Origin of the sequence: Rhizobium sp. PEPV16 (assembly GCF_008919455.1) — a bacterium.
GTDB lineage: Bacteria > Pseudomonadota > Alphaproteobacteria > Rhizobiales > Rhizobiaceae > Rhizobium > Rhizobium leguminosarum_Q.
Genome location: NZ_VSZV01000313.1, coordinates 1 through 41,056, shown reverse-complemented (window position 1 = coordinate 41,056; position 41,056 = coordinate 1). Strand labels below are relative to the sequence as shown.

Sequence of the window (41,056 nt, the reverse complement as noted above, 5' to 3'; positions counted from 1 at the left end):
ATACGATCGAGGCGCTCGCCGAAGGCGACAGCCCGGAAGAGTTCCTCGAACACACCAAGCTCGAGCTGTTCCAGGATCAGGTCTTCTGCTTCACGCCGAAGGGCAAGTTGATTGCCCTGCCGCGCGGCGCCACCCCGATCGATTTCGCCTATGCGGTACACACCAATATCGGCGACACCACGGTGGGCGCCAAGATCAACGGCCGCATCATGCCGCTGGTGACGCGGCTTGCAAATGGCGACGAGGTCGAGATCATCCGCTCCGGCGTGCAGGTTCCGCCCGCCGCCTGGGAGGAGATCGTCGTGACCGGCAAGGCGCGCGCCGCCATCCGCCGAGCCACCCGCATGGCGATCCGCAAGCAATATGCCGGCCTCGGCCACCGCATTCTCGAGCGCACCTTCAACAGGGCCGGCAAGATCTTCTCGCGCGAGGCGATGAAGCCGGCGCTGCACCGTCTCGGCCAGAAGGATGTCGAGGATGCGATCGCCGCCGTCGGCCGCGGCGAGATGTCCTCGCTTGACGTGTTGCGCGCCGTCTATCCCGATCATCAAGATGAGCGCGTCACAGTGAAGCCCTCCGGTGATGACGGCTGGTTCAACGTTCGCAGCGCCGCCGGCATGATCTTCAAGATCCCCGGCAAGACCAAGACAGGGCACGACGGCGGCCATTCGGAAATCGACGCCGATGCCGATATCGGGCCGATCCGCGGCCTGTCCGGCAATGTCGACGTCAAGTTCGCGCCGACCGGCGCCGTGCCCGGCGATCGCATCGTCGGTATCATGGATCAGGGCAAGGGCATCACCATCTATCCGATCCAGTCGCCGAGCCTGCAGCGCTTCGACGATCAGCCCGACCGCTGGATCGACGTGCGCTGGGACCTCGACGAAGCCAACAAGTCGCGTTTCATGGCGCGCATCATGGTGAATGGGTTGAATGAGCCCGGCACGCTTGCCAAGGTCGCCCAGACGGTCGCAGGCCTCGACGTCAATATCCGCTTGCTGAACACGGTGCGGGTCGCGGCCGATTTCACCGAAATGATGCTCGAGGTCGAGGTTTGGGACCTGCGTCAGCTCAACCAGCTGCTCGCCCAGATGAAGGAGCTGGATTGCATCGCCACGGTCCGGCGCCTCTACGAGTAAGCTTTTGTTAAGCCGCCCCAGAGGGTTGGCCGAAAAATTGCACATTTTATAATCGGAGAAGCGCATCAAAGGGACAAGCGATGCGATAAGCGCATGGCTGTCTCCATATTGCGGCGGTGGTAATTAACCTTTGTCGGGCCTATCTTCTGGTCATCGAAACGTAAACAGAAGATGAGACAAGATAATGTTTGACCCTATCAAGAAATTCGCTCGCGCCTTTCGCGCTCCGACCACGCAGGAACGTGAAATGGCATATTTGAATGGCTCGCTCGATCGTATCGATCTCGAGTTTCGTCAGCGCCAGGTCGACCGCGGTCTGTTCCGCAACCGTTGATACTGGGCTTATACTTGAGGCGAGTGAGGGACGTTATGCATAACGGACGCCCCTCGGCATGAAGGAGCTCCTCTTCGCAGCGAGAACTGAGGGGCGGTTTTTCGAGCGGTATCATTTGCCGCTCTTGTCATGGTGGTGTGCGCTGCACTAAATACCGGCCATGTTGTTTCGCCGTCGCAAGCCTGCGGGATTCAAGGAAAAGATGCGGGAGCTTTTATGGCCTCGCAAAGGTTTCCTTCGCCCGATCCGTTACCTGACAATGCGCGTCCTGCGCCTGAGCGCTTCGCCGCATGCGGTTGCCGCCGGCGTCGCTGCGGGTGTCTTCGTCTCGTGGACGCCGTTCATCGGCGTGCATTTCGTCATGGCTTTCGTCATCACCTATTTCCTCTCCGGCAGCATGGTGGCCGCCGCCCTCGGCTGCGCCGCCTTCGGCAATCCGCTGACCTATCCCTTCATCTGGGGCATCACCTGGGAAATCGGGCATCTGCTGTTGAGCCGCGAGGATCAGTTGGCCGGTCAGACGGTGGATCTCGCCGCCCTTTTCCACAAGCTGAACTTCACCGAATTATGGAAGCCGGTGCTGGAGCCGATGCTGATCGGCGCTATCCCGCCGGCGATCGTCACCTCCGTTGCGCTCTATGCGCTGACATTCTACACCGTGAAGGGTTTTCAGATGCGCCGCCATATACGGCTGATGGAGCGGGCGCGCCTGCGTCTTGCCGTTTCAGCCGGCGACATGCCGAACGTATGAACCCGATCAAGAATTCTTAAGCGACGGAAGGGGCCGGCATGATCATCGGCATTGGCAGTGATTTGATCGACATTCGCCGTGTCGAGAAATCCATCGAGCGCTTCGGCGAGCGCTTCACCCATCGCTGCTTCACCGAGATCGAGCGCGCGCGTTCCGATAAGCGGGCAAACCGTGCCGCATCCTATGCCAAGCGTTTTGCCGCCAAGGAGGCCTGTTCCAAGGCGCTCGGCACAGGCATGGCGCAGGGCGTCTTCTGGAAGGACATGGGCGTCGTCAACCTGCCGAGCGGCAAGCCCACCATGCTTTTATCGGGCGGCGCCGCCCTGATCCTCGAATCGCTGCTGCCCGCGGGCCACAGGCCCGCCATTCATTTGACAATAACGGATGATTATCCCTTGGCGCAGGCTTTCGTCATTATCGAGGCGTTGCCCTTGAGCCTCTGATCGCGCGACCTCGGGAGCTGTTGATCGCGACCTCGGAAGCGTTGATCGCGACCTCTCGTCGCTTTTGATGTTGTCGCCATTGCCGCAACCGGCCGAAGCCGGTAGAACAGGATGATTTCAGGCCGACCGGCCTAAAATCTGAATCCTGTTCTAGATTAAAGAATTAGAGCATGATGTCGTCCGAAAACCGCTCACACTTTTCGGCATCATGCTCTAGAGAGAACGACAGAAAGAATTGCGCCGCCGCGGCGTCTTGAAGGAATAAGACTGCGTGTCCGAAAAAGTCGAAGCCAAGCCGAACGCCCTCTGGGAAAATATCAAAGTTATCATCCAGGCGCTGATTTTGGCGATGGTGATCCGAACGGTGCTGTTCCAGCCCTTTACCATTCCGTCTGGTTCGATGATGCCGACCCTGCTTGTCGGCGACTACATCTTCGTCAACAAGTTCGCTTACGGCTATTCGAAATATTCGCTGCCTTTCTCGCCTGATGTTTTCAGCGGCCGCCTGTTCGGCGCCGATCCGAAGCGTGGCGACATTGTCGTCTTCCGTTTCCCGCCGAACCCCGACATCGATTACATCAAGCGCTGCATCGGCCTGCCGGGCGACCGTATCCAGGTTACCGACGGCGTGCTCTACGTCAACGGCGAGCCGGTTCCGAAGGTGGCGGACGGTGCGTTCACTTCGGATTACAAGCTCGACCCGGGCGAGGACGTGCCGGTGTTCCGCGAAACGCTCGACGACGGCAAGTCCTACGACACGCTCGATCAGTCTCCGGTGTCGCGTGGTGATAACACCCGCGAATTCATCGTGCCGGAAGGCCATTATTTCATGATGGGCGATAATCGCGACAACTCGCTCGACAGCCGCTTCGACGTCGGCTTCGTGCCTGCCGAAAATCTTGTCGGCCGTGCCAGCGTCATCTTCTTCTCTCTCGGCAACGACACCTCCTTCCGCGAGATCTGGAAGTGGCCGACGAACATGCGTTGGGACCGCCTCTTCAAGGTTGTTGAATGAGTAAGGCGCAGACGCTTTCTGCGGCGGACCGCGCAAAGCTTGAAGGCCTGATCGGTCATGACTTCGCTGAAAAGGAACGCCTGGATCGCGCGCTGACCCATGCCAGCGCCCGCACCGAAAAGGGCGGCAATTACGAACGGCTGGAATTCCTCGGCGACAGGGTCCTCGGGCTCTGCATCGCCGAGCTTCTGTTCCGCACCTTCGGCACGGCAGGAGAAGGCGAGCTCTCGGTTCGCCTCAACCAGCTCGTCAGCGCCGAAACCTGTGCTGCGGTCGCCGACGAACTCAATCTTCACCTTTATATCCGCACCGGCGCCGATGTGAAAAAACTGACCGGCAAGCGCATGATGAATGTGCGCGCCGATGTCGTCGAAAGCCTGATCGCCGCGATCTATCTCGACGGCGGCCTTGAAGTCGCCCGCCGGTTCATTCTGCGTTACTGGCAGGGCAGGGCGGTGCGGGCCGATGGCGCCAAGCGCGACGCCAAGACCGAGCTGCAGGAATGGTCGCACGCGAAATTTGGTGTCACGCCGATCTACCGGGTTGATGAACGCAGCGGACCGGATCATGATCCCCGCTTCAAGGTGACGGTGGAAGTTGCTGGCATTAAGCCCGAAACCGGCGTAGAGCGGTCGAAGCGTGCCGCCGAACAGGTGGCGGCAACGAAGATGCTCGAGCGCGAAGGCATTTGGCAGCAATCGCCTGCCGGAAACTGACGGGACAATGACACAAGAAGAAGATATCGCGGCCGAAGCTGCCGCAGAAACCAATGGTCCGACGCATTCGGGCTTCGTCGCGCTGATCGGGCCGACCAATGCCGGCAAGTCGACGCTGGTCAACCGCCTCGTCGGCGCCAAGGTCTCGATCGTCAGCCATAAGGTGCAGACGACACGGGCTATCGTCCGCGGCATCGCGATCCACGACAATGCCCAGATCGTCTTCATGGATACGCCTGGTATCTTCAAGCCGCGCCGCCGGCTTGACCGCGCCATGGTGACCTCGGCCTGGGGCGGTGCGAGGGATGCCGATCTGATCGTGCTGCTGATCGACAGCGAGCGCGGCCTGCGCGGCGATGCCGAAGCCATCCTCGAAGGCCTCAAGGAAGTCCGGCAGCCGAAGATCCTGCTGCTCAACAAGATCGACCGCGTCAACCGCGAGGATCTGCTGGCGCTGGCCGCTGCCGCCAACGAGAAGATCGCTTTCGATCGCACCTTCATGATCTCCGCCGAAAACGGCTCCGGCTGCGACGACCTCATGGACTATCTGGCGAAAACGCTCCCGGAGGGGCCGTGGTACTATCCGGAAGACCAGATCTCCGATCTGCCGATGCGCCAACTCGCTGCCGAGATCACCCGCGAGAAGCTGTTTCTGCGCCTGCACCAGGAGCTTCCCTATGCCTCGCATGTCGAGACGGAGACGTGGGAAGAGCGCAAGGACGGCTCGGTGCGGATCGAGCAGGTGATCTATCTCGAGCGCGACAGCCAGAAGAAGATCGCGCTCGGCAAGGGTGGTGAAACCATCAAGGCGATCTCGACTGCGTCCCGCAAGGAATTGTCGCAGATCCTCGAACAGCCGGTCCATCTCTTCCTGTTCGTCAAGGTTCGCGAGAATTGGGGTGATGATCCCGAGCGGTTCCGCGAAATGGGTCTCGATTTCCCGAAATAAGCATGGCCAGGATTTCGTCGGGTTGGCGCCAGCCCTTTGTTTCCGCATAAAAAATTCGCCTCGCTCATGGAACAAATCCGTGCCTTGCGCATTCCTTGACGAACGGCGCGCCAATGTTGGCGCGCCGATTTTTGCGACGGCAAGGGCAAGTATGGCGACGTCGAGACCCATCAATTCTTTCAAGACCCCTTGCGACCAATGTCCCTTGCGGCCTCTGCCGCATTTCAGGGAGTTCAGCCGTGATGAGTTGGAGTTCGTCTCGAGCTTCAAGAGGGGTGAACTTGCCGTCGATGCCGGCTCCACCATCCTCGTCGAGGGCGCACATAGCGCTCACCTCTTCACCGTGCTCGCCGGCTGGGGCTTCCGCTACAAGATGCTGGAGGACGGACGCCGCCAGATTCTGAACTATATTATGCCGGGCGACCTGGTCGGCCTGCAGGGAACGATCGCCGGCGAGATGCAGCATTCCGTCGAAGCGCTTTCGCCCGTGTCCCTTTGTGTCTTCGAGCGTGACAGGCTGATGACGCTGTACAACAAGCACGCCTCGCTGGCCTTCGACATCACCTGGATCGCCGCGCGCGAGGAGCGCATCCTGGATGAGCATCTCTTGAGCATCGGCCGCCGCACGGCGCTGGAAAGAGCAGCCTACCTGATCGCCTTCCTGTTTGAGCGTGGCCGGAAGCTCAATATCTTCAACGGCCGCAAATTCATTCCCATCACCCAGCAGCACATCGCCGACACGCTCGGTCTTTCCATCGTTCACACCAATAAAACTTTGAAAAAGCTCAGCGAACGAGGGTTGATCCGCTGGCAGGAGCGCGGCTGCGAGGTGCTGAACGGCGAGGAATTAATGGCGATCGCCGGCTGGGAAGGGCTGGGAGAGGGCAAACGCCCGTTCATCTAAAGCGCGTCGCGTCTTAGGTCTTTGTTTTGCGCGACATGCTTTGGTCAAGCAGCCTGGTTATGTCTTTTTTAAATGCAGATTAGCAGCAAGGAAAATAAAGTCGGCTGTCATCTTCCTCCGATTTTGATTCTTATCGACCGGGCAGAAAAATGGTTTATTCAGAAAAGGTGGCGGAATTCACCGATAGCGTGCCATGCGGGGCACCGGAGGGCAATGATGTTGGCGAAACGGCCGGGGCGCTGCGACAGGCGCCCGACGAGGGGCATCGAATCATGAGCGCAATCCGTGTTCTGGTTCTTGAAGACAGTTTGATCATCGCGATGGAGGCGGAGGATATTCTTCGCCTGGCCGGCGTCGAGAGCATCGATATCGTCGGCAGCGTCGAGCAGGCAAGGGCCGCCATTGCTGCGGAGAAATATGATTTCGCTCTTCTCGACGTCAATCTCGGCGAGGGCATGAGCTTCGGTTTTGCCCGCCATCTTCTCGATATCGGCATCCCGTTCGGCTTCGTCAGCGGCTATTCCGATACCGGCGATTTCCCGCCCGACCTGCAGCACATACCACTTCTGGTGAAGCCTTTCGACGAAATGGCGATGCGGGAATTCCTGCAGAGGCTTTTCCCGGCTGTCGCCTGATGCGGTCCCCGACGGAAGCCGGGCCTTGCATTGCAGCGTGTCTTTCAGACGCGCAAAGGACGCTGTAACGCGTTGAATTATGCAGTAGGATGATTCGTCAGCCGTAAGGACTTCTTTCAATGCAGTGGCAGGACCATGCGATCATCCTGGGCGTCAAGCGCCACGGCGAGACGAGCGTCATCGCCGAGGTGATGACGCGTGATCGCGGCCGCCATCTCGGCCTGGTGCGCTCCGGCCGCTCGCGCGCCATGCAGCCGGTGCTGCAGGCGGGCAATGCAGTGGAGGTTATCTGGCGAGCCCGGCTTGACGAGCATCTGGGCGAATTCCGCGTCGAGCCGGTGACGCTGCGCGCTGCCCGGTTGATGGAAACGGCAACCGCCGTCTACGGTGTCCAGGCGATGGGTGCGCTGCTGCGGCTGCTGCCGGAGCGTGACCCGCATCCGCATCTCTTCGATGCGCTGGAGGTCATCCTCGATCACCTGCACAACCCGGCCGATGCCGGCGAACTCTTTGTGCGTTTCGAGCTTGCGGTGCTGAATGACCTCGGCTTCGGCCTCGATCTTGCCGAATGCGCCGCGACCGGCGCCCGTTCCGATCTCGCCTATGTCTCGCCGAAATCCGGCCGCGCCGTCAGCCGCGCCGCTGGTGCCCCCTGGGCGGACAAGATGCTGCTCCTGCCGCCGTTCCTCAGTATCGAGGGCAATCATGCGGCCGACTTCGATAGTCTTTCAGCCGCATTCCGTCTGACAGGGTTCTTTCTGCATCGCCATGTCTACGAGCCGCGCGGCATCGAAGCCGTAGCAGCCCGCGACGGCTTCGTTCAGGCGGCACTCAAGGCGCTCAATCCAGCCGTGCGGACGCTTTCAGGTCCGAATGGTATTTCCGCCTGACCTCCGTTTTTTACGGGTGCAAAACATCCTCCGGATTTGGCGGTTTACCTGCCTATGAGCGCTTCCTATGTCTTCACAGGATTGCCAATCAAGGAGGACCTCATGCTGACTAAGACCGCATCACCGACGACGATCACGCTCTGGAATGGCCGCGAAATTCCGCGCCTCGGTATGGGATGCTGGGCGATCGGCGGTCCCTTCTTCGCCGGCGACACGCCGCTCGGCTGGGGCGATGTCGACGACGATGAATCCGTGGAAGCGATCCACCGTGCCATCGAACTCGGCATCCGCTTCTTCGACACGGCCTCGAACTACGGCGCCGGCCGCTCGGAGGAGGTGCTCGGCCGGGCGATCGGCAATCGCGACGATATTGTCATCGCCACCAAGTTCGGCTTCGCCACCGACCCGGAAACCAAGCAGGCAACCGGCGCCTTCGCCGATGAGGCCTTCATCCGCCGTTCGGTCGAGACCTCGCTGCGCCGCCTCAAGCGCGATAGCCTCGATCTCCTGCAGTTCCACCTCAATGATTTTCCGCTTGAACAGTCGGATGCCGTCTTCGATACGCTGGAGGCGCTGCGCGCCGAAGGCAAGATCGATGCGTTCGGCTGGAGCACCGATTTTCCCGATCGTGCCGCCCGTCATGTCGGCCGCCAGGGCTACGTCTCGATCCAGCATACGATGAACGTTTTCGAACCGGTGCCGGAGATGATCTCGGTGATCGAGGGGAAGGGTCTGATCTCCATCAATCGCGGTCCGCTGGCGATGGGACTGCTGACCGGCAAGTTCACCGCCGACAAGGCGGTGGGCGCCAAGGATGTCCGTGGGGCGGCCCTTGACTGGATGGTCTATTTCAAGGATGGGCGCATGGCCCCGGAATTCGCCGCAAGGCTCGATGCCGTCCGCGATCTCCTGACGTCAGGCGGCCGCACACTGACGCAGGGCGCGCTTGCCTGGCTCTGGGCACGCTCGCCGCGCACCCTTCCCATTCCGGGGTTCCGCACCGTCGCCCAGGTAGAGGAAAATGCCGGCGCTCTGGAGAAGGGACCACTGCCGGCCGATGTCATGGCAGGCATCGATACCGCACTCGCACGCGTGTGACGCTCTAACTCTTTGTTTTCACGCAATTCCGGACGGAGAACCGCTTCGCGCTTTTCCTGGAATTGCTTTATGCTGCGGCGCGACGCTTGAGCGCCCAGCCTTCTGGCCTCTCTTCAACGATGCGGACGGTGTCACCGATCGTGACCCTGCCGCTGCCGCGCGGCGTGACGTTCCAACCGAAGAGCGGGCCTGGCACGCGCCGATCGGCCGACATACGGATGCGGCCCATGGCCGGCATCGGGTTTGGTCCCTCGCGGGACCCGGTCAACTGGTCCTGCGTCGTCATGATGCAGCGGGAGCAGGGTTTGACGAGATCGAAGCGGATGCCGACGATCTCGATCGCCGCCCAGCGGTCCTCCGCCCAGGCTTCGTCGGTATCGATGACGATGTTCGGACGGAAGCGTTCCATGCCGACACTGCCTTCGCCATGGGCGGCGAGATCGGCATTCAACGCTTTCAGCGAGCCGGTCGTCGTCACCAGGATCTGGTAGCCGTCGGTAAAGGTGACGGGCGTGGCTTCGCCGGCCCATTCGGCATTCGCCGTCCGCCGTGCCTGCCCGTCGAAGAAGACCAGGCGCACCTCGCGGCCAAGCCATTCCGAGAGCTGCCGGTTGCTCTCCGGATCGGCGACGGCCGCGTTGACGGCAGATTTCCACACGATCACATCCATGCGGGCTTCAGGCTGAGGCGGTGGTACCGATATGTCCGTTTTCCCCTGCATCAGCAGCCGAAAGGCACTCGCTTCCGGTCGTACCTCGATGCGTGCGAGGTCGGGCAACTCGCGCTGGGTGATGAAGTGCCCCTGCGCATCGGTGATCATCGCCCGCCGGTCGCCTGGAAGCCCATAGGCGTCGATGTCGGCGGCGGGCAGCGCAATGCCACGGGCGCTCTTGAGCGGATAGATGAAGAGGTCGCTGACAAGCATGCAGTTCTCCTAGATTTCGTCCATGAATTCCGAGAGAAAATCGCGCAAGCTCTTGTCACGCGCGGCCGCCAGCCTGCGGCCGGTCTCGGTCTGGAATCCTTCCGCCAGTTTGAACAGCTTCGTCTGGAAATGGTCAATGGCATAACGCTTGTCATCGAGCGGGCGGTCTGCCGCTGCCGGGTCGAACGGATCGTAGAGCCCGGATCCCAGTCGCCCGGCGATATAGAAGCAGCGGGCGACGCCGATCATGCCGATCGCGTCCAGCCGGTCGGCATCCTGCAGGATCTTCGCCTCCAGCGTCTGCGGCGCCACCCCGGCCGAGAAACTATGCGCGGTGATTGCGTGGGCCGCGGCCTCGATATCCGCGCCGCTCCAGCCAAGTTCCGCCAGGATCGCCGATGCCTTCTCGGCCGCCAAAGCCGATGCTTTTGCCCGCTGCGGCGAATTCTTCTCGACGGCGACGCAGTCGTGCAGCAGCACGGAAGCAACAAGAACCCGCCCGTCGCCGCCTTCTCCCGCATGGATGCGCATGGCATTCCTGAAAACGCGCCGGATATGGGCAAGGTCGTGCGAGCCGTCGTCGCCGTCGGCCGCATGCGCAATCAGCGCCGCGGCAAGCGTTTCGTGTGGGGAGAAGGCTTCAGCCGCGAACATAGCGCCACCTGTCATGAGGAAGATCGTTTTCCGCCGATGAGCATCGGCGCGGAAGTGGATGCGGACGGGTAAGAGAATGCGACAACGACGATCTCAGGAACCGCAGCCGATTTTGTAGCGGCTTGCCGTGCGAGTCGCAATCGACGGGGATCTCAGTGCTTGGCTTTGGGGAGACGCGTCACGCCACCGCTCTTCGGCGGCGGGGAGAGAAGATGGGGCACGTCACGCGCCGGTCTCGGCGGGCTGATGTGATAACCCTGGATCTCGTCGCATTCCTCGCACTCGAGCAGCGCCAGCTGCGCGGCCGTCTCGACACCCTCGACGGTGACGCGCATGCCGAGCGCATCGCCGAGCAGGATGATCGCGTGCATGATCGCATGCGCTTCCTTGTTGTCGACGATGTCGTTGACGAAGGATTTGTCGATCTTGATCTTGTCGAAGGGAAAGCTCGAGAGGTAGCTCAGTGAGGAATAGCCGGTTCCGAAATCGTCCATCGAGATGCGGATGCCGCGCTCCTTCAGCGCATGCAGGATCGGCAGAACTTCGCTCAGATTTTCCATCAGCACGCTCTCGGTGATTTCGAGTTCGAGCCGCGACGGCGACAGCGCCGCGGCGGCAAGCGCCTCGCTGACATCGCGCGTCAGGTCGCTGCTGCTGAACTGGATTGCCGAAACGTTGACGGCGATCTTGATGCCTTCGGGCCATTGCGCTGCATCGTTGCAGGCCCGGCGCAAAACCCAACGGCCGATATCGACGACGAGGCCGACCTCTTCGGCAAGCGGAATGAAATCCATCGGCGGAACGCGGCCTCGAACCGGGTGGTTCCAGCGGATCAGAGCTTCGAAGCCGCAGATGCGCCGCTGCGAGAGGTCATAAAGCGGCTGGTAATGCAGCTCGAACTCCTCGTTCTCAACGGCTGTTTTGAGGTCCGCCTCCAGCGCGTGGCGCAACTGCATCTGCGCTTCCATCTCACTGGCGAAGAAGCGCTCGCGTTTGCGGCCGTCCGCCTTGGCATGCGACAGCGCCACGCCGGCATTTTTCAGCAGGATATCGGTTTCCTCGCCATCCTCAGGGGCGATTGCGATGCCCATGGAGACGCTGAGCTCCACCTGTTTCTCGCCGTGGAAGAATGGCTCGGAAAGCTCCCGGCGGATCTGCTCGGCAAGCGCTGTTACGTTCCACGGCTGCTGCTTGCCCGTCTGGAGGATGGCGAATTCGTCCGAGCCGAGGCGCGCCAGGGTGTTTTCCGAACCGGCCGAGGCTCGGACGCGCTCCGCGACCTGCTGCAGGATCTTGTCGCCGGCCGAAACGCCCATCGTGTTGTTGATCGATTTGAACCGGTCGAGATTGAGGTGAACGAGGGCGATCTGCTCATCCGACTTGCGTTCCGTAAGCGTCGCATCGACCTGTTCGCGAAAGTGGATGCGGTTCGGAAGGCCGGTCAGCGGGTCGTGGTGGGCGAGATAGGTGATGCGCTCGGCCGCCCTTCGATCCTCGGTGATATCGGCATGTATGGAAATGTTGCTGCCGTCGGAAAGGATAGTCACCATGCTCTGGATGATGCGACCATCATCCATCAACCATTCGCGCCGACGGAGACTACTGCTTCTTGCTGTTGCAGCGGAATGTCGCTCGGTCCGCCGGCCGGGTTTGGTGCTCTCCGTACCACGCATTTTGGCCGTGAGATCGGCGATTGTCGCGCCGGCAGTGAGATCTTCTTGCGTCAGGCCGAAGAGCTGACGGAAACGGGTGTTGGAAAGCGTCAGCCGCTGGTCGGCGTCGAAGACGCTGAGACCGAGCGGCAGGTTGTTGAGAATGATTTCGAAGAGTTTTTTCTGTCCGTCGAATGCCTGGCTGAGCGCTGACATATTGCCTCTCAGCACATGGTTTTCCCTCAGCAGCGTTTCCAGGCTTCTCTCGATTTCGTCATAGTTGCTTTCATGGACGCGATAGGTCGCGATCACGAGATCCATCAGACGCTGCGCATCGATCGATCCATCGTCCGTAATGGCCTGAGTGCATTGCTGCCAGAAAAGCGCTTCAGCTTTCATGTGGATGCGTCTTGCGCAGCCGCTGCCCCGGCCTCGGGGGAAGGTGCCTTCGATTGACGTACGTGCATCATTACGCCGGACATGAAAACCTTTCTCAAATGAACACAGAATTGCTTTTTATAGCCGGACTGTCTGGTGGCAATGCGTGACGCCCATTTTCTATGGGTCGAATTAATATTCGGTTGCAGTGCAACAGCGACGGGCACTTGGTCAGACAATTGTCTCTATGTAAAAAATCGCTGAAATTTGGGGGAAATCGGCCGGCTGGCGCAGGCGGCAGGCGCCTTCGCGGCGTTCCGTTAACTTTTGTCAATCATCGTTAATGAGAAGTTAACAACTTATTGACGCACTGCGCAAATCAGTTTAACCACCGAGTCAGCACTGATTTTCCACGTTCGTATTGCGTACAAACACCACCGGCAAAAGGCGGTGAATGGAGGTTTGTATGACCAGCACCACATCCGTTTCAGACAGCTCATATGCATATCTGGCGACGCTTTCGCGTCTCGATGCCAATGGCGATGGCGTCCTCAGCCGCGGCGAACGTGCCGCCGATGAGAAGCCCGGCATCATCAAGGAACTCTCGGAAGATGACACGACCAGCGACACGCAGCCGAAATTTTCCGGCAGCCTGATTGCCCTGATGATGGACACGCGCAACAGCGGTACGCTAAGCAGCATCGCCGTTTCTTATCCGTTGCAGCAGACCGCGCCGGCGACCGGCGATCAGCCCGACGATCTCTACCGCAACACTTACGGCCAGTTCGACTTCAACGCTGTCGCCTGACGACCGGCGTCTCAATTCGGGCGATCTCCAAGCCGGCCGTTTGGCCGGCTTTTCTCGTTCGATGGTCTCTAATCAGGAACACCTTCCGGCCTGACACGTTCAGAAGGACAACCGGACGGAAGGAGATCTCCATGAAAGCCATGCGCAATATCGCCGCCCTGAGCCTGCTTGCGGTTGCATTGCCGGCGGGCGCTCAGGACAAGCAGACGGCGGTCGCCAATTTCGTCGGCAAGGACGGCAAGGAAGACGGTCGCGCGCAGCTGACGGCTGCCGCCAATGGCGGCGTCCTGATCGAAGTCGAGATATCGGGACTGCCGGCGAACAAATGGGTGGCCTTCCATGTGCATGAGACCGGCCGCTGCGACGCCGCGACCCATCACGAATCGGCGGGCGGTCATTTCAATCCCGGGAAGGCGGAGCATGGCATTCTTGCCGCTAAGGGTCCGCACGCCGGCGATATGCCCAATCAATATGTCGGGCAGGACGGCGTGCTGCGGGCGCAGATCTTCAATACCATGGTGACACTCGACGGCAAGACCGACGGCATTCGCGGCCGCGCATTGATGGTGCATGCCAATTCGGATGATTATCGGAGCCAGCCTTCGGGGGATGCCGGGGAAAGACTCTCCTGCGGCGTCGTTCAATAGCTACGGCACAAGTCCTAAAATCGGGATCGATTGAGGGACAAAGCCATGCAGTAATTCAGCCTGTGCACAGCGCCGCTGGTCTTAAAAGATCCGCGGCGCCGCAATGTCTTACTGTCGCGTCTGCGTCGGCTTTTCGGCGGTTGCCTTGCCGTTGGACTTTTTTTGTGGCGCGGCATCTGAAGCATCCGCATCAGCGACCGGTTTCTTGTCGAAGGCGAGTTTCACGCGCTTTACCATGTCACGGCTGACCAGCCACCAATCGCCGGTCTTTGCCCAATAGCGCAGCGTTACGGACATCGCGCCGTCGCCGAGGCTGTCGATGAAGACACTCGGTGCCGGTGACGTCAGCACTCTGGAATCGGCTCTGGCTAGGCCCATCAGCCTCTCCATCGCCAGATCGATGTCATCCTCATGGGCGACGCTGATTTTCAGCTCTTCCCGCCGCGTGGGCTCGCGGCTGAAATTGGTAATCGGCGTGTTCCAGAGCGTCGAATTCGGTGCTAACCGGTAGAGCCCGTCGCCAGTCCTGAGTTCGGTCGCAAACAGTCCGATTTCGCGCACCGTACCGGCCACGCTGCTGGTCTCGATATATTCGCCAACGCGGAACGGTCTGAGGATCAGCAACATGATACCGGCCGCGATATTCTGCAGCGTCCCTTGCAGCGCCAGCCCGATCGCCAGGCCGGCTGCGCCGAGCGCCGCGATGATCGAGGCGGTCTGAACGCCGAATTGGCCGAGCACGGTGATGAACACCAGGATCAGCAGCGCATAGCGCACGACATTGGTGAAGAAGCGTGCCAACGTCTCGTCGATGCCGTGGATGCGCGACAAGCCCTCATAAGCCCAGCGGCTGACGAAGCCGGCGAGCGTCCAGCCGATGACCAGCAGGATTAACGCCCCCAGGATTGAGAAGGAATATTGGACTGCGAGCGCGCTTGCTTGGCTGAGTGCCGTGCGGGTGGCGAGGAAGACGTCGGCTGCTTGTTGTTCCATGATCAGGCTCTGTCGATTGTTCGTGGTCGGGGCCTAGATGGAGCGGCCGGCGGCAGCGTCAACCGCAGGCGGCGTCTCGGATCGCAAGCACGAAGGGCGCATTTCCGTCGGCATCGGCACCGCGTCCGATGGCCCGGACCGCCGCAACCAGCCGGCCGCCGCGGCTAAGCAGGGCGTCGCCGATCTCGATCAGCCGGGCATTCGGCGTCGCGAAAGGTGAGGCGGCGCGCAGCCGGCGGGCCAGCATTTCCTCGCTCTGATCCGGTGCGAGCGAAAGCGCGGCGATCAGGGCTGCGGCCGGCGATCGCGACACGCCCATCCAGCAATGGATGAGCAGTGGCGTTTCCTGCCGCCACGAAGCGGCAAACTCGATAATCCCTCGCACATGCGTCTCTTCAGGCGCAACGAGATCGCCGGTGCCCTTGAAGACGATATCGTTCATGGCAAGCGTCAGATGACGCTCGGTCGCGATCACGCCCGGCCGGTGAAAAGCCTGCTCCTTGGCGATCAGGCTGATCATGTCGCGCGCCTTGTGGCGCACCGCCATTTCCGCAATGCGCGATAGCGGCGAGACGACGATGAAGGTCACGATACCATCTCCCGCTCGACCTCGATCGCCGCGAAGCGCTCGCAAAACAACCGCTGCGCTTCGACCGCCGGCAGGGGCTCGATCATCAGCATGTCCTTGCTGATTCCGCGTGGCTGGCCGAAGAATTTCTGTGCCTCGGCGGGTGTGAAACCGGCAAGCACGGTCGCCTCGAAATAAGCGGCGATCGTGTCGGCCTTCTTGATCCGGTCCTTGAGATCGCGCGAGGGATGCGGCGGCAGGCCGAAGCGCAGGTGCACGGCGGCCTCCAGCCGCTTTTCCACCGTCTTGTAGCCGCCGCCGACCACCGATTTGAACGGCGAAATCATGTCGCCGATCACATATTCGGGTGCATCGTGCAGCAGCGCCATCAGGCATTCCTGCGGCCGCGCGTCGTTGAAGCGACGGAAGATATCCTCAACGACGAGACAGTGCTGGGCCACCGAAAAAGCATGATCGCCGGAGGTCTGGCCGTTCCAGCGGGCCACGCGCGCAAGCCCGTGAGCGATGTCGATGAGTTCGACGTCGAGCGGCGAGGGGTCGAGCAGGTCGAGCCTGCGCCCGGACAGCATGCGTTGCCAGGCACGCGGAGCTTTCGTCGTTGTCACGCGCTGGCCTCGTCGGCGCTGGCGGGAAAGACGAGACCGGACCATGCCGGCAGGACGAGGGAAACAGGCGTGTTGCCGGCCAGCAGAGGCGTGCCTGCCGCCATTGCGGCGCCGGCGCGGTCGATGCGCACGATCGCAAGTCCATTGCCGCCGTCGACCGAACCGAGGGTTCCCACAGGCTTGCCGGCGACGGTAATCTCCGTCCCGGTTCCCGGCAGATCCGTTGCGGCGGACACTGTCACGACGCGCCGGCGTGCAGTGCCGCGATGCTGCATGCGCGACACGACCTCCTGGCCGACATAGCAGCCTTTCCTGAAGGAGAGGCCGCCGTTGAAATCCATCAGCACATCATGCGGGAAAGCGTCCTGCAGGGCGAAGTCAGATCCTGATGTGACGATGCCGTGGCGGATGCGCAGCGCGTCGTAAAGCGCTTCTGCACCATCGCCGTGTCTTCCAGCCCGACGTCTCAGCGCGACGCCCGCCTTGGCGAAGCGGCTGTCTCGGGCGCCCCGGCTGCCCTCGGCATCCTCGCCCCAAGAAACGGTAACGCCCTCTTCGGTGCTTTGCGCAAGTGTGACGGCGGCGCGCAGCTTGTACATCGTCAGCCGCTTCAGCAGCACGTCGCGCTGGCCGGCATCGGTTTCGATCGTGTAACCGTCGCCGTCCTGCCAGATCATGAAGTCGAACAGGATCTTGCCCTGCGGCGTCAGCAATGCCCCGGGCCGCGCCTCGTCGGCGCCGAGCGCGATGATATCGGTGGTGATCAGGTTTTGCAGGAAGGATTGAGCTTCCGCGCCGCTGACGAAGAGCAATGAGCGGTCTTTCAGGAATACGGCTGGCATGGCGGAACCTGTCGCGTTGGTTATCGCTCAGAGGTATGTCTTCATGAGATGGATCGCAAGCGCCATGCGAAACGTGAAAAGCGCAAGCGAGATGGGCATCAATCCCCCGCTGTGAAGAATTTCCATTTACCCTCAGGCGTAATGCCGAGGCGATAGAAATTATATCCGCCGAATTCCTGCATGTCGGAGAGATCGCCGGCCGTGACGATGCGCAGCAGCTCGACGCGCTCCGGCGGTGTCAGCGACTTCAGGTCCTTCTCGGCAAAATAGGGCCAGACATACATGTCGTCGGGCGTGCCCTGGCCGACATGCACGAAGCCGGTCGAGATGATGTCGAGCATGATGGCAAGGATCTCGTCGCCGTCAGGATCGCCCGACAGATCCTTCAGCGTGCCGATCGGATCGTCGGTCGGTTCGCCCACAGTCACCTGCGTCTGGTCGGCACCAGTGCCCATCAGCGGCCGCAGCCGCTCGAGATCGCCGGATGCGGCCGCCTCGACGATCTGCTCGCGCATCTTGCGAACCGGCTCTGGCACCTTGCTGATATCGTAGATCACCTCGGCGGGCTTGGAATTGTCCTGAGCCCCCGGCGTCTTGTCGACACCCTGATTGCTCTGGCTGTTGACCAGCGGATCGGCCATGGGAACACCGGGAGTGGCCCCGCCCTGCGGCTGGCTCTGTCCCTGAGCGCTTCCCTGTGCGGGTGTCTCGTTGGCCGCCTGGCCGGGGATCTTGTGCAGTTCGGAAAGCGCGTAGGCTGCCGGCGCAAGGAAAACATTGCCGGCGGCGAGGCTGAACGCAAGCAGCACCGGCGCGAGCGAAATTCGCGAAACTTTCTCTTTACCGGTGTGCATCAAACTCTCTGGTAACAATTATTGCAGGGTGCGGTTCGCGGAGAATTCGCCGGCAAGCATGCGCTCACGCAGCGAATCCAGCAGGGCTTCGGCGCTCTTTTCCCCATGCAATCTGATCGTCTCGCGCAGCGCATGTGCAATGGCGGCATCAGCGATGATTTCAGGCTCGATCCCGTCGGCCATGCCGTCGGCCCAAGCTTCGTTCTGGTACTCCAGAGCTGCCTGCATCTTTTCGTGGACGATCATGTCGTCGATGTCGTTGAGGCTTGCTTCCATTGTCTTTTCCTCAGAACTTCTCATGTCTTACTGCACAGTTAACAACACTAACAGCCTTTTCCCAAAACGACACGTCCGCATGCGAAAACAGGTTAATTAAACGTCAATTTCCAAAGCGCGAGGTAATTTCTGTGGCAAGTGTTGCACCTTCGTTACGGTAGCGCTCTTCTGCCACGATGGCCGCCGGGGTGCAATCCGTATAGACCGAGGCGAAGGCGCGATAGCCGCGATTGAAGGCAGCTGTCAGCTTTTCCTTGCGCTGCGGCTCGTTGCCGGTCTCCGAATCGAGCAGCTGCTGCATGCCGTTTCGCCACTCGTCGCCACCCGCCGCCTTGCAGAGCGTTCTCAGATAATGCACCGAACCCAGCACCTCGGCGAACCGCGCCAGCTTGTCGTCATAGGGTACGCTCACGACCGGCGGTGCAATCTGCTCCTCCTGTGGAGGCGGCGTATTCTTGCCCTGCGCCATCGTGGGGCCGGCCAGGACGAGCAGGGACAGAAAAACGCGTCGAACGGGAATCATGCTCACAGTTGATACGCTCAGCATGACGGCAACAAGGCGTACTTCAAAGTTTCCACGTCTATTCGCCGCCCGCCAGCCGCTCCGCGCATTCGAGCACGCTCTGCGGCACCGGCAGTCGGCGGATTTCCTCCACCGTGTACCAGCCGATGGCTGCCGCATCGTCGGCGGCTTCCGCCACGGCATCCCGATCCGCATCGACGCGAAAGACCGACAGCAGGAAATGGCTCTTGACGCTGCCGTCGGCCGCATGCGTCTTCAGGTCGTAGGTCGAAAACAGCCGCGGATTACGTGCCGAAATGCCGGTCTCTTCATGGAGTTCGCGCAATGCCGTTTGCTCCGGCGTTTCGCCGGGCTCGGCCCGCCCGCCGGGAAAGGCGTACATGTCGGCGGAAGGCGGGTTGCGCCGCAACACGAGGAGGAATCGTCCGTCGCGTTCGAGAATGGCGGAGGAGGCGGCTTTGGCGGTGGAGATCATCGGAGGCTGCTCTTGCTGTGATGGCCCATCTTATCGGAGGAATAGTGCGACGGGGATTCGAAAGGTGCTTCCGTGACCTACATCATCTACGCCTTTGCCGCAGTCTTCGAGATCGCCGGCTGCTTCGCTTTCTGGGCATGGCTGAAGCTCGAAAAATCCATCTGGTGGCTGGCGCCGGGCATGATCTCCCTGGCGCTTTTCGCCTGGCTTCTGACGCTGGTGCCGAGCGAGGCCGCCGGCCGCACCTTCGCAGCCTATGGCGGCATCTACATCCTCGCTTCGCTGCTCTGGCTGTGGTTGGTCGAAGCCCGCGTGCCGGATCGTTACGATATCGGCGGTGCGCTGATCTGCCTTGCCGGCGCCAGCCTCATCCTCTTCGCGCCGAGAGGTTGAGGCGTCTTGACGGAGTACCAGCCGGGTGTAAAGACAGGCCGATGTGTGGACGTTTCGCCCTGACAGTCTCCAGCGTCGACCTGAGCGACGTCTTCTCCGGTCTCGATTTCGACGATTTTCCGGCGCGCTACAACATCGCGCCGACGCAGCCAATCCTCGTCGTCATATCAGGCGAGGGCAGGGAGCAGGGCAGCAACTTGGCCGACCGGCGCGCCGTGCTCGTGCGTTGGGGCCTCACGCCGGGCTGGGTCAAGGATCCGAGAGATTTCCCGCTGCTGATCAACGCGCGCGCAGAAACCGCGATCGGCAAGGCCTCCTTCCGCGCCGCCATGCGTCATCGCCGCGTGCTCATCCCAGCCTCCGGTTTCTATGAATGGCACCGTCCGCCAAAGGAAAGCGGCGAGCGGCCGCAGGCCTACTGGATCAGGCCGCGTCAGGGTGGGGTCATCGCCTTTGCCGGGCTGATGGAGACATGGTCTTCTGCCGACGGCTCCGAGGTCGATACCGGCGCGATCCTGACGACATCGGCCAATTCAGCCATATCGGCGATCCACGATCGCATGCCCGTCGTCATCAAACCCGAGGATTTCACGCGCTGGCTCGATTGCAAGACGCAGGAACCGCGCGAGGTGGTCGACCTGATGCAGCCAGTTCAGGATGATTTTTTCGAGGCCGTGCCGGTCTCCGACAAGGTCAACAAGGTTGCCAATATGGGTCCCGACCTGCAGGAGCCGGTCGTCATCGAAAAGCCGTTGAAGACGCCCGAGAAGCAAAAGCCCGACGACGGCCAACTCAGCTTCTTCTGAACACTGTCCGCCGCACCAGCCGGCCCGTCGGCGACCTATCGGCGCCGACGTGTCACATTGGCGGTGGCGATGCATCGCTTCGTCCATCAGGTTTTTCGGGTTGTGCTTATGTTGGCAGAGCGTTGTCAGAAGATTCCGGCGATTGCCTCTCGTCGTTCACTTGGTCAGCGGTGCCTGACGGATGTAACCCGAGAGCACGCACGGTTCTGATTTGAAGCCTTCCGCTTCAAGCGGATTTTTTGACGCTGGTCGGCTTATGCTTCGCCATCAGCGATGCTGCTGCAACAGCCTTCAGGCCGACGGGGCGATAATTGGCGGCAAGGTCTGGCTTGGCCGCTTGCTGTTCGCCGGTACTGCTCGTCTTCGAAGTCACGATACTCTCCTTACGTGGTTCTTCCCTGGGCATTTTATAGTTTGATGTTTCGTCACGAATAGCGACAAAATGGCGGCGTAGCTCATCAGGATTTGTAAACGCGCACCATAATTCGCGAGGCTTAACTGAAGCCTACGTTGGTTAATACTTACTGAAGAGAGCAGTTCCAATAAAAGTGCGAAAGCGGTTTTCTCGGGAAAATGCGGAACAGCCGGATAAGCGCACGGTTTTCTCCGGGGAAACCTGCGCTTTTCCCAAGTATCCCTCAGAACGAAGAGAGAGAGAGAGAGAGAGAGCATTTCCGTCATTTGGAGAAATCCGGAAATGCTCGGTGATCAGATGTGCCGGCCGATATCGTCGTCGCCGATGCCGGGTTCCTCGATCGTCAGCGTCCCGTATTTCCGCCGCCATTTCCGCGCGCCGAAGGGAAGCGATATGAGGTAGGCGGCAACGGTGAAGACCATCACCTCCCAGGTGTAGCTCATCAGCAGAGCCACGTAGAGCACGACGCCGAGCATCATCGGCAGCACGAGATCGCGCCGCAAGCGATTGCCTTCCGATTTTCCCGACCAGACCGGCAGCCGGCTGATCAGCAGGAAGGCGATGAGCACGGTGTAGATCGACGAGAGATAGGCGAAGGTGCGGTCCGTCGCCAGCCCGAGGAAGCCGAGATAGACCGGCAGCAGCACCAGCATGGCGCCGGCCGGCGCCGGTACGCCGACGAAATATTCCGATTGCCAGCTTGCCTTGTTCTCGCGTTCGGCCATGACATTGAAGCGGGCAAGGCGAAGCCCGGCGGCGATCGCATAGATCAGGGCGGCGATCCAGCCGAGCGAGCGCGCCTGGTCGAGCGCGAAGACATAGACGACGAGGGCGGGCGCGACGCCGAAATTGACGATGTCGGCAAGCGAATCCATCTGCGCGCCGAACTTTGAGGTCGCCTTCATCAGCCGTGCCACGCGCCCGTCGATGCCGTCGAGGAAGGCAGCGAGCAGCACCATGGAGACGGCGAGCTCATAACGGTTCTCGAAAGCCAGCCGGATGCCGGTCAATCCGGCGCAGATCGCCAGAATGGTGATGAGATTTGGAAAGACGAGCCGGAGCGGGATTTCGCGCAGACGCGGGCCGCGGGCGGAATCATCTGGCCCATTGGGCTCGAAAGGCGGAAAAGGCGTTTCCATATCGCGTTCCAATCGTTCCTAAGGCAATTCCAGCAACTGTGCGTAGCGCTTCTGCACTTCCGTGAAAAGCTGAACCGCTCTAGCTGCGGCGGCTGATGACAGGACCCTTGGCGGAGGCGAATTCGGCGATGACGGTTTCTCCCGCAACCGCCGTCTGGCCGAGCGAGACGCGTGGCGCAGCACCGGCGGGCAGGAATACGTCGAGCCGCGAGCCGAAACGGATCAGCCCGAAGCGCTCGCCGGCATCCACCGGTTCGTTGGGGTTCGCCCAGCAGAGGATGCGCCGTGCGACGAGGCCGGCGATCTGCACGACGCCAATCTGGCCGTGCTGGGTTTCGATCACCAGCCCGTTGCGCTCATTGTCTTCGCTCGCCTTGTCGAGCTCGGCGTTGACGAAGCTGCCGGAGCGGTAGTTGATGCTGACGATGCGCCCGCGCATCGGCGCCCGGTTCACGTGGCAATTGAAGACGTTCATGAAAACGGAGATGCGCAGCATCGGCTCGGAGCCGAGGTTGAGCTCGGCCGGCGGGGTCACCATCTGGATCGCCGAGACCTTGCCATCGGCGGGAGAGATCACCAGGTCGTCATCCTGCGGGGTCACGCGCTCCGGATCACGGAAGAAATAGGCGCACCAGAGCGTGAAGATCATGCCGATCCAGAAGAGCGGCTTGAAGATCCAGCCCAGGACCAGCGACGCGACGAAGAAGGCGGCAACGAAGGGATAACCCTCCTTGTGCACGGGGACGATCGTGTTGCGAACCGTGTTGAACAGGCTCATGGCTGCCGGTCTCCTTGCGTTTTCATTTTTGCTGGTTAGCGAAAAACCGTCTCTGGGGCAATGCTGTGGCGTCGGCCCTGGTTCCCGCGCCGGGGTTCTAAACAACAAAAGCCGGCCGGCGTCGGCTTCCGCTGTCAGCTTGCCGGAGCAAGCCGCGTTATCACGCCGAGGTCGTCGCTTTCGCGCACCTGCTTCAGATGTTCCTCCGCCTGTGTCGCCTCGCGCTGGCGGTTCCACATCGAGGCATAAAGGCCGTTCTTTTCGAGGAGAGCGGCATGTGTTCCACGCTCGGCGATCTCACCGCTTTTGAGCACGATGATTTCATCGGCGCTGATGACTGTCGAAAGCCGGTGGGCGATAACAAGCGTCGTCCGGTTCTTCGAAACCAGGTCGAGTGCCTCCTGGATTTCCCGTTCCGTCGTCGTGTCGAGCGCCGACGTCGCCTCGTCGAGGATCAGGATCGGTGGCGCCTTGAGGATGGTGCGGGCGATCGCCACCCGCTGTTTCTCGCCGCCCGAAAGCTTCAGCCCGCGCTCGCCGACCTTGGTTTCGAACCCCTCGGGCAGCGTTTCGATGAAATGCGCGATCTGCGCCACCTCGGCCGCCGCAAAGACCTCGTCGTCGCTGGCCGATGTGCGGCCGTAGCGGATGTTATAAGCGACCGTGTCGTTGAAGAGCACGGTATCCTGCGGCACCATGCCGATCACCGAGCGCAGGCTCTTCTGCGTCACCGTGCGGATATCTTGGCCGTCGACGGCGATCGCGCCGCTCTGGATATCGTAGAAACGATAGAGCAGCCGCGACAGCGTCGATTTGCCCGCACCCGACGGGCCGACGACGGCGACCGTCTTGCCGGCCGGCACCTCGAAGGAAATGCCCTTCAGGATCGGACGGGCCGCATCATAGGCGAAGTGCACGTCCTTGAAGGAGATCGCGCCCTGGCCGATCCGAAGTTCGGTCGCATCAGGCGCGTCTTTGACTTCGGTCTGCACCTCAAGCAAATCGAACATTTGCTCGATATCGGTCAGCCCCTGGCGGATTTCGCGGTAGACGAAGCCGATGAAGTTGAGCGGTACGGAAAGCTGCAGCAGCATCGAATTGACGAAGACGAAATCGCCAACCGTCTGCTCGCCGCGCTGCACGGCCAGCGCCGACAGCACCAGCATGATGGTCGTGCCGATGCCGAAGATGACGCCCTGGCCGAAGTTCAGCCAGCCGAGCGAGGTCCAGACATCGGTCGCCGCCTTTTCGTAGCGTTCCATCGATTTGTCGAAACGCTTTGCCTCCATCTCCTCATTGCCGAAATATTTGACGGTCTCGAAATTGAGGAGAGAGTCGATCGCCTTGGTGTTGGCGTCGGTATCGCTGTCGTTCATCGACCGGCGGATGGCGATGCGCCAGTCGGATGCGCGGATCGTGAACCAGATATAGGCCCAGACGGTAAAAGCGGTAACGGCGAGATAGGAGAAGCCGTAGCCCCACCAGAAGATCGCTGCCGTCAGCAGGAATTCGATGACGGTCGGGACCGAATTGAGGATCGTGAACCGCACGATCGTCTCGATGCCCTTGGTGCCGCGCTCGATGATGCGCGAAAGCCCGCCGGTCTTGCGCTCGAGATGGAAGCGCAGCGACAGCTCGTGCATATGCACGAAGGTCCTGTAGGCGAGCTGGCGCACCGCATGTTGTCCGACGCTGGCAAAGAGCGCGTCGCGCAGCTGGTTAAGGCCGAGCTGGATCAGCCGGGTGATGTTATAGGCGATCACCAGCGCGATGGCGCCGGCCAGCAGCGGTGGCACCGAGCCGGCAAGATCCATCCTGCCGTTCAGCGCATCGGTCGACCATTTGAAGAAATAGGGAACGAGCAGTAATACGAATTTGGAGATCAGCAGGTAGACCGAAGCCCAGACGACGCGCATTTTCAGGTCGGGCCGGCCGGCCGGCCACATATAGGGCCAAAGGTTGAGAAGCGTCCGCGGCAGGTTGGATTCGGAGACTGTCTTGCTGTTTGCCATGCTTGTCTCCAGCCCGGATGAGCTTGCCGCGATTGCGGCGATTCGATGGCGGCAGGAGCGCGGAACCGGGACCTACCTGAAAGCGCTTCCCATATCCCGCAGCCGCCACCGCCAGATAGGGTGCCGGGCGGACGAATACAACAATTGCTGGGGTAAGGAAACGACGAGGCCGGGCGCTTGTCCCGCCCGGCCTCGTCGCGTTGTTTAGCAGCTTAGAGATGCTGGCCGGACATGCGCTTGCGGTGCAGCTCTTCGGCATTCGGCAGGACATCCTTCGGCAGGCCAAAAATCTGGCCAGGGCGGATGCGATCGGGATTGATGATCTTGTCCTCGTTGGCGATGTAGATCGTCGTGTAACGAACGCCGAGGCCATAGGTGCGGCGCGAGATCTGCCACAGCGTGTCGCCGCGGCGAATGATGACCGCCGCATTGTTTGCCGTCAGCGGCGCCTGTTCGATCGTCTTCGGCTGGTTGCTTCCGACATCGTTTGCAGATGGCGTTGCCGGCGCGGGTGCAGCGGTGAGTTCGGCGATCATCCCGCCCAGTTTTTCAAGTGCGGCGCCGACGGATTTCGCATCCCCAGGCAGGCCCTGCAGCAGCTTCAGCGCATTGCCGGCGACCTGAGAGGCCGAGCCGGACGTTTGCCTGAAGGCATCGGGCGCATCGGCCGCCGGACGGAAGTCGGCGACCGAGCGTAGCGCGAACTCCGTTGCCGAGCGCGCCGCTGCGAGCTGTTCGGCGCCGGGCAGCTTGCCATCGGCAAATAGCCCCTTCAGCAGCCCGAAGGCCTTGCCGACTTCTGCTTTGAGTTTGCCGAGTTCGCCTTCGTCGAGCAGCACCATCGAGGAAGCACCGTTCGCCTCGGTGGGCGCCGATTGCGCGGCAACCCTCACCTGATCGCCGGCCGGGCGGTTGAAATTCACCGCCGCACGCACGATCACCTTGCCTGCGGGATCGACGATATCGACGCGGATCTTGTGGTCGCCGACCGAGAGCGTCACCACCCCGTCGATGACGAAATGGCCGTCGGAGCCGGCCGTGTCCTGGCCGACGAGGCTGTCGTCGGCATAACCGATGACCTTGGCATTGGAGCGCGTCGTGCCGGCAATGAAGATCTTGTTGCCCTCGATTTCGACGGCATTGACCATGATGTCGGGCACATTCGTCTTATCAGGTGCCGCGGTGCCGGGAATGGCCGGTGCCGTATCAGCGGCGCCGGAAGGGGTGTCGGTGAGGTTCGGCGTCTGCAGCGCCAGCTCGCCGGTTGCTGCAGCTGTTGCGGCAGGTGCAGCAGGCGGTGCCATTGGGTTGGAAGCATCGGCAACTTCGGTTCCGGCCTTCGGCGCGGTGATGATGCGGCTCGCCGTGCCGGGTTTGGAAACCATGGCGAGCAGATTGGCGCCATTGCCATCCTTCGGCACGGAAATGGTCGCGACTTCTTCGGAAAGCGTGCTCTTGCCGTCCTTGCCCGTGAACTTGAGGACGAGCTGGTGGTCGCCGGCCGGAAGCGGATCGTCGAGAACGGCAGCAAAATCGCCGCTTGCATCGACATTGGCCGTCGTCACCACCTTCTCGCCGTCGAGCACCTCGAGCTTGCCGTTCGGCTCGGCGGAACCGGCAATCACCGTCGATCCGTCGGGCTCGACGCGCAATACGTCGAAGGCAGGAAGCTTCGGGCTGGTATTTTCCGCCGCCGTATTCGTCCCAGGGGCGGTCTCCGGCGCACCGGTCAGCGCAACCTCGGCCTTGGCGATCGCGGCAAGCGCATCGGCGATGTTCTCGGGCAGCGACCGGATGATGGCGAGCGCCTTCGCGCCGCCTTCCTTGGCCTTGGCGGCAAGGGTCTGGGTCGCGGGATCGAGGCCCTCGGGAATGGTGAAATCGGCAAGCGCGGTCAGCGCGTTCACGGCCTTGGTCTTGGCGGCAGTGAAGACATCGATGGAAGGGCCTTTGCCGTCGGCAAACAATGCCTTGAGCTCGCTGAGCGATACGCCGGCATCGGCCGAAAGGCGACCCACTTTGTCGGCGACCGCAGCCGTGTCGCCCACGGCGGAGCGCGATGTCTTTGCCGCCTCGTTAACCGTGTTCTTGACCTCCGTGCTCGCCTGGTTGATGGCGTCTCCGACCTTGGTTGCATCGCCGCCGATGCGCGGCATAACGACAAACACCATCAGTAGGATTGCGATTGCGAGGACTGCAAGGGCCAGCAAGCCGGCACGGTTCTTCATCATTATGTCTCCCAAGGCGGCAATTTGCCGTAGTACCCAAAATTGCTAGCGATTCCCGTTGCTTTCCACAAGCATTCAAAGCAATTAGGCAAGCTAGGCACGCTGCTTTTCAGTCAATTTTCTTGACTGCATTGAAATGGAATAGTTGTTTTGCCCTCATGACCGAACAATCTGTATCGATTCGATCCATCTGCGTTTACTGCGGCTCAAGGCCGGGACGCGATCCTTCCCACATGGCGGCCGGGCGTGCTCTCGGAAGAGAGATCGCCGAATACGGCCTGCGCCTCGTCTATGGCGGGGGTACCAAAGGCATCATGGGCGCGGTTGCCAGCGGCGTGCTTTCAGGCGGCGGTCAGGTCACGGGCATCATTCCCGAATTCCTGATCGATATGGAAGCGACTCGCCACTCGCTCGGTCAGCTGAACGAACTCATTGTAACCCCTGACATGCATGCGCGCAAACACACCATGTTCGAGCGCTCCGATGCCTTCGTCGCGCTGCCCGGCGGCATCGGTACGCTGGAGGAGATCGTCGAGATCATGACCTGGGCGCAGCTCGGTCGCCACGAGAAGCCGATGGTCTTTGCCAACGTCAACGGTTTCTGGGATCCGATGATGGAATTGATGCGCCATATGACTGAAGAAGGCTTCCTGCACACTGCCCACCGGGTGCAGCCGCTCGTCGTCGACGAGATCTCCGGCATCATTCCGGCGATCATGGCCCAGGCAGCCCAACTCGCCGCCGATCGTGACGGCGAGGACGAAGTAATTTCGAAGATGTAGCGCGCGCGCCTTTGGAGCGGTTCGGCTTTCACGGAAGCGCCGAACCGCTCCAAGCTTTTGTTTTACGCAATCCCGGATGCAAAACCGCTGCGCACTTTTGCTGGAATTGCTCTAACGCTCCCGGCTTCCCTTCAGCATCGACCAACTATAGAGGAACAGCCCCGCCCAGATCAGCGGGAAGGCAATCATGCGTGCCGTGCCGAATGGCTCGTGGAAGACGAAGACCGCGATCAGGAAGATCATCGTCGGCGCGATATACTGCATGATGCCGATCGTCGAGAGTTTCAAGAGCTTGGCGCCGTTCGCATAGATCATCAGCGGCACGGCGGTGATGACGCCGCAGCCGAGCAGCAGGGTCGTATCTGCAAGACCGGTGCGGTAGAGGTGGCCCTGGCCGCCGAATTCGAGATAGAGGATGTAGAGGAGGGCCGGCCCGCTGAGGATCAGCACTTCGAGGAAGAAGCCCTGGTTCGGCCCGAGCGGCAGCGTCTTGCGCAACAGGGCGTAGAAACCCCAGCTGACCGCCAGCGTCAGCGCCACCCACGGGATGCCGCCGCTGTCCAGTGCGAGAATGGCGACGGCAAGCGCCGCAAGCGCGATCGCCGCAATCTGCAGCGGCTGCAGCTTTTCCTTGAGGAACACTGCGCCGAGGAAGATGCTGAACAGTGGATTGATGAAATAACCGAGTGCTGCATCGAGCGAATGGCCGGCGCCGATCGCCCAGACATAGGTGCCCCAGTTGACGGTGATCAGCGACGCCGTCAGCGCCGCCATCGCCAGCATGCGCGGCGAACTGAGCGCTGCGCGGATATCCTGCGTGCGCCCGAGCACGATCAGCACGATGCCCGCCAGCGGCAGCGACCAAACGATGCGATGGGCGATCACCTCGGCCGGCGAGATATGCGCCACCGCCTTCATGTAGATCGGCAGGAAGCCCCAGAGCAGATAGGCCGTCAGCGCGAAGGCGAACCCGCGCGGACTGTCTTCGTTCTTGGCCAACGGAACGGATGCATCGGTCGACATCGGTGTTTCCATCTTTGTTCTTCTTCTGATCCGGCCTAGCTTAAGCGCCGTGAATAGGCCAATTCATTTCGTTGAATGAAGGGTGAGAGGATTTGAACCGGGAGACGGGCGAGATGATCCGACGCCCTGCGGTGGGGGGCGGCGTCCGAAGGAAGCGAATGGTATTGGGCGAGGGCTGGGACCCTATCGCCGAGCCGGCGGAATAGGTTTATTCCGCCGCGATCTTGCCCGCCAGCTGCCGGTTCTTCATCAGCTTGTAGATGACCGAATCCATCAGCGCCTGGAACGAAGCGTCGATGATGTTCTCCGAGACGCCGACCGTCCACCAACGCACCCCGTCGCTGTCGGTGGATTCGATCAGCACGCGGGTGATTGCCTCCGTGCCGCCATTGAGGATACGCACCTTGAAATCGGCGAGCACCAGATCGTCGATCTCGTGCTGGTACTTGCCGAAATCCTTGCGCAGCGCGAGGTCGAGCGCGTTGACCGGGCCTTCGGCATCGGCCACCGACATCAGCGTCTGGCCGTCGATGGTGATCTTCACCACCGCCTCCGAGACGATCTTCACTCGGCCGAGACTGTCGAAGCGGCGCTCGATCATCACGCGGAAGCCTTCGATGGTGAAGAATTCCGGGATCGTGCCGAGCGTGCGGCGCGCCAGCAGCTCGAAGCTCGCATCCGCGCCCTCATAGGCATAGCCGATGGATTCACGCTCCTTGACGATGGAGATAAGCAGGTCGAGCTTCGGATCATCCTTGGCGACCGCGATACCGCGCCGTTTCAGCGCATTGATGAAGTTCGCCTTGCCGCCCTGGTCGGACACCATGACCTTGCGGAAATTGCCGACGGTTTCCGGCGGCACGTGTTCATAGGTCCGCGGATCCTTGAGCAGCGCCGATGCGTGGATGCCTGCCTTGGTGGCGAAGGCGGAAGCGCCGACATAGGGCATCTGGTGGTCGGGCGAGCGGTTGAGCAGCTCGTCGAAGGCATGCGAGAACCGGGTGAGGTTGAGCAGCCGCTCCTCGTCGATCGCCGTTTCGAAACGTGTGTTGTAGGCGCTCTTCAGCGCCAGCGTCGGGATCAGCGTCACCAGATTGGCATTGCCGCAGCGCTCGCCGATACCGTTCAGCGTGCCCTGGATCTGCCGGACGCCGGCGTCGACGGCGGCAAGCGAATTGGCGACCGCCTGGCCGGTGTCGTTATGCGCATGGATGCCAAGACAGTGGCCGGGAACGCCTGAGGCGATCACCGCCTCGACGATCGCCCGCACTTCCGGCGGCTGCGTGCCGCCATTGGTGTCGCAGAGCACGACCCAGCGGGCGCCGCTCTCATAGGCCGTCTTGGCGCAGGCAAGCGCATAGGCCGGATTGGCCTTGAAGCCGTCGAAGAAATGCTCGCAATCGACGATCGCCTCCTTGCCCGCGCCAACCGCCGCCTTGACGCTTTCGGCGATGCATTCGAGGTTTTCCTCGTTGGTGCAGCCGAGCGCCACCGCGACATGATAATCCCAGCTCTTGGCGACGAAACAGATGGCGTCGGATTTTGCCTGCAGCAGCCCGGCAATGCCGGGATCGTTGGAGACCGAAACGCCCGCCCGCTTCGTCATGCCGAAGGCGACGAAGCTGGCCTGGCTGGTGCGTTTCTCGCTGAAGAAGGCCGTATCCGTCGGATTGGCGCCGGGATATCCGCCCTCGACGTAATCGATGCCGAACTCGTCCAGCATGGCGGCGATCGCAATCTTGTCCTCGACGGAGAAATCGATGCCGGGCGTCTGCTGCCCGTCCCGGAGCGTCGTGTCGAAGAGATAGATGCGTTCTTTCATGTCGTTTCCTCCCGCCAGGCGGGTTGTTATGAAGTGCGGATGCTGCCCCTCATCCGCTGCCGCCACCTTCTTCCCGTTATGACGGGGAGAAGGGATATGCCGCACCGTATCGCGGGGCACGTCCCCTCTCCCCGCGGGCGGGGAGAGGGTTAGGGTGAGGGGCTGCCCCCAATGCCAACGATCAGTCTTGCTTCCCGGCAAACTTATCCGTCGCCCGGATCAGCTGATCGAGAATCCCCGGCTCCGAATAGGCATGGCCCGCGCCCTCGATCAGGTGGAACTCTGCCTTCGGCCAGGCCTTGTGCAGCAGCCAGGCATATTTGGCCGGGCAGGGCATGTCGTAGCGTCCATGTACGATGACGCCCGGAATATCCCTGAGCCTGCCGGCATCGCGGATCAACTGTCCCTCGTCCATCCAGCCGGCATGGACGAAGAAATGGTTCTCGATGCGCGCAAATGCATAGGCGAATTCCGGCTCCTCGAACTTGCCGCTCGTCGAAGGTTCCGGCAGCAGTGTGATCGTTTCGCCTTCCCAGATGCTCCAGGCCTGCGCGGCCTTAAGGCGCACGTTCCTGTCCTCATGCGTCAGGCGACGATGATAGGCATGCATCATCTCATGCCGCTCTTCCGGCGGAATCGGCGCGATGAACCGCTCCCACTTGTCGGGGAACATTTCCGAGACGCCGAATTGGTAGTACCAGTCGAGCTCGGCCTTGGTCAGCGTGTAGATGCCGCGCAGGATGAGCTCGGAGACGTGCTCCGGATGCGTCTCGGCATAGGCGAGCGCCAGCGTCGAACCCCAGGAACCGCCGAACACCTGCCAGCTGTCGACGCCGGCCATCTCGCGCAGCCGCTCGATATCGGCGACGAGGTGCCAGGTCGTGTTGGCATGGAGTTCCGCATGCGGCGTCGACCTGCCGCAACCGCGCTGGTCGAACAGCATGACGTCGTAGAGAGTGGGATCGAAAAGCCGGCGATGGGCGGGTGAGATGCCGCCGCCCGGACCGCCATGCAGGAAGACGGCAGGCTTGGCGCCGGGCGTGCCCGAGCGCTCCCAATAGATCACATGGCCGTCGCCGACATCGAGATGGCCGGAAGCATAGGGTTCGATTTCGGGATAGAGCGTGCGCAGTATCTCGGTCATATCTTCACGCCTTTTGCGGGCCAGACTTCCGTGTCGTGGTCGGGATGCTGGAAGGAGATGATCGCCTCCTGTCGTGCGTAGAAATCCTGATCCTTCAGCACCGGCGCCTCGAAAATCGTCTCCACCCAGGGCAGGCGTGCCTCGTAGTTGACCTGGATCAGCGGTGCGAGGTCGCTGCGGTCGTCGAAGGTGCCGATCGCAAGCTCCAGCCCGCCCGGATGGCGATAGGCCATCGGTGTGCCGCAATTGCTGCAGAAGCCGCGTTCGATATTGACCGAGGACTGGAAGTAGCTCGGCTCGCCGCGCGTCCATTCCATCCCTTCCTCAGGCGCGGTGACCAGCGCGGAGAAGAAGCCGCCGAACTGTTTCTGGCACATGCGGCAATGGCAGATCGAGGGCCGCCCCAGCCTGCCTGATATGCGGAAGCGCACCGCGCCGCACTGGCATCCGCCTGTTTTTATCGTGTCCGTCATGAGGTTTCTCCGAGGGGCCAATTTTGCGTGTCGTGGTCGGGGTGCTGATGGTTGCTTGCCGCGATCGTGTTTTCGCGGTCGGGCGTTTCAGGCTGTGGTTCCAGCGGCAGACCGTCGAGCGCATGAAACCAGGACATCTTGCGGCCGGTATTCGATTGCATCACCGGCTTGACCGTATCGGGCTCGTCGAGCGAGCCGAGCGTGATGTTGATGAAGTCCGCCTCGGGAATATCGTAGAACAGCGGCGTGCCGCAATCGCCGCAGAAACCGCGCCGCACCAGATCCGAGGACTGAAACCATTTCGGGGCGCCGCGCGTCAGCTCAAAATCCTTACGCATGGCCGCTGCAAGCGGCAGAAAATAATTGCCGGCGGCTTTCTGGCACATGCGGCAGTGGCAGATGTGTGGGTAGCCGAGCTCGCCGCTGGCCCGATAACGGACCGCCCCGCACTGGCATCCGCCCGTCTGCTTCGCCACGCCGGTCAAGTGCGATCCTCCGGCGGCCAGACCGGCGTATCGTGGTCGGGATGCTGATAGGAAACGAGTTCGTTGAGGAAGGAGCCTGCAGCCAGATCCGCCTCGGTTCGCTCTCCGGGCAATTCGTGCAGATGATCGACGAAGCCGATCTTGCCTTCCACGCCCCATTGAATGGTGGGAGGAAGGGATGACGGATCGTCGAATGCGCCTGCAGCTACCGCCACTCCATCCGGCGCCTCATAGGTGAGCGGCGTGCCGCAATCGCCGCAGAAGCCGCGCTCGACGAAATTGGAAGAGCGGAATCTTTTCCGCTCTCCGCGTGTCCATTCGAAATCGGCGCCGCGCACCGAGACCAGCGGCGCATAATAGGCCCCGAACGCCTTCTGGCACATGCGGCAATGACAGATCGACGAATCTTTGATGTCGCCGCTGACGCGGAAACGGATCGCTCCGCATTGGCAGCCGCCGGTATAGGTCGTCATCTCTTGACCTCCCACGTCGTCACGCGCTCGCCGGTCACCGCATCCTTGCCGTCCTTCAACTGGATGCCCTTTGCCGCCAGTTCGTCGCGGATCTTGTCGGCCTCGGTGAAGTTCTTCGCCTTCAGCATTTCGAGACGCATCGCAACCAGCGCATCGACTGCCGATGCGACGGCTTCGTCGATTTCCATCTTTTTCGGCAACAGGCCCAGAAGGTCGGCCGTTGCGGCAAAGACGGCACGGGCTGTGGGATCCGCATGGGCAGCCTGGGCCAGCGCATGCAATGCCTGCACCGCCGCGACCGTATTGAGGTCGTCGGAAAGCGCGTTCAGCACGGTTTCATCGGGCGCCGCATCGCCGGCTTCTGCCGCCGGCCATTTGGCGAGCAGCCGTTCGGCTTCTTCCAGCCGCTTGATCGAAAAATCGATCGGCTCGCGGTAATGCGTCATCAGCATGGCAAGGCGTAGCACCTGGCCCGGCCAGCTGCGGCCGCCGAAGATGTCTGTGTGCAGCAACTCGTGGATGGTGACGAAATTGCCTTCGGATTTCGACATCTTGCGGCCTTCGACCTGCAGGAAGCCGTTATGCATCCAGACGTTCGCCATCACCTCGGTGCCGTGGGCGCAGCGCGACTGGGCGATCTCGTTTTCATGATGCGGGAAGATCAGGTCCAGCCCGCCGCCATGAATGTCGAAGACGTCGCCGAGATAACGCTTGCTCATCGCCGAGCATTCGATGTGCCAACCGGGCCGGCCGCGGCCCCACGGGCTCTCCCAGCCGGGCTCGTTGTGGCTCGACAGCTTCCAGAGCACGAAATCACCCGGGTTCTTCTTGTGCGCGTCGACGGCGATGCGGGCGCCGGCCTGCTGCTCGTCGAGCGGGCGCTTCGAAAGTTGACCGTAATCCGCCATGGATTTGGTGTCGAACAGCACTTCCCCTGATGCGACATAGGCGTGACCGTTGCCGATCAGCTTCTCGATGATCTCGGTCATCTCAACGATATTGTCGGTGGCGCGCGGCTCGAAGCTCGGCTCCAGGCAGCCGAGTTCGGCGACATCCGCGTGATATTGCGTCTCGGTCTTTTCAGTGACCGCGCGGATCGCTTCATTGAGCGGCAAGTCCGGATGGTCGCGAAGCGCCCGCGCATTGATCTTGTCGTCGACGTCGGTAATGTTGCGGGCATAAGTGACGTGATCTTCGCCATAGGCATGGCGCAGCAGCCGGAACAGCATGTCGAAGACAATGGCTGGCCGGGCATTGCCGATATGAGCGAAGTCATAGACGGTCGGGCCGCAGACATACATGCGGACATTGTTGGGATCGATCGGCGAAAAGACCGATTTTTCCCGCGTCAGCGTGTTGTATAGCTTCAGTTCCGGCGTCGCGTCCATTTCACTCTCCCAAAGGCACGATCAGAAAAATATCGCGACCGGCGGACCGGGGCGTTTCGCATCTTGACTATTTGGGAGACGAAAACGGCCGGGCCAGCGCTCGCGCTAGCGAATAATCTTCCGGCAGATAATGCAAATAACCGTTTTCATGGCGGGTTTTATGGCCCGGTTCGCGCTTCCGGTCAAGGGGCGAAGAGCGATCCATCGGCAACAGGATACATCTATCCGGTGAATCGATGGCAGCAACCAACGTCTTTGAAACCCATTAGCGCGCTCTTGAAATTCGTCCGCCATTTTCGGCTCACAAATCTCGCATAGCCAGTTGAGAAGCTGTTGAAAATAGGAGGAAGGGATGCGGAGACTTGCCCGATCGACGATCGGAGCGACTGCAGTTCTGGTGGTCGCATTCGCTGCATATTTCGCATACGATTTCGGCATGCTTCGCTTCAACAATCCCTCTCTCAGCAACTATCCAATCCAAGGCATCGATGTCAGCCATCACCAGGGCGATATCGATTGGAAGGCCGTTGCCGCGCAGCCGAATGTCCGTTTCGCCTTCATGAAGGCGACCGAAGGCGGAGACCATCGGGATTCCAAGTTCGCCGACAACTGGCAGCGCGCCGGAGATGCTGGAGTGGTCAGGGGCGCTTATCATTTCTTCACCTTCTGCCGTCCGGGCAAGGATCAGGCGCAGAATGTCCTGGCGACCGTGCCGAAGGAGCAGGGAACTCTGCCGATCGCCGTCGATCTGGAGTTTGTCGGCAATTGCAACAAAATCCCGACGCTCGAGGAAATGGCTGCCGAGGTGAACGCCTTCTTCACAGAGCTGAAGGGCACCTTTCCGGAGAAGCCTGTTTTCTACGTCACGCAGGAGTTCTTCGATCAATATCTGAAAGGCAATGAATCGCGCTTTCCCGACCACTATCTATGGCTGCGCAGCGTGTTCAGGGAACCGAGGCAGGAAGAGTGCAGTCATTGGTCAATCTGGCAATTTGCCGACAACGGCACCTTGGACGGCATCCAGGGACCGGTTGACCTCAATGCGCTATGCCCGTCGGCAACGGGCCTGGCGCATCTGTTCCCCGCCGTTGCAGCGAACTGAAATGTCCGGCCTATCTGAAATGTCCGGCTTATTCCGGCAGGCGATAATCGACAAGCTTGTTCTCCCGGACGATGAACAACTTGCCCGTCTCCGTCACACCAGGCCCGAGCAACGGCAGGATCGCCTTTGCGACCTCGGAGGGATGCGGCAGCGTCTGGGGATCTTCGCCGGGCACCGCCTGCGCCCGCATCGCCGTGCGTGTCGCCCCCGGATCGACGCTGGTGACCCGCAGCGGTGTGCTTTGACTTTCGCCGGCCCATGTGCGTGCCAGCGCTTCGACCGCAGCCTTGGAAGCGGAATAGGCGCCCCAGAAGGGGCGGCACTTGTGAGCGGCACCCGAAGACAGGATCACCGCACGGCCGGCATCGGAGCGGGCGAGCAGCGGGTCGACCGAGCGGATCAGCCGCCATGTTGCGGTGACGTTGATGGTCATCACCTTCTCGAACACCTTCGCTTCGATATGGCCGATTGGCGAAATGACGCCGAGCACGCCGGCATTGGCGACGAGGATGTCGAGCTTGCCCCAGCGCTCGAAGATTGAGCCGCCGAGCGCATCGATCGCATTCATGTCGGCAAGGTCGAAGGGCACGAGCGTCGCCGTGCCGCCGACAGCCTTGATCGCATCGTCGAGGTCCTCAAGCCCGCCGACCGTGCGTGCGCAGGCAATCACATGGGCGCCGGCTTTGGCAAGTTCCAGCGCCGTGAAATAGCCGATGCCGCGCGACGCACCGGTGACGAGTGCGATCTTGCCCTCAAGATTGATATTCATGACGTTGTGTTCCCTCACGAAGGGAGAGGGGTGCGATGCACCCCTCGGAATGGACAATGGAAAAACCGGCGCGCCGTGTCAGCCGTTGCTGGCAAGCATGGAAATCTTGTTGCCCATGGACTCGCCGTTCTTGTCGAGCAGGCGGGTCGGATAGTCGCCGGTGAAATAATGGTCGGTGAACTGCGGCCGGACCGGATTGCGATCCTCACCGCCAACGGCGCGATAGAGGCCGTCGATCGACAGGAAGGCGAGCGAATCCGCGCCGATATATTTGGCCATGGCTTCGACATCGGCATATTGGTTTGCCAGCAGCTTGTCTGCGTCAGGCGTGTCGATGCCGTAGAAATCCGGGAAGAAGATCATCGGGCTTGCGACGCGGACATGGACTTCGCGCGCCCCGGCTTCACGGATCATCTGGACGATCTTGAGAGACGTCGTGCCACGCACGATGGAATCATCGACCAGCACCACGCGCTTGCCTTCGATCATTGCCCGGTTGGCCGAATGCTTCAGCTTCACACCGAAGGCGCGGATCTGCTGCGTCGGCTCGATGAAGGTGCGCCCGACATAGTGGTTACGAATGATGCCGTATTCGAAGGGGATGCCGCTCTGCTGCGCATAGCCGAGCGCCGCCGGCGTGCCGCCATCCGGCACCGGCACGATCACGTCGCCATCGACGGGCGATTCCTTCGCAAGGTTCATGCCCATGCTCTTGCGCGTCGTGTAGACGTTGCGGCCACCGACGACCGAGTCCGGGCGAGCGAAATAGACATATTCGAACAGGCAGAGGCGTTCCGGCTGCGGCTTGCTGGGCTTGCGCGCATCGATGCTGATCGAACCGTCGGGCTGGATTTCACAGATGATAACCTCGCCGTTCTCAACGTCACGGATGAACTTGGCGCCGATGATGTCGAGCGCGCAGGTCTCCGAGCAGAAGATCGGCTTGCCGTCGAATTCTCCCATGACGAGTGGGCGGATGCCGGTCGGGTCGCGCGCGGCAATCAGCTTGGTGCGCGTCATGGCCAGCATCGAGTAGCCGCCTTCCATCTGACGAATGGCATCGATGAAGCGGTCGGACGTGGAAGCGTGGCGGGAACGGGCGATGAGGTGGAGGACGACTTCGGTATCGGAGGTCGACTGACAGATGGCGCCGGTCGCGATGATCTGGCGGCGCAGCGTCAGGCCGTTGGTGAAATTGCCGTTATGGGCAATGGCGATGCCGCCTTCTTCCAGTTCGGCAAAGAGCGGCTGCACGTTGCGCATGGCTACTTCGCCGGTTGTCGAGTAGCGGGTATGACCGATCGTAATGCTGCCGGGCAGGCGGGCCAGCGTCATCGGATTGGTATAATGGTCGCCGACAAGGCCCATGTGGCGCTCTTGATAAAAGCGCTTGCCGTCGAAGGAGACGATGCCGGCCGCTTCCTGTCCACGGTGCTGCAGAGCATGCAGGCCAAGAGCGGTGAGCGCGGCGGCATCGGGATGTCCCAGAATTCCGAAAACCCCGCATTCTTCATGCAGTGTATCTCCGTCGAGCGGATCGTCGGTCGGGAAGGAATGGGACTGGTTCATTTCTGCGGGCCTCTGCTCTCACAAGAATGGATCGGCATTTCCAGAAATAGCTGAGCCCGGCGGAGCTGGAATGCTCGGCCGGACCCTCATTTCACGTCCCGCTCAAATGGCGATTGCCGGAAGGCGGGTCAAGCTCTTGAACACTGTGTCAATTCGCCGGCTGCTGCGCGCCGTCTGCAGGCGCGGTCGGTGCGTCTTCCGCCGGAGCTTGGTCGCCCGTCGGCGGAGTGGTACCTTCGGCGCCCTGTGCCGGCGGCTGCAGCTTATCACGGATGCTTTCCGGTATCATCTGGGCAAATTGCTCCGGCAGAACCGATTTCAGCTTCACGACCATCGAATCCAGGAAGGGCTTCGACTTCGCTTCGTTGACCCAGGTCGGACGGTGGTCGGCATCGACGAGCCAGTTCCAGAAGGCGACGGCAACGACCAGGAGCAGCACGCCGCGCGCTGCCCCGAACAGGAAGCCGAGCGTGCGGTCGAGTGCGCCGACACGGCTGTCGATGATGAAATCCGCGATCTTCATCGTGATGAAGGAGATGACGATGAGCGCGATCAGGAAGACGACCGCTGCCGAACCGACGATCGCGATACGATCGTCATCGGTATATTTCTTCGCATAGGGCAGCAGGTACGGATAGAGATAATAGGCAGCGGCGGCCGAACCGCCCCAGCTCGCGATCGAAAGAATCTCGCGCGAAAAGCCGCGGACCATCGCCAGCACGGCGGAGAAGAGCACGACGCCGATGACAATACCGTCGAAAATCGTAATGGGCATGTAAATTCAACTCCAGGACTGCCGCTTGGCGGCCGTGTCGTGCCTTATCGTGTGCTCCTATATCATCACCACTCTTGGCAATGAAAGGATCAAACGTCGTCTTCCACACGCAGCGCTCCCTTCGATCCGGCGATGCGCGCGACCAGATCCGGCAGGCTTGCGACTTCGCTCCAGCGCCCGCCGGAGCCCTTCGGCAATTCGGCGGAGGCAGATGGAAGCAGCGCTGCGGAAAAACCCAGCTTCTCGGCTTCCTTGAGACGCTGGGCGGTGTGCGCAACCGGCCGGATGGCACCCGACAGGCTGACTTCGCCGAAATAGACGCAATCGGCAGGAAGGGCAATACCGGCAAGCGAGGAAACGAGCGCCGAGGCGACGGCAAGATCGGCCGCCGGTTCGGAGATGCGGTAACCGCCGGCGACGTTGAGATAGACGTCGTGCTGGCCGAGCCTGACGCCGCAATGGGCTTCCAGCACCGCCAGGATCATCGACAGCCGTGCCGAATCCCAGCCGACCACGGCGCGGCGCGGCGTGCCGAGTGAGGTTGGGGCCACCAGCGCCTGCACCTCGACGAGAATGGGGCGGGTGCCTTCCATGCCGGCAAAGACGGCAGCACCCGGCGATTTTTCGTTGCGCTCACCAAGGAACAACTCGGAAGGATTGGCGACTTCCCGCAAGCCTCTGTCGGACATTTCGAAGACGCCGATCTCGTCGGTCGGGCCGAAGCGGTTCTTGACCGTGCGCAGGATGCGGTAGTGATGGCCGCGGTCGCCTTCGAAATAGAGCACGGCGTCGACCATGTGCTCGACGACGCGTGGCCCGGCGATCTGCCCGTCCTTGGTCACATGCCCGACGAGCACCATGGCGGCCCCTGTCTGCTTGGCGAAACGGATCATTGCCTGCACGCCGGTGCGCACCTGCGTCACCGTTCCCGGCGCGGACTCGGCAAGTTCGCTCCACAGCGTCTGGATGGAATCGATGATGACGAGGTCCGGCCGCTTGCCCTCTGCGAGCGTCGCCAGAATATCCTCGACATTGGTTTCGGCTGCCAGCATCACATCGGTATCGGCCGCCGCAAGGCGTTGCGCCCGCAGCCGCACCTGCGCCACGGCTTCTTCGCCGGAGACGTAGATGATCTTGTGGCCGCGCCGCGCAAGGGCGGCGGCGGCCTGCATCAGCAGCGTCGATTTGCCGATGCCGGGATCGCCGCCGATCAGCACCGCCGAACCGCGCACGAAACCGCCGCCGAGCGCCCGGTCGAGCTCCGACATGGCGGTATGGATGCGTGGCGCCTCCTCGATCTCGCCGGAGAGCGCCGTCAGCGCCACCGGTCGGCCCTTCTTCGGTGTCTTACCGGGACCGGAGCCGATCCCGCCCATCGGGTCTTCCTCGACGATGGTGTTCCACTCGCCGCAGTTCTCGCATTTGCCAGCCCAGCGGTTATGAACCGTGCCGCAACTCTGGCAGATGAATTGTGTCCTGGCCTTCGCCATCCATTACTCTTTCAGTCCGGGTTCCCGAGCGAAGCGACGCGCCGCTTCACCGAATCATTATCGTGCTTGAGATAATGGCTATCGCGACGGATCAAAACTAATGATTTCCCCATCAGCGCACCCATGCCTATCCTTTGCTCCTCATTCGGAACGGTGGAAAATGTTCGATTATTCGTTTGCGCACTGGCTTGCATTTCTGTCGGCAGCGGTTTTGCTGAACCTTTCGCCTGGACCCGATATCGCCTTCATCCTCGGTCACACGATGAGAAGCGGAAAACGTGCCGGTTTTTCCGCGCTGTTCGGCGTCTGGTCCGGCGCCTGCCTGCACGTGCTGATGGCTGCACTCGGTCTCTCGGCCATACTTGCCGCTTCCGCCGTCGCCTTCTCCACGGTCAAATGGATCGGCGCCGCCTATCTCGTCTGGCTCGGCATCCAGGCTTTGCGCTCCCGTGGCGGCGATGGCCTGATAAAGGCTGCTGGTGAAAAATTGCCGGTTGCAAGAATCTATCGGCAGGGAATTCTGGTGTCGCTGCTCAATCCGAAAGTGGCGATATTCTTCCTGGCCTTCCTGCCGCAATTCGTCGTCGAAGGGGCAGGACCGGCATGGGCGCAGCTCATGCTGCATGGCGGGCTCATCATCGTCGTCGCAGCCTTCATCGAACCGCCGCTCGTCCTTCTCGGCGGGCGCCTTGCGGATGCAATCAGGCATAATCAAAAAATCGGCCTCTGGCTCGATCGCGGCCTCGGTGCACTTTTCGTGGCGCTCGGTGTCCGTCTCGCCCTCAGCAGCCGCTAGAGCATGATGCCGAAAAGTGTGAGCGGTTTTCGGTCGACATCATGCTCTAACTATATAATGTAGAACAGGATTCAGCTTTTAGGCCGACCCGGCCTAAAA

General features: G+C 61.4%; 45 protein-coding genes. 18 read left to right on the top strand and 27 right to left on the bottom strand.

What is annotated here, in order from left to right; translation table 11 throughout:
- The 11 genes from FY112_RS18895 to FY112_RS18845 all read left to right on the top strand — a co-directional run.
- The coding region (locus FY112_RS18895) for a RelA/SpoT AH/RIS domain-containing protein (protein ID WP_151519039.1) at nt 1–1,139 on the top strand (1,139 nt) is incomplete at its 5' end.
- Between the two features lie 184 nt (nt 1,140–1,323).
- Nucleotides 1,324–1,473, top strand: a complete 150-nt coding sequence (locus FY112_RS18890; RefSeq protein WP_003558084.1) for a DUF3563 family protein — start codon at nt 1,324–1,326, stop codon at nt 1,471–1,473.
- 160 nt (nt 1,474–1,633) lie between these two features.
- Nucleotides 1,634–2,224 (top strand): DUF2062 domain-containing protein, encoded by a 591-nt coding sequence (locus tag FY112_RS18885; protein ID WP_131708431.1) that lies wholly within the window; start codon nt 1,634–1,636, stop codon nt 2,222–2,224.
- 38 nt (nt 2,225–2,262) lie between these two features.
- On the top strand, nt 2,263–2,667 hold the full coding sequence (gene acpS, locus FY112_RS18880) for a holo-ACP synthase (RefSeq protein WP_131708430.1): 405 nt from the start codon (nt 2,263–2,265) through the stop codon (nt 2,665–2,667).
- 271 nt (nt 2,668–2,938) lie between these two features.
- Nucleotides 2,939–3,682 carry a signal peptidase I gene (lepB, locus tag FY112_RS18875; RefSeq protein WP_151519038.1) on the top strand — a complete coding sequence of 248 codons (744 nt, stop codon included), beginning with the start codon at nt 2,939–2,941 and terminating at the stop codon, nt 3,680–3,682.
- Complete coding sequence (gene rnc / locus FY112_RS18870; RefSeq protein WP_011651202.1) at nt 3,679–4,398, top strand: ribonuclease III; 720 nt, start codon at nt 3,679–3,681, stop codon at nt 4,396–4,398. Before lepB ends, rnc begins: the two co-directional genes overlap by 4 nt.
- Before the next feature lie 7 nt (nt 4,399–4,405).
- Nucleotides 4,406–5,347, top strand: coding sequence for a GTPase Era (gene era, locus FY112_RS18865; RefSeq protein WP_027665220.1), 942 nt, complete (start codon nt 4,406–4,408; stop codon nt 5,345–5,347).
- A gap of 151 nt (nt 5,348–5,498) precedes the next feature.
- Complete coding sequence (locus FY112_RS18860; RefSeq protein WP_017959764.1) at nt 5,499–6,251, top strand: Crp/Fnr family transcriptional regulator; 753 nt, start codon at nt 5,499–5,501, stop codon at nt 6,249–6,251.
- 149 nt (nt 6,252–6,400) lie between these two features.
- Entirely contained in the window at nt 6,401–6,886 is a 486-nt protein-coding gene (locus FY112_RS18855) for a response regulator (protein WP_017959765.1), read from the top strand.
- A gap of 119 nt (nt 6,887–7,005) precedes the next feature.
- The gene (gene recO / locus FY112_RS18850; RefSeq protein WP_017959766.1) at nt 7,006–7,776 is read left to right on the top strand and encodes a DNA repair protein RecO; all 771 of its coding nucleotides are present in this window, start codon (nt 7,006–7,008) and stop codon (nt 7,774–7,776) included.
- A gap of 102 nt (nt 7,777–7,878) precedes the next feature.
- A complete protein-coding gene (locus FY112_RS18845) occupies nt 7,879–8,874 on the top strand; it encodes an aldo/keto reductase (RefSeq protein ID WP_131718923.1) in 996 nt (331 codons plus the stop codon).
- Nucleotides 8,875–8,941: 67 nt separating this feature from the next.
- Here FY112_RS18845 and FY112_RS18840 read toward each other — a convergent pair whose 3' ends face one another.
- The 3 genes from FY112_RS18840 to FY112_RS18830 all read right to left on the bottom strand — a co-directional run bounded on the left by FY112_RS18840 (nt 8,942) and on the right by FY112_RS18830 (nt 12,504).
- Nucleotides 8,942–9,799 carry an MOSC domain-containing protein gene (locus FY112_RS18840; RefSeq protein WP_017959768.1) on the bottom strand — a complete coding sequence of 286 codons (858 nt, stop codon included), beginning with the start codon at nt 9,797–9,799 and terminating at the stop codon, nt 8,942–8,944.
- Between the two features lie 9 nt (nt 9,800–9,808).
- Nucleotides 9,809–10,468 (bottom strand): HD domain-containing protein, encoded by a 660-nt coding sequence (locus FY112_RS18835; protein WP_181018243.1) that lies wholly within the window; start codon nt 10,466–10,468, stop codon nt 9,809–9,811.
- 137 nt (nt 10,469–10,605) lie between these two features.
- A complete protein-coding gene (locus FY112_RS18830; protein ID WP_151519037.1) occupies nt 10,606–12,504 on the bottom strand; it encodes an EAL domain-containing protein in 1,899 nt (632 codons plus the stop codon).
- A 433-nt stretch (nt 12,505–12,937) separates the two neighbouring features.
- On the opposite strand from FY112_RS18830, the gene FY112_RS18825 reads away from it, so the two are divergent.
- Nucleotides 12,938–13,291, top strand: coding sequence for a hypothetical protein (locus FY112_RS18825; protein WP_017959771.1), 354 nt, complete (start codon nt 12,938–12,940; stop codon nt 13,289–13,291).
- 131 nt (nt 13,292–13,422) lie between these two features.
- A complete protein-coding gene (locus tag FY112_RS18820) occupies nt 13,423–13,938 on the top strand; it encodes a superoxide dismutase family protein (protein WP_017959772.1) in 516 nt (171 codons plus the stop codon).
- A gap of 108 nt (nt 13,939–14,046) precedes the next feature.
- On the opposite strand, the gene FY112_RS18815 is transcribed toward FY112_RS18820, so the two are convergent.
- From FY112_RS18815 to FY112_RS18780, 8 genes are all read right to left on the bottom strand, one after another.
- Complete coding sequence (locus FY112_RS18815) at nt 14,047–14,931, bottom strand: mechanosensitive ion channel domain-containing protein (RefSeq protein WP_151519036.1); 885 nt, start codon at nt 14,929–14,931, stop codon at nt 14,047–14,049.
- A gap of 58 nt (nt 14,932–14,989) precedes the next feature.
- Nucleotides 14,990–15,520, bottom strand: coding sequence for a tyrosine phosphatase family protein (locus FY112_RS18810; RefSeq protein WP_151519035.1), 531 nt, complete (start codon nt 15,518–15,520; stop codon nt 14,990–14,992).
- Complete coding sequence (locus tag FY112_RS18805; RefSeq protein ID WP_131621932.1) at nt 15,517–16,125, bottom strand: HD family hydrolase; 609 nt, start codon at nt 16,123–16,125, stop codon at nt 15,517–15,519. The genes FY112_RS18810 and FY112_RS18805 overlap by 4 nt, the downstream gene beginning before the upstream one ends.
- Nucleotides 16,122–16,967, bottom strand: a complete 846-nt coding sequence (locus FY112_RS18800) for a folate-binding protein YgfZ (protein WP_151519034.1) — start codon at nt 16,965–16,967, stop codon at nt 16,122–16,124. Before FY112_RS18800 ends, FY112_RS18805 begins: the two co-directional genes overlap by 4 nt.
- Before the next feature lie 98 nt (nt 16,968–17,065).
- On the bottom strand, nt 17,066–17,821 hold the full coding sequence (locus tag FY112_RS18795) for a hypothetical protein (RefSeq protein ID WP_026158612.1): 756 nt from the start codon (nt 17,819–17,821) through the stop codon (nt 17,066–17,068).
- Nucleotides 17,822–17,839: 18 nt separating this feature from the next.
- Entirely contained in the window at nt 17,840–18,097 is a 258-nt protein-coding gene (locus tag FY112_RS18790; RefSeq protein ID WP_003546972.1) for a hypothetical protein, read from the bottom strand.
- Between the two features lie 103 nt (nt 18,098–18,200).
- Nucleotides 18,201–18,644: a TIGR02301 family protein gene (locus FY112_RS18785; protein ID WP_017959779.1), complete on the bottom strand. Its 444-nt coding sequence runs from the start codon at nt 18,642–18,644 to the stop codon at nt 18,201–18,203.
- A gap of 34 nt (nt 18,645–18,678) precedes the next feature.
- Nucleotides 18,679–19,095 carry an NUDIX domain-containing protein gene (locus FY112_RS18780; RefSeq protein ID WP_131708423.1) on the bottom strand — a complete coding sequence of 139 codons (417 nt, stop codon included), beginning with the start codon at nt 19,093–19,095 and terminating at the stop codon, nt 18,679–18,681.
- 72 nt (nt 19,096–19,167) lie between these two features.
- On the opposite strand from FY112_RS18780, the gene FY112_RS18775 reads away from it, so the two are divergent.
- Together FY112_RS18775 and FY112_RS18770 are read left to right on the top strand one after the other, a co-directional pair.
- Nucleotides 19,168–19,488, top strand: coding sequence for a YnfA family protein (locus FY112_RS18775; protein ID WP_072638916.1), 321 nt, complete (start codon nt 19,168–19,170; stop codon nt 19,486–19,488).
- Between the two features lie 41 nt (nt 19,489–19,529).
- A complete protein-coding gene (locus FY112_RS18770) occupies nt 19,530–20,294 on the top strand; it encodes an SOS response-associated peptidase (protein ID WP_131708422.1) in 765 nt (254 codons plus the stop codon).
- Nucleotides 20,295–20,520: 226 nt separating this feature from the next.
- Here FY112_RS18770 and FY112_RS36830 read toward each other — a convergent pair whose 3' ends face one another.
- The 5 genes from FY112_RS36830 to FY112_RS18750 form a co-directional block, all read right to left on the bottom strand.
- On the bottom strand, nt 20,521–20,667 hold the full coding sequence (locus FY112_RS36830; RefSeq protein ID WP_017959783.1) for a hypothetical protein: 147 nt from the start codon (nt 20,665–20,667) through the stop codon (nt 20,521–20,523).
- 335 nt (nt 20,668–21,002) lie between these two features.
- Nucleotides 21,003–21,848 carry a CDP-diacylglycerol--serine O-phosphatidyltransferase gene (pssA, locus tag FY112_RS18765; RefSeq protein ID WP_003558134.1) on the bottom strand — a complete coding sequence of 282 codons (846 nt, stop codon included), beginning with the start codon at nt 21,846–21,848 and terminating at the stop codon, nt 21,003–21,005.
- 79 nt (nt 21,849–21,927) lie between these two features.
- Nucleotides 21,928–22,863: a phosphatidylserine decarboxylase gene (locus FY112_RS18760; RefSeq protein ID WP_280760681.1), complete on the bottom strand. Its 936-nt coding sequence runs from the start codon at nt 22,861–22,863 to the stop codon at nt 21,928–21,930.
- Nucleotides 22,761–24,638 (bottom strand): ABC transporter ATP-binding protein/permease, encoded by a 1,878-nt coding sequence (locus FY112_RS18755; protein WP_151519033.1) that lies wholly within the window; start codon nt 24,636–24,638, stop codon nt 22,761–22,763. Before FY112_RS18755 ends, FY112_RS18760 begins: the two co-directional genes overlap by 103 nt.
- A gap of 212 nt (nt 24,639–24,850) precedes the next feature.
- Complete coding sequence (locus FY112_RS18750) at nt 24,851–26,869, bottom strand: LysM peptidoglycan-binding domain-containing protein (protein ID WP_151519032.1); 2,019 nt, start codon at nt 26,867–26,869, stop codon at nt 24,851–24,853.
- 155 nt (nt 26,870–27,024) lie between these two features.
- On the opposite strand from FY112_RS18750, the gene FY112_RS18745 reads away from it, so the two are divergent.
- The gene (locus FY112_RS18745) at nt 27,025–27,648 is read left to right on the top strand and encodes a TIGR00730 family Rossman fold protein (protein ID WP_003558142.1); all 624 of its coding nucleotides are present in this window, start codon (nt 27,025–27,027) and stop codon (nt 27,646–27,648) included.
- Between the two features lie 111 nt (nt 27,649–27,759).
- On the opposite strand, the gene rarD is transcribed toward FY112_RS18745, so the two are convergent.
- The 7 genes from rarD to cysS form a co-directional block, all read right to left on the bottom strand.
- Nucleotides 27,760–28,671, bottom strand: a complete 912-nt coding sequence (gene rarD, locus FY112_RS18740; protein ID WP_020485980.1) for an EamA family transporter RarD — start codon at nt 28,669–28,671, stop codon at nt 27,760–27,762.
- Nucleotides 28,672–28,879: 208 nt separating this feature from the next.
- Complete coding sequence (gene cimA / locus FY112_RS18735; RefSeq protein WP_017959787.1) at nt 28,880–30,493, bottom strand: citramalate synthase; 1,614 nt, start codon at nt 30,491–30,493, stop codon at nt 28,880–28,882.
- A gap of 181 nt (nt 30,494–30,674) precedes the next feature.
- Nucleotides 30,675–31,637, bottom strand: a complete 963-nt coding sequence (gene pip / locus FY112_RS18730) for a prolyl aminopeptidase (protein ID WP_094086323.1) — start codon at nt 31,635–31,637, stop codon at nt 30,675–30,677.
- Entirely contained in the window at nt 31,634–32,110 is a 477-nt protein-coding gene (locus FY112_RS18725; RefSeq protein WP_017959789.1) for a GFA family protein, read from the bottom strand. The genes pip and FY112_RS18725 overlap by 4 nt, the downstream gene beginning before the upstream one ends.
- Entirely contained in the window at nt 32,107–32,595 is a 489-nt protein-coding gene (locus FY112_RS18720) for a GFA family protein (RefSeq protein WP_094086322.1), read from the bottom strand. The genes FY112_RS18725 and FY112_RS18720 overlap by 4 nt, the downstream gene beginning before the upstream one ends.
- The gene (locus FY112_RS18715; RefSeq protein WP_131644683.1) at nt 32,592–33,068 is read right to left on the bottom strand and encodes a GFA family protein; all 477 of its coding nucleotides are present in this window, start codon (nt 33,066–33,068) and stop codon (nt 32,592–32,594) included. Before FY112_RS18715 ends, FY112_RS18720 begins: the two co-directional genes overlap by 4 nt.
- The gene (gene cysS / locus FY112_RS18710; protein ID WP_151519031.1) at nt 33,065–34,456 is read right to left on the bottom strand and encodes a cysteine--tRNA ligase; all 1,392 of its coding nucleotides are present in this window, start codon (nt 34,454–34,456) and stop codon (nt 33,065–33,067) included. Before cysS ends, FY112_RS18715 begins: the two co-directional genes overlap by 4 nt.
- Before the next feature lie 352 nt (nt 34,457–34,808).
- Between cysS and FY112_RS18700 the strand changes: the two genes are divergently transcribed.
- Nucleotides 34,809–35,558: a GH25 family lysozyme gene (locus FY112_RS18700; protein ID WP_131629214.1), complete on the top strand. Its 750-nt coding sequence runs from the start codon at nt 34,809–34,811 to the stop codon at nt 35,556–35,558.
- Between the two features lie 28 nt (nt 35,559–35,586).
- Here the strand turns inward: FY112_RS18700 and FY112_RS18695 are convergent, their stop codons facing one another.
- The 4 genes from FY112_RS18695 to radA form a co-directional block, all read right to left on the bottom strand.
- On the bottom strand, nt 35,587–36,327 hold the full coding sequence (locus FY112_RS18695; protein WP_017959795.1) for an SDR family NAD(P)-dependent oxidoreductase: 741 nt from the start codon (nt 36,325–36,327) through the stop codon (nt 35,587–35,589).
- Nucleotides 36,328–36,405: 78 nt separating this feature from the next.
- A complete protein-coding gene (gene purF / locus FY112_RS18690) occupies nt 36,406–37,896 on the bottom strand; it encodes an amidophosphoribosyltransferase (protein ID WP_025393957.1) in 1,491 nt (496 codons plus the stop codon).
- A gap of 148 nt (nt 37,897–38,044) precedes the next feature.
- The gene (locus FY112_RS18685) at nt 38,045–38,671 is read right to left on the bottom strand and encodes a CvpA family protein (protein ID WP_017959796.1); all 627 of its coding nucleotides are present in this window, start codon (nt 38,669–38,671) and stop codon (nt 38,045–38,047) included.
- Nucleotides 38,672–38,760: 89 nt separating this feature from the next.
- Entirely contained in the window at nt 38,761–40,161 is a 1,401-nt protein-coding gene (gene radA / locus FY112_RS18680) for a DNA repair protein RadA (RefSeq protein ID WP_003547017.1), read from the bottom strand.
- A 160-nt stretch (nt 40,162–40,321) separates the two neighbouring features.
- Here radA and FY112_RS18675 point away from each other — a divergent pair, with 160 nt between their 5' ends.
- A complete protein-coding gene (locus tag FY112_RS18675) occupies nt 40,322–40,957 on the top strand; it encodes a LysE family translocator (protein WP_151519030.1) in 636 nt (211 codons plus the stop codon).
- Nucleotides 40,958–41,056 lie beyond the last annotated feature (99 nt).

Bases quoted from the DNA above. Each gene is read 5' to 3' on its own strand.
- FY112_RS18890 (WP_003558084.1), top strand. From the start codon at position 1,324: ATGTTTGACCCTATCAAGAAATTCGCTCGCGCCTTTCGCGCTCCGACC.
- FY112_RS18790 (WP_003546972.1), bottom strand. From the start codon at position 18,097: ATGGAAGCAAGCCTCAACGACATCGACGACATGATCGTCCACGAAAAG.
- pssA (WP_003558134.1), bottom strand. From the start codon at position 21,848: ATGGAAACGCCTTTTCCGCCTTTCGAGCCCAATGGGCCAGATGATTCC.
- FY112_RS18785 (WP_017959779.1), bottom strand. From the start codon at position 18,644: ATGCTGAGCGTATCAACTGTGAGCATGATTCCCGTTCGACGCGTTTTT.
- rarD (WP_020485980.1), bottom strand. From the start codon at position 28,671: ATGTCGACCGATGCATCCGTTCCGTTGGCCAAGAACGAAGACAGTCCG.
- cimA (WP_017959787.1), bottom strand. From the start codon at position 30,493: ATGAAAGAACGCATCTATCTCTTCGACACGACGCTCCGGGACGGGCAG.
- era (WP_027665220.1), top strand. From the start codon at position 4,406: ATGACACAAGAAGAAGATATCGCGGCCGAAGCTGCCGCAGAAACCAAT.
- FY112_RS18845 (WP_131718923.1), top strand. From the start codon at position 7,879: ATGCTGACTAAGACCGCATCACCGACGACGATCACGCTCTGGAATGGC.
- FY112_RS18755 (WP_151519033.1), bottom strand. From the start codon at position 24,638: ATGGCAAACAGCAAGACAGTCTCCGAATCCAACCTGCCGCGGACGCTT.
- pip (WP_094086323.1), bottom strand. From the start codon at position 31,637: ATGACCGAGATACTGCGCACGCTCTATCCCGAAATCGAACCCTATGCT.
- FY112_RS18685 (WP_017959796.1), bottom strand. From the start codon at position 38,671: ATGCCCATTACGATTTTCGACGGTATTGTCATCGGCGTCGTGCTCTTC.
- FY112_RS18860 (WP_017959764.1), top strand. From the start codon at position 5,499: ATGGCGACGTCGAGACCCATCAATTCTTTCAAGACCCCTTGCGACCAA.
- recO (WP_017959766.1), top strand. From the start codon at position 7,006: ATGCAGTGGCAGGACCATGCGATCATCCTGGGCGTCAAGCGCCACGGC.
- purF (WP_025393957.1), bottom strand. From the start codon at position 37,896: ATGAACCAGTCCCATTCCTTCCCGACCGACGATCCGCTCGACGGAGAT.
- FY112_RS18820 (WP_017959772.1), top strand. From the start codon at position 13,423: ATGAAAGCCATGCGCAATATCGCCGCCCTGAGCCTGCTTGCGGTTGCA.
- FY112_RS18885 (WP_131708431.1), top strand. From the start codon at position 1,634: ATGTTGTTTCGCCGTCGCAAGCCTGCGGGATTCAAGGAAAAGATGCGG.
- FY112_RS18795 (WP_026158612.1), bottom strand. From the start codon at position 17,821: ATGCACACCGGTAAAGAGAAAGTTTCGCGAATTTCGCTCGCGCCGGTG.
- FY112_RS18750 (WP_151519032.1), bottom strand. From the start codon at position 26,869: ATGATGAAGAACCGTGCCGGCTTGCTGGCCCTTGCAGTCCTCGCAATC.
- FY112_RS18815 (WP_151519036.1), bottom strand. From the start codon at position 14,931: ATGGAACAACAAGCAGCCGACGTCTTCCTCGCCACCCGCACGGCACTC.
- radA (WP_003547017.1), bottom strand. From the start codon at position 40,161: ATGGCGAAGGCCAGGACACAATTCATCTGCCAGAGTTGCGGCACGGTT.
- FY112_RS18770 (WP_131708422.1), top strand. From the start codon at position 19,530: ATGTGTGGACGTTTCGCCCTGACAGTCTCCAGCGTCGACCTGAGCGAC.
- FY112_RS18700 (WP_131629214.1), top strand. From the start codon at position 34,809: ATGCGGAGACTTGCCCGATCGACGATCGGAGCGACTGCAGTTCTGGTG.
- acpS (WP_131708430.1), top strand. From the start codon at position 2,263: ATGATCATCGGCATTGGCAGTGATTTGATCGACATTCGCCGTGTCGAG.
- FY112_RS18835 (WP_181018243.1), bottom strand. From the start codon at position 10,468: ATGACAGGTGGCGCTATGTTCGCGGCTGAAGCCTTCTCCCCACACGAA.
- FY112_RS18715 (WP_131644683.1), bottom strand. From the start codon at position 33,068: ATGACGACCTATACCGGCGGCTGCCAATGCGGAGCGATCCGTTTCCGC.
- FY112_RS18780 (WP_131708423.1), bottom strand. From the start codon at position 19,095: ATGATCTCCACCGCCAAAGCCGCCTCCTCCGCCATTCTCGAACGCGAC.
- FY112_RS18695 (WP_017959795.1), bottom strand. From the start codon at position 36,327: ATGAATATCAATCTTGAGGGCAAGATCGCACTCGTCACCGGTGCGTCG.
- FY112_RS18855 (WP_017959765.1), top strand. From the start codon at position 6,401: ATGGTTTATTCAGAAAAGGTGGCGGAATTCACCGATAGCGTGCCATGC.
- FY112_RS18745 (WP_003558142.1), top strand. From the start codon at position 27,025: ATGACCGAACAATCTGTATCGATTCGATCCATCTGCGTTTACTGCGGC.
- FY112_RS18825 (WP_017959771.1), top strand. From the start codon at position 12,938: ATGGAGGTTTGTATGACCAGCACCACATCCGTTTCAGACAGCTCATAT.
- FY112_RS18800 (WP_151519034.1), bottom strand. From the start codon at position 16,967: ATGCCAGCCGTATTCCTGAAAGACCGCTCATTGCTCTTCGTCAGCGGC.
- FY112_RS18830 (WP_151519037.1), bottom strand. From the start codon at position 12,504: ATGAAAGCTGAAGCGCTTTTCTGGCAGCAATGCACTCAGGCCATTACG.
- FY112_RS18840 (WP_017959768.1), bottom strand. From the start codon at position 9,799: ATGCTTGTCAGCGACCTCTTCATCTATCCGCTCAAGAGCGCCCGTGGC.
- cysS (WP_151519031.1), bottom strand. From the start codon at position 34,456: ATGGACGCGACGCCGGAACTGAAGCTATACAACACGCTGACGCGGGAA.
- FY112_RS18675 (WP_151519030.1), top strand. From the start codon at position 40,322: ATGTTCGATTATTCGTTTGCGCACTGGCTTGCATTTCTGTCGGCAGCG.
- FY112_RS18725 (WP_017959789.1), bottom strand. From the start codon at position 32,110: ATGACGGACACGATAAAAACAGGCGGATGCCAGTGCGGCGCGGTGCGC.
- rnc (WP_011651202.1), top strand. From the start codon at position 3,679: ATGAGTAAGGCGCAGACGCTTTCTGCGGCGGACCGCGCAAAGCTTGAA.